Source organism: Streptomyces sp. NPDC111606 (genome assembly GCF_055656945.1).
Genome location: NZ_JBVKBY010000002.1, coordinates 622,674 through 677,688 on the forward strand (window position 1 = coordinate 622,674; position 55,015 = coordinate 677,688).

At 69.7% G+C, this 55,015-nt stretch carries 57 protein-coding genes and 1 riboswitch (2 of these 58 only partly in view); of the genes, 35 read left to right on the top strand and 22 right to left on the bottom strand.

Features of this window, described 5'->3' with window-relative positions; genetic code table 11:
• The 6 genes from ACZ7M7_RS10690 to ACZ7M7_RS10715 all read left to right on the top strand — a co-directional run.
• Positions 1-21, top strand: partial view of an HD-GYP domain-containing protein gene (locus ACZ7M7_RS10690; RefSeq protein ID WP_472114870.1) — the 3' portion only. 1,269 nt of this gene lie to the left of the window's left edge; the window shows 21 of its 1,290 coding nt (coding positions 1,270-1,290); its start codon lies off the left edge, out of view; the stop codon is at positions 19-21.
• A complete protein-coding gene (locus ACZ7M7_RS10695; RefSeq protein WP_472114873.1) occupies positions 18-1,292 on the top strand; it encodes an HD-GYP domain-containing protein in 1,275 nt (424 codons plus the stop codon). Before ACZ7M7_RS10690 ends, ACZ7M7_RS10695 begins: the two co-directional genes overlap by 4 nt.
• 129 nt (positions 1,293-1,421) lie before the next feature.
• Positions 1,422-2,402, top strand: coding sequence for a tetratricopeptide repeat protein (locus tag ACZ7M7_RS10700; RefSeq protein WP_328879411.1), 981 nt, complete (start codon positions 1,422-1,424; stop codon positions 2,400-2,402).
• 65 nt (positions 2,403-2,467) lie between these two features.
• Positions 2,468-3,118: a peptide deformylase gene (gene def, locus ACZ7M7_RS10705; protein WP_383602969.1), complete on the top strand. Its 651-nt coding sequence runs from the start codon at positions 2,468-2,470 to the stop codon at positions 3,116-3,118.
• A 300-nt stretch (positions 3,119-3,418) separates the two neighbouring features.
• Entirely contained in the window at positions 3,419-4,504 is a 1,086-nt protein-coding gene (gene cyc1, locus ACZ7M7_RS10710; RefSeq protein WP_383602966.1) for an epi-isozizaene synthase, read from the top strand.
• Positions 4,501-5,880 (top strand): bifunctional albaflavenone monooxygenase/terpene synthase, encoded by a 1,380-nt coding sequence (locus ACZ7M7_RS10715; protein WP_383628241.1) that lies wholly within the window; start codon positions 4,501-4,503, stop codon positions 5,878-5,880. Before cyc1 ends, ACZ7M7_RS10715 begins: the two co-directional genes overlap by 4 nt.
• Positions 5,881-6,009: 129 nt before the next feature.
• Here ACZ7M7_RS10715 and ACZ7M7_RS10720 read toward each other — a convergent pair whose 3' ends face one another.
• Positions 6,010-6,975 carry a GlxA family transcriptional regulator gene (locus tag ACZ7M7_RS10720; protein WP_383602960.1) on the bottom strand — a complete coding sequence of 322 codons (966 nt, stop codon included), beginning with the start codon at positions 6,973-6,975 and terminating at the stop codon, positions 6,010-6,012.
• A gap of 92 nt (positions 6,976-7,067) precedes the next feature.
• Between ACZ7M7_RS10720 and ACZ7M7_RS10725 the strand changes: the two genes are divergently transcribed.
• Complete coding sequence (locus tag ACZ7M7_RS10725) at positions 7,068-7,307, top strand: hypothetical protein (protein WP_383602957.1); 240 nt, start codon at positions 7,068-7,070, stop codon at positions 7,305-7,307.
• Here ACZ7M7_RS10725 and ACZ7M7_RS10730 read toward each other — a convergent pair.
• Both ACZ7M7_RS10730 and ACZ7M7_RS10735 read right to left on the bottom strand, forming a co-directional pair.
• Positions 7,220-8,233 (bottom strand): ribonucleotide-diphosphate reductase subunit beta, encoded by a 1,014-nt coding sequence (locus ACZ7M7_RS10730; protein WP_383602954.1) that lies wholly within the window; start codon positions 8,231-8,233, stop codon positions 7,220-7,222. The genes ACZ7M7_RS10725 and ACZ7M7_RS10730 overlap by 88 nt on opposite strands.
• Positions 8,233-10,674, bottom strand: coding sequence for a ribonucleoside-diphosphate reductase subunit alpha (locus ACZ7M7_RS10735; protein ID WP_472114879.1), 2,442 nt, complete (start codon positions 10,672-10,674; stop codon positions 8,233-8,235). Before ACZ7M7_RS10735 ends, ACZ7M7_RS10730 begins: the two co-directional genes overlap by 1 nt.
• A 124-nt stretch (positions 10,675-10,798) precedes the next feature.
• Positions 10,799-10,938: riboswitch (cobalamin riboswitch) on the bottom strand.
• A gap of 241 nt (positions 10,939-11,179) precedes the next feature.
• Between ACZ7M7_RS10735 and ACZ7M7_RS10740 the strand changes: the two genes are divergently transcribed.
• Positions 11,180-14,794 (top strand): NACHT domain-containing protein, encoded by a 3,615-nt coding sequence (locus ACZ7M7_RS10740; RefSeq protein WP_472114882.1) that lies wholly within the window; start codon positions 11,180-11,182, stop codon positions 14,792-14,794.
• 37 nt (positions 14,795-14,831) lie between these two features.
• Here the strand turns inward: ACZ7M7_RS10740 and mctP are convergent, their stop codons facing one another.
• The 3 genes from mctP to ACZ7M7_RS10755 all read right to left on the bottom strand — a co-directional run bounded on the left by mctP (position 14,832) and on the right by ACZ7M7_RS10755 (position 17,045).
• Positions 14,832-16,460: a monocarboxylate uptake permease MctP gene (gene mctP, locus ACZ7M7_RS10745; protein ID WP_472114885.1), complete on the bottom strand. Its 1,629-nt coding sequence runs from the start codon at positions 16,458-16,460 to the stop codon at positions 14,832-14,834.
• The gene (locus ACZ7M7_RS10750) at positions 16,457-16,723 is read right to left on the bottom strand and encodes a DUF3311 domain-containing protein (protein WP_383602942.1); all 267 of its coding nucleotides are present in this window, start codon (positions 16,721-16,723) and stop codon (positions 16,457-16,459) included. Before ACZ7M7_RS10750 ends, mctP begins: the two co-directional genes overlap by 4 nt.
• Positions 16,724-16,850: 127 nt before the next feature.
• On the bottom strand, positions 16,851-17,045 hold the full coding sequence (locus tag ACZ7M7_RS10755) for a YbdD/YjiX family protein (RefSeq protein ID WP_472115225.1): 195 nt from the start codon (positions 17,043-17,045) through the stop codon (positions 16,851-16,853).
• Positions 17,046-17,173: 128 nt separating this feature from the next.
• Here ACZ7M7_RS10755 and ACZ7M7_RS10760 point away from each other — a divergent pair, with 128 nt between their 5' ends.
• Positions 17,174-18,478, top strand: a complete 1,305-nt coding sequence (locus ACZ7M7_RS10760) for an RNA-guided endonuclease InsQ/TnpB family protein (protein ID WP_472114888.1) — start codon at positions 17,174-17,176, stop codon at positions 18,476-18,478.
• A 169-nt stretch (positions 18,479-18,647) separates the two neighbouring features.
• Here ACZ7M7_RS10760 and ACZ7M7_RS10765 read toward each other — a convergent pair whose 3' ends face one another.
• Entirely contained in the window at positions 18,648-19,412 is a 765-nt protein-coding gene (locus ACZ7M7_RS10765; RefSeq protein ID WP_471486894.1) for a GntR family transcriptional regulator, read from the bottom strand.
• A gap of 322 nt (positions 19,413-19,734) precedes the next feature.
• On the opposite strand from ACZ7M7_RS10765, the gene ACZ7M7_RS10770 reads away from it, so the two are divergent.
• The 6 genes from ACZ7M7_RS10770 to ACZ7M7_RS10795 all read left to right on the top strand — a co-directional run bounded on the left by ACZ7M7_RS10770 (position 19,735) and on the right by ACZ7M7_RS10795 (position 25,319).
• Entirely contained in the window at positions 19,735-21,012 is a 1,278-nt protein-coding gene (locus tag ACZ7M7_RS10770) for an extracellular solute-binding protein (RefSeq protein ID WP_472114892.1), read from the top strand.
• A gap of 143 nt (positions 21,013-21,155) precedes the next feature.
• Entirely contained in the window at positions 21,156-22,142 is a 987-nt protein-coding gene (locus ACZ7M7_RS10775) for a carbohydrate ABC transporter permease (protein ID WP_369273322.1), read from the top strand.
• Entirely contained in the window at positions 22,139-22,969 is an 831-nt protein-coding gene (locus tag ACZ7M7_RS10780) for a carbohydrate ABC transporter permease (protein ID WP_383602929.1), read from the top strand. Before ACZ7M7_RS10775 ends, ACZ7M7_RS10780 begins: the two co-directional genes overlap by 4 nt.
• Positions 22,970-22,978: 9 nt before the next feature.
• Positions 22,979-24,460, top strand: coding sequence for a glycoside hydrolase family 3 protein (locus tag ACZ7M7_RS10785; RefSeq protein WP_472114896.1), 1,482 nt, complete (start codon positions 22,979-22,981; stop codon positions 24,458-24,460).
• 83 nt (positions 24,461-24,543) lie between these two features.
• Positions 24,544-24,792 (top strand): helix-turn-helix transcriptional regulator, encoded by a 249-nt coding sequence (locus ACZ7M7_RS10790; RefSeq protein ID WP_003998028.1) that lies wholly within the window; start codon positions 24,544-24,546, stop codon positions 24,790-24,792.
• Positions 24,789-25,319: a hypothetical protein gene (locus ACZ7M7_RS10795; protein WP_472114899.1), complete on the top strand. Its 531-nt coding sequence runs from the start codon at positions 24,789-24,791 to the stop codon at positions 25,317-25,319. The genes ACZ7M7_RS10790 and ACZ7M7_RS10795 overlap by 4 nt, the downstream gene beginning before the upstream one ends.
• Before the next feature lie 132 nt (positions 25,320-25,451).
• Here ACZ7M7_RS10795 and nagB read toward each other — a convergent pair whose 3' ends face one another.
• Positions 25,452-26,237 carry a glucosamine-6-phosphate deaminase gene (gene nagB / locus ACZ7M7_RS10800; RefSeq protein ID WP_383602919.1) on the bottom strand — a complete coding sequence of 262 codons (786 nt, stop codon included), beginning with the start codon at positions 26,235-26,237 and terminating at the stop codon, positions 25,452-25,454.
• Between the two features lie 229 nt (positions 26,238-26,466).
• Between nagB and ACZ7M7_RS10805 the strand changes: the two genes are divergently transcribed.
• Positions 26,467-27,555 carry an SIS domain-containing protein gene (locus ACZ7M7_RS10805; protein WP_472114902.1) on the top strand — a complete coding sequence of 363 codons (1,089 nt, stop codon included), beginning with the start codon at positions 26,467-26,469 and terminating at the stop codon, positions 27,553-27,555.
• On the opposite strand, the gene ACZ7M7_RS10810 is transcribed toward ACZ7M7_RS10805, so the two are convergent.
• Positions 27,556-28,308 (bottom strand): SDR family oxidoreductase, encoded by a 753-nt coding sequence (locus ACZ7M7_RS10810; RefSeq protein WP_472114905.1) that lies wholly within the window; start codon positions 28,306-28,308, stop codon positions 27,556-27,558. It lies immediately after the preceding gene.
• Positions 28,309-28,403: 95 nt separating this feature from the next.
• Between ACZ7M7_RS10810 and ACZ7M7_RS10815 the strand changes: the two genes are divergently transcribed.
• Together ACZ7M7_RS10815 and ACZ7M7_RS10820 are read left to right on the top strand one after the other, a co-directional pair.
• Positions 28,404-29,045 (top strand): TetR/AcrR family transcriptional regulator, encoded by a 642-nt coding sequence (locus ACZ7M7_RS10815; RefSeq protein ID WP_383602911.1) that lies wholly within the window; start codon positions 28,404-28,406, stop codon positions 29,043-29,045.
• A gap of 415 nt (positions 29,046-29,460) precedes the next feature.
• On the top strand, positions 29,461-30,936 hold the full coding sequence (locus tag ACZ7M7_RS10820; protein ID WP_383602908.1) for a sensor histidine kinase: 1,476 nt from the start codon (positions 29,461-29,463) through the stop codon (positions 30,934-30,936).
• 183 nt (positions 30,937-31,119) lie between these two features.
• On the opposite strand, the gene ACZ7M7_RS10825 is transcribed toward ACZ7M7_RS10820, so the two are convergent.
• Together ACZ7M7_RS10825 and ACZ7M7_RS10830 are read right to left on the bottom strand one after the other, a co-directional pair.
• A complete protein-coding gene (locus tag ACZ7M7_RS10825; RefSeq protein ID WP_006142322.1) occupies positions 31,120-31,377 on the bottom strand; it encodes a WhiB family transcriptional regulator in 258 nt (85 codons plus the stop codon).
• 319 nt (positions 31,378-31,696) lie between these two features.
• Entirely contained in the window at positions 31,697-32,665 is a 969-nt protein-coding gene (locus tag ACZ7M7_RS10830) for a diacylglycerol/lipid kinase family protein (protein ID WP_383602905.1), read from the bottom strand.
• Positions 32,666-32,948: 283 nt separating this feature from the next.
• Between ACZ7M7_RS10830 and ACZ7M7_RS10835 the strand changes: the two genes are divergently transcribed.
• Positions 32,949-33,395, top strand: a complete 447-nt coding sequence (locus ACZ7M7_RS10835; RefSeq protein ID WP_451169439.1) for a hypothetical protein — start codon at positions 32,949-32,951, stop codon at positions 33,393-33,395.
• Positions 33,396-33,416: 21 nt separating this feature from the next.
• Here ACZ7M7_RS10835 and ACZ7M7_RS10840 read toward each other — a convergent pair whose 3' ends face one another.
• From ACZ7M7_RS10840 to ACZ7M7_RS10850, 3 genes are all read right to left on the bottom strand, one after another.
• Positions 33,417-34,547, bottom strand: coding sequence for an RNA polymerase sigma factor SigF (locus tag ACZ7M7_RS10840; RefSeq protein WP_383602899.1), 1,131 nt, complete (start codon positions 34,545-34,547; stop codon positions 33,417-33,419).
• Between the two features lie 17 nt (positions 34,548-34,564).
• Entirely contained in the window at positions 34,565-34,978 is a 414-nt protein-coding gene (locus tag ACZ7M7_RS10845; protein WP_004925829.1) for an ATP-binding protein, read from the bottom strand.
• Between the two features lie 270 nt (positions 34,979-35,248).
• The gene (locus tag ACZ7M7_RS10850; RefSeq protein ID WP_383602896.1) at positions 35,249-35,509 is read right to left on the bottom strand and encodes a UBP-type zinc finger domain-containing protein; all 261 of its coding nucleotides are present in this window, start codon (positions 35,507-35,509) and stop codon (positions 35,249-35,251) included.
• 94 nt (positions 35,510-35,603) lie between these two features.
• On the opposite strand from ACZ7M7_RS10850, the gene ACZ7M7_RS10855 reads away from it, so the two are divergent.
• Positions 35,604-37,199: a Na+/H+ antiporter gene (locus ACZ7M7_RS10855; RefSeq protein WP_383602893.1), complete on the top strand. Its 1,596-nt coding sequence runs from the start codon at positions 35,604-35,606 to the stop codon at positions 37,197-37,199.
• On the opposite strand, the gene ACZ7M7_RS10860 is transcribed toward ACZ7M7_RS10855, so the two are convergent.
• Entirely contained in the window at positions 37,181-38,152 is a 972-nt protein-coding gene (locus ACZ7M7_RS10860) for a 1-aminocyclopropane-1-carboxylate deaminase/D-cysteine desulfhydrase (RefSeq protein ID WP_472114911.1), read from the bottom strand. The two genes, ACZ7M7_RS10855 and ACZ7M7_RS10860, sit on opposite strands and share 19 nt — an antisense overlap.
• 6 nt (positions 38,153-38,158) lie before the next feature.
• Complete coding sequence (locus tag ACZ7M7_RS10865) at positions 38,159-38,749, bottom strand: N-acetylmuramoyl-L-alanine amidase (protein ID WP_383628260.1); 591 nt, start codon at positions 38,747-38,749, stop codon at positions 38,159-38,161.
• Positions 38,750-39,042: 293 nt separating this feature from the next.
• On the opposite strand from ACZ7M7_RS10865, the gene ACZ7M7_RS10870 reads away from it, so the two are divergent.
• The 3 genes from ACZ7M7_RS10870 (at position 39,043) to ACZ7M7_RS10880 (ending at position 42,597) form a co-directional block, all read left to right on the top strand.
• Entirely contained in the window at positions 39,043-40,449 is a 1,407-nt protein-coding gene (locus ACZ7M7_RS10870) for a family 2B encapsulin nanocompartment shell protein (RefSeq protein ID WP_472114913.1), read from the top strand.
• 123 nt (positions 40,450-40,572) lie between these two features.
• Positions 40,573-41,700 carry a family 2 encapsulin nanocompartment cargo protein polyprenyl transferase gene (locus ACZ7M7_RS10875; protein WP_383602881.1) on the top strand — a complete coding sequence of 376 codons (1,128 nt, stop codon included), beginning with the start codon at positions 40,573-40,575 and terminating at the stop codon, positions 41,698-41,700.
• A 303-nt stretch (positions 41,701-42,003) separates the two neighbouring features.
• Positions 42,004-42,597 (top strand): GNAT family N-acetyltransferase, encoded by a 594-nt coding sequence (locus ACZ7M7_RS10880; protein WP_383628265.1) that lies wholly within the window; start codon positions 42,004-42,006, stop codon positions 42,595-42,597.
• 21 nt (positions 42,598-42,618) lie between these two features.
• Here the strand turns inward: ACZ7M7_RS10880 and ACZ7M7_RS10885 are convergent, their stop codons facing one another.
• Entirely contained in the window at positions 42,619-43,209 is a 591-nt protein-coding gene (locus tag ACZ7M7_RS10885) for a TetR/AcrR family transcriptional regulator (RefSeq protein WP_472114918.1), read from the bottom strand.
• Positions 43,210-43,334: 125 nt separating this feature from the next.
• On the opposite strand from ACZ7M7_RS10885, the gene ACZ7M7_RS10890 reads away from it, so the two are divergent.
• From ACZ7M7_RS10890 to ACZ7M7_RS10915, 6 genes are all read left to right on the top strand, one after another.
• On the top strand, positions 43,335-43,919 hold the full coding sequence (locus tag ACZ7M7_RS10890) for a dihydrofolate reductase family protein (RefSeq protein ID WP_453826063.1): 585 nt from the start codon (positions 43,335-43,337) through the stop codon (positions 43,917-43,919).
• A gap of 26 nt (positions 43,920-43,945) precedes the next feature.
• Positions 43,946-44,182, top strand: a complete 237-nt coding sequence (locus ACZ7M7_RS10895; protein WP_427839985.1) for a hypothetical protein — start codon at positions 43,946-43,948, stop codon at positions 44,180-44,182.
• A 96-nt stretch (positions 44,183-44,278) separates the two neighbouring features.
• Positions 44,279-44,695, top strand: a complete 417-nt coding sequence (locus tag ACZ7M7_RS10900; RefSeq protein WP_383602867.1) for a YciI family protein — start codon at positions 44,279-44,281, stop codon at positions 44,693-44,695.
• 19 nt (positions 44,696-44,714) lie between these two features.
• Positions 44,715-45,941: an RNA polymerase sigma factor gene (locus tag ACZ7M7_RS10905; RefSeq protein WP_472114922.1), complete on the top strand. Its 1,227-nt coding sequence runs from the start codon at positions 44,715-44,717 to the stop codon at positions 45,939-45,941.
• Positions 45,942-45,950: 9 nt separating this feature from the next.
• Positions 45,951-46,283, top strand: coding sequence for a DUF952 domain-containing protein (locus ACZ7M7_RS10910; RefSeq protein WP_383628272.1), 333 nt, complete (start codon positions 45,951-45,953; stop codon positions 46,281-46,283).
• Positions 46,284-46,324: 41 nt separating this feature from the next.
• Positions 46,325-46,516: a hypothetical protein gene (locus ACZ7M7_RS10915; RefSeq protein ID WP_472114925.1), complete on the top strand. Its 192-nt coding sequence runs from the start codon at positions 46,325-46,327 to the stop codon at positions 46,514-46,516.
• Here ACZ7M7_RS10915 and ACZ7M7_RS10920 read toward each other — a convergent pair.
• On the bottom strand, positions 46,503-47,267 hold the full coding sequence (locus ACZ7M7_RS10920; RefSeq protein ID WP_472114928.1) for a VOC family protein: 765 nt from the start codon (positions 47,265-47,267) through the stop codon (positions 46,503-46,505). The genes ACZ7M7_RS10915 and ACZ7M7_RS10920 overlap by 14 nt on opposite strands.
• Before the next feature lie 179 nt (positions 47,268-47,446).
• Here ACZ7M7_RS10920 and ACZ7M7_RS10925 point away from each other — a divergent pair, with 179 nt between their 5' ends.
• A complete protein-coding gene (locus ACZ7M7_RS10925) occupies positions 47,447-48,601 on the top strand; it encodes an inorganic phosphate transporter (RefSeq protein ID WP_427839980.1) in 1,155 nt (384 codons plus the stop codon).
• 50 nt (positions 48,602-48,651) lie between these two features.
• Positions 48,652-48,885, top strand: a complete 234-nt coding sequence (locus ACZ7M7_RS10930; protein WP_472114931.1) for a hypothetical protein — start codon at positions 48,652-48,654, stop codon at positions 48,883-48,885.
• 58 nt (positions 48,886-48,943) lie between these two features.
• Here the strand turns inward: ACZ7M7_RS10930 and ACZ7M7_RS10935 are convergent, their stop codons facing one another.
• Complete coding sequence (locus tag ACZ7M7_RS10935) at positions 48,944-50,362, bottom strand: glycosyltransferase family 39 protein (RefSeq protein ID WP_472115228.1); 1,419 nt, start codon at positions 50,360-50,362, stop codon at positions 48,944-48,946.
• A 309-nt stretch (positions 50,363-50,671) separates the two neighbouring features.
• Here ACZ7M7_RS10935 and ACZ7M7_RS10940 point away from each other — a divergent pair, with 309 nt between their 5' ends.
• The gene (locus tag ACZ7M7_RS10940) at positions 50,672-51,325 is read left to right on the top strand and encodes a M15 family metallopeptidase (RefSeq protein WP_472114933.1); all 654 of its coding nucleotides are present in this window, start codon (positions 50,672-50,674) and stop codon (positions 51,323-51,325) included.
• 5 nt (positions 51,326-51,330) lie between these two features.
• Here the strand turns inward: ACZ7M7_RS10940 and ACZ7M7_RS10945 are convergent, their stop codons facing one another.
• Positions 51,331-52,269 carry a MerR family transcriptional regulator gene (locus ACZ7M7_RS10945; RefSeq protein WP_472114936.1) on the bottom strand — a complete coding sequence of 313 codons (939 nt, stop codon included), beginning with the start codon at positions 52,267-52,269 and terminating at the stop codon, positions 51,331-51,333.
• Positions 52,270-52,368: 99 nt separating this feature from the next.
• On the opposite strand from ACZ7M7_RS10945, the gene ACZ7M7_RS10950 reads away from it, so the two are divergent.
• A complete protein-coding gene (locus tag ACZ7M7_RS10950) occupies positions 52,369-52,890 on the top strand; it encodes a GNAT family N-acetyltransferase (protein ID WP_383602843.1) in 522 nt (173 codons plus the stop codon).
• Between the two features lie 112 nt (positions 52,891-53,002).
• Here ACZ7M7_RS10950 and sodN read toward each other — a convergent pair whose 3' ends face one another.
• Positions 53,003-53,398 (bottom strand): superoxide dismutase, Ni, encoded by a 396-nt coding sequence (sodN, locus tag ACZ7M7_RS10955; protein WP_007491258.1) that lies wholly within the window; start codon positions 53,396-53,398, stop codon positions 53,003-53,005.
• 145 nt (positions 53,399-53,543) lie between these two features.
• On the opposite strand from sodN, the gene sodX reads away from it, so the two are divergent.
• Complete coding sequence (gene sodX, locus ACZ7M7_RS10960) at positions 53,544-53,978, top strand: nickel-type superoxide dismutase maturation protease (protein ID WP_472115230.1); 435 nt, start codon at positions 53,544-53,546, stop codon at positions 53,976-53,978.
• Here the strand turns inward: sodX and ACZ7M7_RS10965 are convergent.
• The gene (locus ACZ7M7_RS10965; RefSeq protein WP_383602840.1) at positions 53,882-54,511 is read right to left on the bottom strand and encodes a CGNR zinc finger domain-containing protein; all 630 of its coding nucleotides are present in this window, start codon (positions 54,509-54,511) and stop codon (positions 53,882-53,884) included. The two genes, sodX and ACZ7M7_RS10965, sit on opposite strands and share 97 nt — an antisense overlap.
• A gap of 98 nt (positions 54,512-54,609) precedes the next feature.
• Here ACZ7M7_RS10965 and ACZ7M7_RS10970 point away from each other — a divergent pair, with 98 nt between their 5' ends.
• On the top strand, positions 54,610-55,015 hold the 5' portion of the coding sequence (locus ACZ7M7_RS10970) for a class I SAM-dependent methyltransferase (RefSeq protein WP_472114941.1). 365 nt of this gene lie beyond the right edge of the window; 406 of the gene's 771 nt are visible here — the first part of the coding sequence; it begins with the start codon at positions 54,610-54,612; the stop codon falls past the right edge of the window.

Genomic DNA, 55,015 nt, shown 5'->3' on the forward strand with positions numbered 1-55,015 from the left:
GCGCCGGGGGCACACCGATGAGCGCCCCGAGACCACCCCTCCTGCTCCGTCTCGTCCACGCCTGCGCCGCCCTTCTCGCCACCGTGTGCCTGCTCACCACCCTGTGGAGCGGCCTCGACGAACGCGGTACGGCCCTCGCCTTCGGGGTTCTCATCACCCTGGGTGAGCTCACCCGGTGGACGGCGGCGGAGCACAGGGAGGCCGCACCGCTCGGGGCCGCCGCCGCGCTGTCGTACGCCCTGCTGGGGGCGAACGGCGGTCAGCCGTCCGAGCACGGCGTCGCGCAGGTCCTCAGCGTCGTCCTGGCCGCCTCTCTCCTCGGCAGCGTGCCGCACATCGCGCGCGGCCGGCCCGTGCTCGACCACCTGGCCCGGCGCGTGCTCACCGTCGGCTTCGCCGCCGTCTGCTTCCAACCCCTGTACAACCAGGGCACGTTCCACGGCTGGGGCACCGCCTACGCCCTTGTCCTGCTCGCGATCCTCACCCTCACCTTCCTGTGCGACGCCCTGCTCGCCGCCGCGCTGGCACGCTCCCGGACCCGGTGGCCGTTCGGGCCGCTGCTGCGGGACGAGCTGCGGGCGACCCTCGGAATCGGGTCGGCCGTCTGCGCGACGGGCGCCGTGATGGCGCTGGCGGTCGCCGTCGCCGGGCTGTGGGCGCTGCCCGTCTTCTCGCTCCCGCTGCTGCTCACCCAGATGTCCCTGCGCCGGTACACCGCCGTCCGGGCCACCTACCGGCAGACCATCGCCTCCCTCGCCCGGGCCACGGAGATCGCCGGGTACACACCGGCCGGACATGCCCGGCGCGTCGCCGCGCTCAGCCGCGAGGTGGGGCGGGACCTGGGCCTGTCCGAGGCCGAGCTCACCGTGCTGGAGTACGCCGCCCTCATGCACGACATCGGGCAGCTCAGCCTGGTCGACCCGGTGCCGGCCGGGGCCACCGCGGGGCTGCCCGCCGAGGAACAGCGGCGGATCGCGCTGCTCGGCGGGGCCGTCGTACGGCAGACGGGGGTGAGCCCGCAGGTGGCGATGGTCGTGGAGCGGCTCGCCGATCCCTGCCCGGAGCAACCGGTCGCCGCGCGGATCGTGCGGGCGGTGAACGCCTATGAGGAGAAGGCGCGGGACGCCGGGCCCGGCGGGCCGCTGAAGGCGCTGGAGGAACTGCGGCTGGGCACCGCCGGTGACTATGCGCCGGAGGTGGTGGGGTCGCTCGCACGGGTGCTTCGAATTCAGGGGGCGGCGCGAAGCGCCTCAGGCAGGGAGGTGGTGGGTGTCGGGTGGGAGACTGTCTGACACCCCCTGTGGCTGGGTAACCCATGGGTAATGAGCGCCCTTCCAGCCGTACGTGGTTGGATGCGAATGAGAGTGTGTCCGGGGGCGAGCACTAGCCAGCCCACTCCACGGAACTGGCAGGCGGGAATCGTGAGGATCTTCGGCAAGGGACGGCACCGGCCCTCCGCCTCCTGGCGGCAGGCCACCGACCGGGCGTTCACGCTCATCGGCGACGGCCGGTACGAGGATGCGGGCGCGCTGTTGACACGTGCCGCCGATCTGGAGCCCTGGCTTTCGGAGTCCTGGTTCAACCTCGCGCTGCTGCACAAGTTCCGGCACGACTGGGAGCAGGCCCGGGCGGCCGGGCTGCGGGCCGTGGCGCTGCTCGACCGGGAGACCGGGGCGCCCGACTGGTGGAACGTCGGCATCGCGGCCACCGCCCTGCAGGACTGGCCGCTGGCCCGGCGGGCCTGGCAGGCCTACGGGCTGCGGGTGCCCGGCGGTGCGACCGACTCCGGCGAGCCGGTCGGGATGGACCTGGGCAGTGCGGCCGTACGGCTGTCCCCGGAGGGGGAGGCCGAGGTCGTGTGGGGGCGGCGGCTGGACCCCGCCCGGATCGAGGTGCTGTCGATCCCGCTGCCGTCCTCGGGGCGGCGCTGGGGCGAGGTCGTGCTGCACGACGGGGTGCCGCACGGCGAGCGGACCACGTCCGCCGGGCACGCCTACCCCGTCTTCGACGAGATCGAGCTGTGGGCGCCCTCGCCGGTCCCCACCTGGGTGGTCCTCCTGGAGGCCGCCACCGAGGCCGACCGGGACGCGCTGGAGCAGCTCGCCGCGGACGCCGGGTTCGCCGCGGAGGACTGGTCCTCCTCGGTGCGGCTGCTGTGCCGGATGTGCTCCGAGTCGCGGATGCCGTCGGACGAGGGCGACGGGGAGCATCTCGACCCCCACGATCACAGCGAGCCGGGTCACCCCGGTCCCCTGGGGCACCGGACCGACGGGCAGCTGTGGGTGCCGGAGCGGGAGTGTGGCGTGGCCGCCCCGGCCGCCTTGGTGCGGGGGCTGCTGGACGGGTGGGTTGCCGACAGCCCGGATTCGCGGGACTGGCGGGATCTCGAAGAGGTCTGCTGAGCGACCGCCGTACCCTGTATCAGCATCACACCCCCTTTTCTTGTGCAGGAAGGCATACGTCGGTCATGGCCCAGCAGGACACCGAGCAGCAGCACGCGGGCGTGCTCCCCGTGGATGACGAGGGTTTCGTCGTCGACACCGAGGACACGGAGGAGCGCGAGAACGCCTGGCATGAGCGCGGCACGTCGCGGCCGATCACCGTCGTGGGGAACCCGGTGCTCCACAAGGAGTGCAAGGACGTCACCGAGTTCGGCGCCGAGCTGGACCAGCTGGTCGCGGACATGTTCGCCTCGCAGCGCACCGCCGAGGGTGTCGGGCTCGCCGCCAACCAGATCGGCGTCGACGCGAAGGTCTTCGTCTACGACTGCATGGACGACGAGGGCAAGCGGCACGTCGGTGTCGTGTGCAACCCGAAGCTCGTCGAGCTGCCCGCCGAGCAGCGCCGCCTGGACGACAGCAACGAGGGCTGCCTGTCGGTGCCGACCGCGTACGCGCCGCTCGCCCGGCCCGACTACGCCGAGGTCACCGGGCAGGACGAGAAGGGCAACCCGATCAAGGTGCGCGGCACCGGCTACTTCGCTCGGTGTTTGCAGCACGAGACCGACCACCTGTACGGCTACCTCTACATCGACCGTCTCTCCAAGCGCGAGCGCAAGGACGCACTCCGCCAGATGGCCGAGAACGAGCCCCGCTACCCCGTGGTCGCGAACGACTGAGGCCTCCCCGCAGGCCCCACAAGCCCCTTGTGCACGGCGCTTGTTCAGGTTCACCTTCCTGACCAGGCGCCGTTCGCATGTCCGTCGCACGTTCGATCCCATACCTGCGACCAGTGATCCAAATTCAGTCACATAGGGGGAGATTCTCGGCACCCCGGGGTAGTGAATGAAGCAAATCCGTTCCCAGATCGGACAGTTGTGGTGCTGAATGGAAGAGCGGGGATACGCAACGGCGCACGCCCGGTACAGCGGGAGGGGGCGTGCACAACTACACAACTGGCGGCTGAGAGGGGTTTGTTCGTGCATGCTTTCTCACACAGCACCACATCGACACCGACGGCGGTCCCGGTTCCACCAGCACTCTCTCTTCCGGTGATCGAATCAGCGTTTCCCAGGCAGCTCCATCCGTATTGGCCCAGGCTCCAGGAGAAGACCCGCACCTGGCTGCTGGAAAAGCGGCTGATGCCGGCCGACAAGGTCGAGGAATATGCCGACGGACTTTGCTACACGGACCTCATGGCGGGGTACTACATTGGCGCCCCCGAGGACGTGCTCCAGGCGATAGCCGACTACAGTGCGTGGTTCTTCGTCTGGGACGACCGGCACGACCGCGACATCGTCCACCGCCGCCCGGCGGCCTGGCGACGGCTGCGGTTCCGCCTGCACGCGGCTCTCGACTCACCCGAGGACCACCTGCACCACGAGGACCCGCTGGTCGCGGGGTTCGCGGACAGCATGGTGCGGCTGTACTCGTTCCTGCCCGGCACCTGGAACACCCGGTTCGCCCGGCACTTCCACACGGTGATCGAGGCGTACGACCGGGAATTCCGCAATCGCACCGAAGGAATTATCCCCTCGGTCGAGGAATATCTTGCTCTGCGCCGGCTCACCTTCGCGCACTGGATCTGGACCGATCTGCTGGAGCCGGCTGCGGGACTGGAACTGCCGGATGCGGTACGGAAACATCCGGCATATCGGCGGGCCGCATTACTCAGCCAAGAATTCGCCGCCTGGTACAACGACCTCTGCTCGCTTCCCAAGGAAATCGCGGGCGACGAGGTTCACAACCTCGGAATCAGCCTCGTCAAACACGACGGGCTGACCCTGGAAGAAGCGGTGACGGAAGTCAGGCGTCGGGTCGAGGAGTCCATATCCGAATTCCGGGTGGCCGAGCATGAGGCTCTGGAATTCGCGGACTCCCTGGCCGACGGCACGGTGTCGGGAAAGGAACTCAGCGCCGCCGTGCGTGCCTGCGTCTGCAATATGCGCAACTGGTTCAGCTCGGTCTACTGGTTCCACCACGAGTCCGGCCGGTACATGGTCGACAGCTGGGACGACCGGTCCACGCCCCCGTACGTCAACAACGAAGCGGCAGGTGAGAAATGACCGTCGAGTCCGTCCGTCCCGAAGCCCAGCCCCGTGTGGCTTCGGAACTGCGTGAACCGCCCCTCGCGGGGGGCGGAGTTCCGCTTCTCGGCCATGGCTGGAAGCTGGCCCGAGATCCGCTCGCCTTCATGGCCGCGCTCCGCAAGCACGGCGACGTCGTACGCCTCAGGCTCGGCCCGAAGACGGTGTACGCCGTCACGACGCCGGAGCTCACCGGCGCGTTGGCGCTGAGCGCCGACTTCAAGATCGACGGGCCGCTGTGGGAGTCCCTGGAGGGCCTGCTCGGCAAGGAGGGCGTGGCCACGGCGAACGGCCCTCGGCACCGGCGTCAGCGGCGTACCATCCAGCCGGCCTTCCGGCTCGACGCGATACCGGCGTACGGGCCGATCATGGAGGAGGAGGCGCACGGGCTGGCCGAGCGCTGGAAGCCCGGCGAGACCATCGACTGCACCTCCGAGTCGTTCCGGATCGCGGTGCGCATCGCCGCCCGCTGTCTGCTGCGCGGCGACTACATGGACGAGCGGGCCGAGCGGCTGTGCAACGCCCTCGCCACGGTCTTCCGGGGCATGTACCGGCGGATGGTGATCCCGCTCGGGCCGCTGTACAAGCTGCCTCTCCCGCCCAACCGCGAATTCAACCGTGCCCTGGCCGATTTGCATCTCCTGGTCGACGAGATCGTCGCCGAGCGCCGGGCATCCGGTCAAAAGCCGGACGATTTGCTGACGGCATTGCTGGAGGCGAAGGACGAGAATGGCGAGCCCATCGGGGAACAGGAGATCCACGACCAGGTCGTCGCGATTGTCACGCCCGGCAGCGAAACCGTGGCCTCCACGATCATGTGGCTCCTGCATGTGCTCGCGGAACATCCGGAACACGCCGACAAGGTGTGCGCGGAGGTTGAATCCGTGACCGGCGGGCGGCCCGTGGCATTCGAGGACGTCCGCAGCCTCAGGCACACGAACAATGTCGTCGTGGAGGCGATGCGTTTGCGCCCCGCGGTCTGGATTCTGACGCGACGGGCGGTGACCGATACGTCACTTGGTGGCTATCGCATTCCGGCCGGGGCCGACATCATCTACAGCCCCTACGCGATACAGCGCGACGCGAAGTCGTATGCGGACAACCTCGAGTTCGACCCGGACCGTTGGCTTCCGGACCGTGTCAAGGACGTGCCGAAGTACGCCATGAGCCCGTTCAGCGTGGGTAACCGCAAGTGCCCGAGCGACCACTTCTCGATGGCGCAGCTGACGCTGATCACGGCGGCACTGGCCACGAAGTACCGCTTCGAGCAGGTGTCCGGTTCGAACGACGCGACCCGTGTGGGCATCACGCTCCGCCCGCACAAGCTGCTGCTGAGGCCGGTGCCGAGGGACTGAGTGGCGCTGGCGGGAGCGCCCCGAAGGGCGCGGGGCTGTGTCAGTAGGCGGCTCCGCCGAGTGGGCGCGACCAGCCACGACGGACCGGCAGATGACAAACGGCCGATCGCGGCTCTCCCAGCGGAGCGCTCACGCCGCGTTCGGCCCCTGGAAGGTCCTTCGGTAGGCGTTCGGGGTCGTCCCCAGGGCGCGTACGAACTGGTGGCGCAGCGCGGCCGCAGTTCCGAACCCTGTTCGACTCGCGATCGCGTCCACGGTCTCGTCCGTCGCCTCCAGCAACTCCTGCGCCAGCAGCACGCGTTGGCGCAGGATCCAGCGGTAGGGGGTCGTGCCGGTCTCCTGCTGGAAGCGGCGGGCGAAGGTGCGCGGGGACATCAGCGCACGCTCGGCCAGCTGCTCCACGGTGACGTCCTCGTCGAGGTGCCGTTCCATCCAGGCCAGCACCTCGCCGACCGTGTCGCAGTGGGAGCGGGGCAGCGGGCGCTCGATGTACTGGGCCTGCCCGCCGTCCCGGTGCGGCGGCACCACCATGCGCCGGGCGATCTTGTTGGCGACCTCGGGCCCCTGCTCCTGGCGCACGATGTGCAGACACGCGTCGATGCCGGCGGCGGTGCCGGCGCTGGTGATCACCGGCCCCTCGTCGACATACAGCACGTCGGACTCGACGATCGCCCCCGGATGCCGTAGGGACAGCTCCCCGGCGTGCTTCCAGTGCGCACTGCACCGCCGCCCGTCGAGCAGTCCCGCGGCACCCAGCACGAAGACGCCGGAGCACACGCTGAGCACCCGGGCGCCCCGGTCGACGGCCCTGACCAGCGCGTCCAGCAGCGCGGGCGGATAGTCACGGGTGACGTACTCGCTGCCGGCCGGTACCGCGATCAGGTCGGCCTCCTCCAGCCGCTCCAGGCCGTACGGCGTGGAGACGGTGAGTCCGCCGACATGGGTGCCCAGCGTCGGCCCCTCCGCCGAGACGACCGAGAAATCGTAGGTCGGCAACCCCTCGTCGCTGCGATCGATGCCGAACACCTCGCAGACGACGCCCATTTCAAAGAGATGCACACCGTCGAGGAGGACGGCGGCGACGTTTTTCAGCATGCTGCCAGTGTGCCTCGTTGCTGGCAGTAAATCGAGGTTGGACGGCAGTCCTGCCACTGTTCGTAAGGAGTGTACGGAGCGACAGTGGTGTCATGACTGCAGAACAGACACAGACACTGCTCGCCATGATCGTCGTCCTCGGGATGTTCGTCCTCCTGGCCCTCCCGTCACTGATCGGCGCGGTGCGCGACCGGCGCATCGACCGTCAGATCAGGGAGGCCCAGGAACGCGACAGGACCGAGACTCAGAAGTCCTCGTCCAGGTCGACGGTGCCCTCCACCGCCACCTGGTACGCCGAGGGCCGCCGCTCGAAGAAGTTGGTCAACTCCTGAACGCCCTGCAGCTCCATGAAGGAGAAGGGGTTCTCGGAGCCGTACACCGGAGCGAAGCCGAGACGCGTCAGACGCTGATCGGCGACACACTCCAGGTACTGCCGCATCGAGTCGGTGTTCATCCCCGGGAGGCCGTCACCACACAGGTCGCGCGCGAACTGCAGCTCGGCCTCGACGGCCTCCCTCAGCATGTCGGTGACCTCCTGCTCGAGCTGGTCGTCGAACAGCTCCGGCTCCTCCTTGCGGACGGTGTCGACCACTTCGAAGGCGAAGCTCATGTGCATCGTCTCGTCGCGGAACACCCAGTTGGTGCCGGTGGCGAGGCCGTGCAGCAGGCCCCGGCTGCGGAACCAGTAGACGTACGCGAAGGCGCCGTAGAAGAACAGGCCCTCGATGCACGCCGCGAAGCAGATCAGGTTCAGCAGGAAGCGGCGCCGGTCCGCCTTGGTCTCCAGGCTGTCCAGCTTCTCGACCTCGTTGATCCACTTGAAGCAGAACTCGGCCTTCTCGCGGATGGACGGGATGTTCTCGACGGCGTCGAAGGCCGCCGCCCGGTCCTCCGGGTCGGGGAGATAGGTGTCGAGCAGCGTCAAGTAGAACTGGACGTGCACGGCCTCCTCGAAGAGCTGCCGGCTCAGATACAGCCGCGCCTCGGGGGAGTTGATGTGCTTGTAGAGCGTCAGCACCAGGTTGTTCGCCACGATCGAGTCGCCCGTCGCGAAGAACGCGACCAGCCGGCCGATCATGTGCTGCTCACCCTCGGACAGCTTCGCCAGGTCGGCGACGTCCGAGTGGAGGTCGACCTCCTCGACGGTCCAGGTGTTCTTGATCGCGTCCCGGTAGCGCTCGTAGAAGTCCGGGTAGCGCATGGGGCGCAGGGTCAGTTCGAAGCCCGGGTCGAGAAGGTTGCTGTTACGGGTGGTCATTACTGGCAGGCCTCGCAGGACTCGGGGTTTTCCAGGGAGCAGGCGACGGCGTCGGACTCGGCGACCTGCTGGACGGGGATGGTCTTCTCGGGCTGGGCGGCCCGGCCCTGGGCGGCGCGGGCGATGCGGGTCGCCGGGCGCGAGCGCAGGTAGTACGTCGTCTTCAGGCCCGACTTCCAGGCGTACGCGTACATCGAGGAGAGCTTTCCGATGGTCGGCGTCTCCAGGAACAGGTTCAGGGACTGCGCCTGATCGAGGAACGGGGTCCGCGCCGCCGCCATGTCGATCAGGCCGCGCTGCGGGATCTCCCACGCCGTGCGGTAGAGCCCCCGTACGTCCTCGGGGATCCAGGCGAACTCCTGCACCGAGCCGTTCGCTTCGCGCAGCGCCTCACGGGTGCGGGCGTCCCAGACGCCGAGCTCCTTGAGCTCGTTGACCAGGTAGGAGTTGACCTGGAGGAACTCTCCGGAGAGCGTCTCGCGCTTGAACAGGTTGGAGACCTGCGGCTCGATGCACTCGTAGACACCGGCGATCGACGCGATGGTCGCGGTGGGCGCGATGGCGAGGAGGAGGGAGTTGCGCATGCCGGTGGTGGCGATACGGCTGCGCAGGGCGGCCCAGCGCTCCGGCCAGGTCAGCTCGACGCCGTAGTGGTCGGGGTGCAGGACACCGCGGGCGGTACGGGTCTTCTCCCAGGCCGGCAACGGTCCGTTGCGCTCGGCGAGGTCGGCGGAGGCCTCGTAGGAGGCGAGCATGATGCGCTCGGCGATCCGGGTCGACAGGGCTTTCGCCTCGGCCGAGTCGAAGGGCAGGCGCAGTTTGAAGAAGACGTCCTGCAGGCCCATCGCGCCGAGTCCGACCGGCCGCCACTTGGCGTTCGACCGGCCCGCCTGCTCGGTCGGGTAGAAGTTGATGTCGACGACCCGGTCGAGGAACGTGACGGCCGTGCGGACGGTGGCGTCGAGCCGCTCCCAGTCGATGTCGCCGGTCATCGTGTTCACGAAGGCGCCGAGGTTGACCGACCCCAGGTTGCAGACCGCCGTCTCCCCGTCGTCCGTGACCTCCAGGATCTCCGTGCAGAGGTTGGAGGAGTGGACGACATGGCCCGGCAGGGCCGTCTGGTTGGCGGTGCGGTTGGCGGCGTCCTTGAAGGTCATCCAGCCGTTGCCGGTCTGCGCGAGGGTGCGCATCATGCGGCCGTACAGGTCACGGGCGGGGATGGTCTTCTTCGCGAGCCCGGCCGCCTCGGCCTTCCGGTACGCGGCGTCGAACTCGTCGCCCCACAGGTCGACGAGATCCGGCACGTCCGACGGCGAGAACAGCGACCACGGCTCGTCGGCGTTGACCCGGCGCATGAACTCGTCCGGGACCCAGTGCGCGAGGTTCAGGTTGTGCGTACGGCGGGCGTCCTCACCGGTGTTGTCGCGCAGCTCCAGGAACTCCTCGATGTCGGAGTGCCAGGTCTCCAGGTACACCGCGGCCGCGCCCTTGCGCCGGCCGCCCTGGTTCACCGCGGCGACCGAGGCGTCGAGGGTCTTCAGGAACGGGACGATGCCGTTGGAGTGCCCGTTGGTGCCGCGGATCAGCGAACCCCGGGAGCGGATACGGGAGTACGACAGCCCGATGCCGCCGGCGTGCTTGGAGAGGCGGGCGACCTGGTGGTAGCGGTCGTAGATGGAGTCCAGCTCGTCCTTGGGGGAGTCGAGGAGGTAGCAGGACGACATCTGGGGATGCCGGGTGCCGGAGTTGAAGAGGGTGGGGGAGGAGGGGAGGTAGTCGAGGCGGCTCATGAGCCCGTAGAGCGCGGCGACTTCGTCCACCGACCGGGCGGTGTCGTCCTCGGCGAGACCGGCGGCGACGCGCAGCATGAAGTGCTGGGGCGTCTCGACGACCTTGCGGGTGATGGGGTGCCGCAGAAGGTACCGGCTGTGCAGGGTGCGCAGGCCGAAGTAGCCGAAGCGGTCGTCGGCGTCGGTGTCGACCAGGGCGTCGAGGCGGGCCGCGTGCAGCCGCACGAACTCGGCGGTCCGGTCGGCGATGAGGCCCTCACGGTGCCCGACCGCGACCGATCCGGTGAAGGACGTGACGCCCTGCGAGGCGGCCTCGGCGGCGATGGAGAGGGTCAGCAGCCGGGCGGCGAGCCTGCTGTAGGCGGGGTCCTCGGAGATCAGGCCGGCCGCCGCCTCGGTGGCCAGCTCGCGCAGCTCCGCCTCGTCCGCGAACGCGGACCGGCCGCGCAGCGCGGCGGCGGCGACCCGGCCGGGGTCGGCGTCGGGGAGGTCGGCGGTCAGCTCGGTCAGGGTCCGCAGCAGATCGGCACCGTGGCCCGTAGGGTCTCCGTTGAGGGTGGTGGTGGGAGACGGGTGGGCGGTTCCCGGAGCGTCCTCGTCCGTGGGGACGGTAGGAACGGCTGAGGCCGGGTCTGCTGGCGCGATGGTCACGTGGGGGCTCTCCCTCGCTCGGCACGAGGGCCTCGGCGAGGGCAGGGGGCAGCACACGAGCGCACACGGCGTCGCGTCCACCGGCCCATTCCACGAGGCCCGGACGTCGGGCGCACCGGCCGGGTGGCCGGGCGCGCTGTCGGCAGGTCCTCGGACTGACTCCTGCGCACGCCGGTTCCGGGAACAGACATGCACAAGTACACCGTTGCGGGACAGTTCCGGATTCGCACCGGATTCCCCTGCGACGACAGCGAGCATGAGCATACATCTTGTGCTCACCCGCCACGCCACCCCCAGATGTTGTGTCGTGCTGGTTTCAGAGCGTCAACTTGTAGGTGAGGAGAGTGATGTCGGCGAGCATCCGGATCTCGCCCCTCGCCGGGGCGCGCATGCCGGCCATGGGGCCGCCGGGTTGCGGGGAGTTCCGGGAGTGCTTCCATGGAGATAGGTGTCGGCGCCCCGCGGTCGCTCCGTTTCGAGAGCCTTTCTCGGAAGGAGACGAACTATGACGAGGGTCGTCGGCAGTCCGCCCGGCAAGAAGCGGCCGCGCAACGCGCCGATGGCGACGCTGGCTCCGAGACGGGCGGCCAACCGGGTCAGGCAGGGGTTCGTGGGCCACCGGCACAGGCTGACCATGCGCCTGGAGGCCCGCGGCGGCACCACCCGCCCCAAGAAGTGGCGCCGGTGGTTCACCTACACCAACGTCACCCGGGCCATCTGGACGGTGGCCGCGCTCACCCTGTTCGCCTGGGTGGTGGAGGGCCTGTACATCCTGATCTCGAGCAACACGACCGGCTTCGAGCGGTGGCGGCAGGGCAACCCCGGATTCGAGACGGTCCTGCGCTTCGTCGGCCCGGTGCTCGCCGCGTCGATCGCCGCCACACTCTTTCTGTTCTGGTGGTACCGGTGGACCAAGCGGCGCTATCTCGCCAAGGCACGGGACGACCCTCACCGACTGGTGCTCACCGCAGGCCCGGACACCGCCGAGATCGTGGGCCGCGAGGAGATCGCCCAGGTCATCGCCGAACGGCTGCGGGAGCGCGCCACCCGACGGCCCTATCTGCTGGTCGGCGGTGTCGGCGTGGGCAAGACCGCCGTCCTGGTACGCCTCACCGAACTGCTGGCGGAGCAGAACGCCGTACCCGTGCCGATCCGGCTGCGGGACGCGAACGGCGGCGACCTGAACTTCGAACGCATGGCCAAGCAGCGCTTCATCGACGAGGCGCCCCGGGGCATCCTCGCGCGCGGCAAGACCGAGCGGGTCTGGCAGCAACTCCTCGCCGACGACAAACCGGTCGTCATCGCCGACGGCCTGGAGGAGGCTCTGCTCGGCGACGGCGTCGAACAGAACCGGGACAACATCATCCGGCGGGCCATCGAGCGCGCCTACGAGGAGAAGCTGCCCCTCGTCATCGCCTCCCGTCCGCACAGCCCGCTGGAGAGCACCCCGGCCGCGATCGTGGAGCTGGAACCGCTCAGCGAGGAGGAGGCACTGCGGTTCGTCCAGGCACGCGTCCCGGAGACGGACGAACGCCGCGTGGACTGGATCGTGGAGACGGCGGAGGTGACCGAGTCGCCCGTCTACCTCCAGATCGCCCGCGAACTGCACCGCCACGGCGCCCTGGAGCACGACCGGCCCGACAACGACCCGCAGCACATGAACACCCGCAGCCGCGACCGCGGCATGCTGCGGCTGTGGCTGCTGGAGACCTGGGACGAGGCGCTGTGCCAGGGCAGGCTGCGCCGGGACGTCGCGTTGAGCCGGCAGGAACGCCGCGACGCCCTCGAAGTGGTCTCCGCCCTGGCCTGTGTGGGACTGCTCCAGGACAAGCTGGAGGTCGGCCTCGGGGAACTGCTCGACTCGGACGTCCACCCCGGCCCGATGCGACGCGCGCAGGCCCGCGCCGAGCACCTGTGGGCCGGGGGACGCGCCTTCGACCGGTACGGCAGGCACGGGAACGTCTTCTCCGAGTGGCACCGGCAGCAGATCTGGGACGTGCTGTGCCGACGGATCGGCCCGGACGAGAGGAGGCGGTTGCGCGGCGGCAACATGGACCAGTGCCGCGCCGCCCTCGCCCGGATCGCACGCAATGCGAATAGGCTCGGACTGGTGGAGGGCTTCGAGCGCAAGGTCCGTTTCCCGCACAGCATCATCCAGGCCTACTTCGGCTACCGCGTGCTGCGGCAGCTCGGCGAGCGGGGCGCCGGCGAGCTCGTCGAGCAGGTGCTCCAGCCGCCCGGGCCCAGCCGTGAACTGCTCATGGCCCTGGTGCTGTTGTCGCGCCGCCGGGCGGCGCGGGTCCGGGCCCGCCGGGAAGGTGTACGGGCCGAGGTGACGAAGGAGCTCGAGGAACGGCTCCGCCGCTCACGGGTGCGGGGGCACACCCTGGCCCACCGGCTCTGCAGGGCCGCGGAACGCCGCACGGACGATCCGAAGGCGCTCGACCTCTACGCGGCCGCCGTGGAGATCGAGAGCGTGGAGGACGTTCCGCGGCTGCTGGGCGACATCCTGGGCGAAGTGCGCAGGACGTGGGACGGTTTCAAGGGCGACCGGCGCAGCCTCGACGACGCCAAGCTGAGGTTGCTCAGGCAACTCGGAGCCGCCCTGCGAAGCGTGTCCGACCGGATCGACACCACCCCGCTCTACGAACAGCTCGTCCAGATCGGTGTGAAGGAACCCTCCTACTCGATACGCCTGGCCGCCGCCCAGGAGTTCGGTACCGGCGGCAACCCGGCGTTCGCCGTGGTCCGCGGGCGGATCGGGCTGAACACCGACCCCGTGCAGGAGTACAACGACCGGCTCGGCGAGCTGAAGGCCTGGAAACGCGGTGAGTACGAGCAGTGGGCCGAGCGCATGGCGCGGGCGCGGGCCACGGGCGCGCCCTCACGGGCCGGGACCGAGCGCATCGGGCGGCTCCAGCAGGACCGGCGCACGCTCAACCAGGAGTACCGCAGGAAACGGGTCGTTCTGTTCCGGGAGTTCGTGATGCGCGCCTGGATGATCCCCATGCTGCTGGGCTCCGTCGACGAGGCGCACCGTGACGAGGCCCGCGAACGCCTCACCAGGTGGCTGCGTCACCTGGACCCGAAGGCCACCGGCGGCGCCCCCGATCTGCCGCTCGCCCTGGAGGCGGCGCTGGCCCAGGGCTTCAAGTACGCGGCCAACCGTCGGATCCGGCATCCCCGCGCCTATCAGGGCGGTCGCGCCGACCTGATCCGGCAGGCGGAGACCGTGCTCCAGCAGTCCCGGTGCTGGTACGCGCAGGTCATGCTGCTCCAGGCGCTGTGCCTGTGGAGGCTTCCGGACAGTGTCGGCGTCCATGAGCGGGAGGCGCATGCGATGCCGGGGAAGGACGGGCACGACGGCGGGCGGGAGCCGCCCCGGGCGCTGGGCGGGGCGAGCGCCGTACAGACGGTGGAGCGCTGGCTGTCGATGGCCGGCACGGTGAACCGGGCACCCGGGCATCCCGAGGCGAACGGTGCCTTGCCCCGGCGGCCCCTGCATCCGTTCGTCGCCGAGGCGGGGGACCTGGTGGCCCTCACGCTGGAGACGGGGCAACCCGAGCGGTTCCTCTGGATCGACGAGAAGGGCGTCGCCGACAACATCGGCGCGCGCACCGGCAACCCCGAGGCGTACCGCAAGCACAGCCTGTGGATCCCGCCCTCGGTCGGCTGGAGCACCCTCGACGCGCGCGCCCAGCGCCTGGTCGCCGACGTGCTGGTGATGCTGAACCTCATCGAACGGGACGGGCATCCGGACGAGGTCGAGGAGCGGATGATCCGCGCGGAACAGCCGGGGACGTCACTCCCGCCGTGCATCCGCAGCGACCGCCGCCCGCTGCGGCCCGACCTGCGGGCCGGTATGGCGGACCCGCCCACACCGGGGACGACCTGTCCGCCCGACTGCAAGTTCCAGCTCTGCCCCTACCCGCCCCGGGGCTGTGTGCCGCGCGGGGAGATCCGGGAGCCGTTCTGCCGTCAGCAGCAGGCCCTGCTGCCGGGCCGGGTACGCCGGCACATGCCCCGGGGGCTGCGCAGGAAGACGCCGCGCTGGGTCAGCATGCGCGTGCGGGAACTCGACGGCTTCTGGCAGCAGATGGCCGGGCGTACGCGCAACTAGTGCGGTACGCCCGGCCATCGGAAGGGTTACCCCTGCGTCAGTGGCTCGTCCCCGCCGTCGCGGGCGGCAGCTCGACCTGGACGCCGGCGTCACCGGCGTCCGCCGTGTAGTCCTCCGGCTTCGTCTCGTCGATGCCCTCCGGGGCCTTCGCGGCCCTCAGGACGAAGGTCAGGACGACCGTGACCACCACGTTGAGCACGAACGCCGTGAGGCCGATGTAGCCGATCTCACCGATGCCCGGGATCTCCTTCGCCGAGCCGCCGAAGTGCTTCTGGGTCGGGGAGGCGACGCCGTACGCGGCGACCGTGCCGTAGATCATGCCGACCGCCCAGCCGGCCAGCAGGGCCCAGCGGTGGAACCAGCGCGTGAACAGGCCGCCGACCAGGGCCGGGAAGGTCTGCAGGATCCAGATGCCGCCCAGGAGCTGGAAGTTGATGGCGACCGTCTTGTCCATGGTCAGGACGAAGGCCAGCGCGCCCACCTTCACCAGCAGGGACACGATCTTGGAGACCTTGGTCTCCTGGGCCGGCGTCGCGTCCGGCTTGATGAAGTCCTTGTAGATGTTGCGGGTGAAGAGGTTCGCGGCCGCGATCGACATGATCGCCGCCGGCACCAGCGCGCCGATGCCGATCGCCGCGAAGGCCACGCCCGCGAACCAGGACGGGAACATGGTCTCGAACAGCTGGGGGATGGCCAGCTGGCCGTTCTGCACCTTGATGCCGGCCGCGATCGCCATGAAGCCCAGCAGCGCCAGGAGGCCCAGCATCAGGGAGTACAGCGGCAGGATCGTGGTGTTGCGGCGGATCACCTCACGGCTGCGCGAGGACAGCGTCGCGGTGATCGAGTGCGGGTACATGAACAGCGCGAGCGCGGAGCCCAGCGCCAGCGTGGCGTACGTCCACTGCCCCGCCTCGGCCGGGACCAGCGAACCGCGCGGCGCGCCCGTGGCCGGGTTGGTCTGGCTGTACGCCTCGCCCGCCTTGGCGAAGATCTCGTCGAAGCCGCCGAGCTTGATCGGGATGTAGATGATCGCCACCGCGATGACGATGTAGATCAGCGTGTCCTTCACGAACGCGATCAGCGCGGGCGCGCGCAGACCCGAGGAGTAGGTATACGCGGCCAGCACACCGAAGGCGATGAGCAGCGGCAGGTCCTTGATGAACCAGTTGGTGTTCTCGCCGCCGCCGACGCCCATCACGTCCAGCACGGCCTGGATGCCGACGAGCTGGAGCGCGATGTACGGCATCGTCGCCAGGATGCCGGTGACGGCCACCGCCAGCGACAGGCTCTTCGAGCCGAAGCGGCCGCGCACGAAGTCCGAGGTCGTCACGTAGCCGTGCTTGTGGGAGACCGACCACAGGCGGGGCAGGAACGTGAAGATCAGGGGGTAGACGAGGATCGTGTACGGCACGGCGAAGAAGCCGGCCGCGCCCGCCGCGTAGATCGCCGCGGGTACGGCGACGAAGGTGTACGCCGTGTACAGGTCGCCGCCGAGCAGGAACCAGGTGACCCAGGTGCCGAACGACCGGCCGCCCAGCCCCCATTCGTCGAGGCTGTGCTCGTTCTCGGCCTTGCGCCAGCGCGCGGCCAGGAAGCCCATGACCGTGACGGCCAGGAAGAAGAAGATGAAGACGCCGAGTGCGACGCCGTTCACGCCGTCGTTCATTCCGCCGCACCGCCCTTCCGGGAGGCGCGGCCGCGCTGGTCAAGCTGCCACAGCTTGTACGCGACCATCGTCAGCAGCGTGGAGAGCAGGACCCAGAACATCTGGTACCAGTAGAAGAACGGGATGCCGGCGAACGCCGGATCGGTCTTGGCGTACGAACCGACCCACAGCATCGCCACGAAGGGCGCGACGAGGCACAGCCCGATGACAACCCGTATGGGCGTCACCACCGGCTCTCTGTTCACTTCTGGGGCATCTGACATCTGACGGCTCCGTCCCCTCACTGATCACCTGAAAACGCCCGGGCAATGTAGGTGACGGTGCAACGACAGCGGAAGACCCTGTCCGCATATCGGATGTGGAGGATTGGTGTGCACGCCGACCGGACGCTCAGCAGCAGCGGAACCCCTGGCGTGGATCTGCTTCCTGACGGTCCGTCCGCATCCGCTCGAACTCCCGGCGCGAGGGCACTTCCGCGTCCGGGCACGCATGCCGTACGTGGGTGACATAACGGTCGTATGCCGACTCGTCGGTCAGTTCACGCACGTACTTGGGAGAGACAGCGGTGAGGCCCGCCTCAAGCAGGTGCGGTTACTCGGAGTTGAGGGAATGCCGGTCGAGGCTGCCCGGGCGGTGAGCGGCACGGTCACTCACACGGATGAAGTTGATCGATGGTGTGCGCGGGAAGGGAACGTGATCGCTAGGTTCACGGCATGTCGCGTTTCCGGATGTACCCGACGCCTGCGCAGGCGGAGCAACTGCTGCTGCACTGCGCGCACGCCCGGTACGTGTGGAACCTCGCCGTCGAGCAGCACGCGCACTGGAAGCCGGGCCGCAGATCCGCTCCCGGTTTCGCGGAGCAGTGCCGTCAGCTCACCGAGGCCCGGCGGGAGTCCGAGTGGCTTGCCGCCCGGAACGCGGACGTGCAGCAGCAGGCGCTCAAGGACTTCGCCAAGGCCAAGAACGCGTGTTTCACCTCCGGGTTCGGTGAGCCGACCTGGCGCAGGAAGTACCGGCACGAGGGCTTCCGCGTCATCGGCACCGACCGCGTACCGGAGTACAGCGCGGACGGGTCGCCGAAGCTGAACACGAAGACCGGCAAGCAGGTCATGGGCCGATCGGTGGTCGTGCAGAGGCTCAACCGGCGATGGGGGCAGGTCAAGGTGCCCGGCTGCGGCTGGGTCCGCTTCCGGCTCAGCGTAAAGGGCAACGGAGCGAAGCTGCCCGACGCGAAGACGTTCCGTGTCACCTTCCGCAATGGGCAGTGGCACGTCGCGTTCGCAGTCATCCCCGAGCCGACACCCGCGCCCGGCACGGGTGAGGTCATCGGCGTTGACCGGGGTGTCACGATCACCGCTGCTCTGTCGGACGGCCGGAAGCTGAACTGCCCGCAGCTCACGATCAGGGAACGTGCCCAGATCCGAAAGCATGAGCGGCGGGCTGCCCGGGCGAAGAAGGGCCGTCCCGAGAAGGCAGCCGGGTACGCGAAGGTCGCCAAGCTCAAGGCCAGGGAAGCGAACCGGCGTAAGGACTGGTGCGAGAAGACCAGCACCCTGCTCGCCAGAGCATATGACGTGATCCGGTTCGAGAAGCTGAACATCAAGAACATGACCCGCTCCGCGAAGGGAAGCGTGGAGCAGCCCGGCAGGAACGTCCGCCAGAAAGCCGGGCTGAATCGGGGCATCCTCGCCCAGGGCTGGGGCCTGCTCCGGCAGCGCACCGAGCACAAAGCGCCGGGCCGGGTCCAAGACGTCCCTGCCCCGTACACGAGTCTGCGGTGCAGTGCCTGCGGATGGATCGAGAAGAAGTCGCGCAAGAGCCAAGCCGAGTTCGTCTGCGTGTCCTGCGGCTTCACATGCAATGCGGATGAGAACGCAGCAAACAATGTCGCGGCAGGACAGGGCGGGATCCCCCGCCCCTGGCGGACAGCCGGTGCCGGAGGGGTGACAACGGCCACCGGCCGTTCGAGCGCCCGTGAACCTCAACCCGCTTGGGTTGGAATCCCCCTCTTTAAGTGAGGGGGAGGATGTCAACGTGGAGTTGGTGACCAACGTGCACCGTGTGCATGTTGTCCATGGTCTTGGCGGGCGGCAGGATCGTCCGTCGTCGATCGCCTCCTGGAAGACCTGCCGCTGCTTGACGGGAGGAACCTAGAGCAGGAAGAGCAGAGGCGCTGCACCATGAGTCCTACTCTTGCGGCCGCTTGAGCCTCGCCACGAACTTGTAGCGGTCCCCGCGATAGACGGACCGCACCCACTCCACCGGCTGCCCGTCCCGGTCCAGCGAGTGCCGGGACAGCATCAGCATCGGCAGGCCCACGTCCGTGCCGAGCAGGCCGGCCTCGCGCGGGGTGGCCAGGGAGGTCTCGATCGTCTCCTCGGCCTCGGCGAGATGGACGTCGTAGACCTCGGCGAGGGCGGTGTAGAGGGAGGTGTACTTGACCAGGGACCTGCGCAGGGCCGGGAAGCGCTTGGCGCTCAGGTGGGTCGTCTCGATGGCCATCGGCTCGCCGTTCGCCATGCGCAGCCGCTCGATGCGCAGCACCCGGCCGCCGGCCGTGATGTCGAGCAGGTCGGCGAGGCGGTCGTCGGCGGTGATGTAGCCGATGTCCAGCAACTGGGAGGTCGGCTCCAGGCCCTGGGCGCGCATGTCCTCGGTGTACGAGGTGAGTTGCAGGGCCTGCGAGACCTTCGGCTTGGCGACGAACGTGCCCTTGCCCTGGATGCGCTCCAGGCGCCCCTCGACGACCAGCTCCTGCAGTGCCTGGCGCACGGTCGTGCGGGAGGTGTCGAACTCGGCGGCCAGCGTGCGCTCGGGCGGTACCGGGGTGCCGGGCGCCTGGGTCTCCGTCATGTCGAGAAGGTGCTTCTTCAGGCGGTAGTACTTGGGCACGCGGGCGGTACGGACGGCGGCGCCGTTCTCGTTCTCCGCACTGCTGACGTCGGTGCTCATGCTTCGCCTTCCCGGCTCCGGATGCGGGTCACATCGTGATCCCTTCTATATACCCGTCGCCGCCTCTTTTGGTCTAGTCCACAGCGCCAACTGGTCTAGCGGACGAGAGTACTCCGCCGGCGGGGTTTTCGCTGGCTTCTTACTTAAAGGTTCCTTCATATGTAGGTCGCATAACGGCTGGTCAGGCCCCTTTCCGTGCCCCTTGACACGCTTTCTGGTCTGGTCCAAGCTCCCCGTACTGGTCTACACCATTGGTCCAGGTCCCGGCCCAACGCTCGTGCGGGGAGGCAGGGGGGTTTGTGGCATCCCTGAGGAGGGTGGCGTGAAGCGCAAGCTGATATCCGCGATCGGTGTCGCGGGCATGATGATCTCCCTGGCGGCGTGCGGGGGCGACAACGGCGACGGCGGGGACAAGGCAGGAGCCGACGGCTACGCGGGCGAGACGCTCACGGTCTGGGTGATGGACGGTTCGTCCCCGGATCAGTGGCAGAAGGACGTCCAGGCCGCCTTCGAGAAGAAGACCAAGGCCAAGGTCAAGTTCGAGATCCAGCAGTGGAACGGCATCCAGCAGAAGCTGACCACCGCCCTGTCCGAGGAGAACCCGCCGGACGTCTTCGAGATCGGCAACACCCAGACCCCGGCCTACGCCAAGACCGGCGGCCTCGCCGACCTCGCGGACCTCAAGACGGAGATCGGCGCCGACTGGGCCGAGTCCCTCAACGAGTCCTCCATCTACGACGGCAAGCAGTACGCCGCCCCGTGGTACTTCGCCAACCGTGTCGTCCTCTACAACAAGAAGGTCTGGGCCGACGCCGGCATCAAGGACACCCCCAAGACCCGCGACGAGTTCTACGCCGACCTCAAGCAGATCGGCGAGAAGACCGACGCCGAGCCCATCTACCTGCCGGGCCAGAACTGGTACCACTTCGTCGGCCTGACCATCGGTGAGGGCGCCGAGCTGGTGAAGAAGGACGGCGACAAGTACGTCTCCAACCTCGACGACCCGAAGGTCGCCGCCGCCATGGAGACGTACAAGAAGTTCCAGGCCCTGTCCAAGGCCCCCAAGGACAAGGACGAGGCGACCCCGCAGCAGGCCGAGGTCTTCGCCAAGGGCAACGTCGGCGCCTTCATCGGCATGGGCTGGGAGGCCGGTACCGCGATCGCGGCCAACAAGAAGATCGAGCAGGACATCGGCTACTTCACCATCCCGGGTGCCACGGCCGACAAGCCCGAGGGTGTCTTCCTCGGCGGCTCCAACCTCGCCGTCGCCGCGGGCAGCAAGAAGCAGGAGCTCGCCAAGGAGTTCCTGAAGATCGCGCTGTCCGACCAGTACGAGGGCGAGCTCGCCAAGCAGAACGGCGTCATCCCGAACAAGGAGGCCCTCCAGACCAACCTGAAGGGCAACGCCGTCGCCGAGGCCGCCGCGCCCGCCGCCGCGGGCGGTGGCACCACGCCGCTGATTCCGGAGTGGGCGGCCGTGGAGAACGCACCCAACCCGGTCAAGACGTACATGACCGCCGTGCTGAACGGTAAGTCGCCGGCCGAGGCGGCCAAGCAGGTCGAGGACGAGTTCAACAAGCGTCTGGCGCAGAAGCAGTAAGGGCAACGGGTCGCGCCGGGGTGGGGGATGCGCGTGACGCCCCCCGCCCCGGCGACCGTACGCGGGCCCACGTACGCAGGTCGAGACACGCAGGCCGAGTTACGCAGGCCGAGACACGCAGGCCGAGAAGAGAGATCGCGAGCATGACCGTGCAGACCGAACGGCCGCCTTCCGGTCCGGTGGACGCAGTCGGGAAAGCCGAGAGCGGTTCCGCCGGGCCGCCGCCCCGAGCCGCGTCCCGCCTCGGCGCGCTCACCCCGTACCTCCTGCTGCTGCCGGCCTGCGCGGCCACCGTGCTGCTGCTCGGCTGGCCGCTGGTCAAGGACATCCTGCTGTCGTTCCAGAACCTCAACATGGCGCAGCTGATCCAGCACGTCACCGAGTGGAACGGCATCGACAACTACAAGGAGGTCCTCACCGGCGAGGACTTCTGGCGCGTCACCCTGCGCTCGATCCTGTTCACGGCGGTCAACGTCGCCCTGATCATGGTCATCGGCGCCCTGGTCGGCCTGCTGCTCGCCCGCCTCGGCAGGCGGATGCGGGTCACGCTGCTGGTCGGTCTGGTGCTGGCCTGGGCGATGCCCGTGGTCGCCGCGAGCACCGTCTACCAGTGGCTGTTCGCGCAGCGCTTCGGCGTCGTCAACTGGGTGCTGGACAAGCTGGGTTGGCACTCCATGGCCGACTACAGCTGGACCAGCAGCCAGATGTCGACGTTCTTCGTGGTCACCTTGCTGATCGTCTGGATGTCGATCCCGTTCGTCGCGATCAACCTCTACGCGGCCACGACCACCATCCCGGGCGAGCTCTACGAGGCCGCGGCGCTGGACGGCGCGGGCGCCTGGAAGAGCTTCACCACGGTGACGCTGCCGTTCCTGCGCCCCTTCCTCTACGCCACGACCTTCCTGGAGATCATCTGGGTCTTCAAGGCGTTCGTGCAGGTCTTCACCATCAACGGCGGCGGCCCCGACCGGCTGACCGAGATCCTGCCGGTCTACGCCTACATCGAGGGCGTCGGCAACCAGCACTACGGCATGGGCGCGGCGATCGCCGTCCTGACCATCCTGATCCTGCTCGGCCTGACCGCGTACTACCTCAGGATCGTGCTCAAGCAAGAGGAGGACGAGCTGTGAAGCGCTCGCTCTTCGGCCGCCTGTGGCCCAACGTCACGGCCGTCGTCCTGTTCATCGGCTTCGTCTTCCCCGTGTACTGGATGTTCTCCACGGCCTTCAAGCCGACCGGCGACATCATCTCGGAGAACCCGGTGTGGTTCCCGACCGACATCACCTTCGCGCACTTCAAGCGGGCCACCGGCGTCGACCACTTCTGGACGTACGTCACCAACTCGCTGATCGTCACGCTCTGCGCGGTCGGCCTCTCCCTGATCATCGCGCTGGCCGGCTCCTTCGCCCTCGCCCGGATGCGGTTCAAGGGGCGGCGCGGGTTCGTCATCGGCTTCATGATGGCCCAGATGGCCCCCTGGGAGGTCATGATCATCGCGATGTACATGATCGTGCGGGACGCGTCGATGCTGAACAGCCTTCTGCCGCTGACGGTCTTCTACATGATGATGATCCTGCCCTTCACCATCCTGACGCTGCGCGGCTTCGTCGCCGCGGTGCCCCGGGAGCTGGAGGAGGCCGCGATGGTCGACGGCTGCAGCCGCGCCCAGGCGTTCCGCAAGGTCATCCTGCCGCTCCTTGCGCCGGGGCTGATGTCCACGTCCCTGTTCGGCTTCATCACCGCATGGAATGAATTCCCCCTGGTCCTGGTGCTGAACAAGGAGGCGGAGGCGCAGACCCTGCCACTGTGGCTGTCCAGCTTCCAGACCGCCTTCGGCAACGACTGGGGCGCGACGATGGCGGCGTCCTCCCTCTTCGCCATCCCGATCCTGATCCTCTTCGTCTTCCTGCAGCGCAAGGCTGTCAGCGGCCTGACGGCCGGCGCCGTGAAGGGATAACGCCACCCGATGACGACATTCGCCAGCGGCACCGACACTCTGACACGGGATGCCCTGACCGTCCTCCAGCCCGGCTTCACCGGCACCACCGCCCCCGACTGGCTGCTGCGCCGCCTCGGTGAGGGCCTCGCCTCCGTCGGCCTGTTCGGCCGCAACATCGCCACGCCCGAGCAACTGGCCGCCCTGACGGCCCAATTGCGCGCCGAGCGCGACGACGTGCTGGTCGCGATCGACGAGGAGGGGGGTGATGTGACGCGGCTGGAGGTGCGGACCGGTTCCAGCTTCCCGGGCAACCACGCCCTGGGCGCGGTGGACGACGTGGAGCTGACGAGGGAGGTGGCCTTCGAGATGGGCCGCCGCCTGGCAGCCTGCGGAGTGAACCTCAACTGGGCCCCGTCGGCCGACGTGAACTCCAACCCCTCGAACCCGGTCATCGGCGTACGTTCCTTCGGCGCCGACACCGCCCTGGTCGCCCGGCACACCGCCGCCTACGTCACCGGCCTGCAGTCGGCCGGCGTCGCGGCCTGCACCAAGCACTTCCCGGGCCACGGCGACACGGCGGTCGACTCCCACCACTCGATGCCCCGCATCGACGCGGCGGCCTCGGTCCTGGCCGACCGGGAACTCTCCCCGTTCCGCGCGGCGATCGCCGCCGGCACGAGGGCGATGATGAGCGCGCACATCCTGGTTCCGGCCCTGGACCCCGACCACCCGGCAACCCTGTCCCGCCCCGTCCTGACCGACCTGCTGCGCGGCGAACTCGGCTACACCGGCCTGATCGTCACCGACGGCATGGAGATGCAGGCCATCGCCGCCACCTACGGCATCGAACGCGGCAGCGTCCTGGCCATCGCGGCCGGCGCCGACGCGATCTGCGTGGGCGGCGGTCTCGCCGACGACGAGACGGTACGACGTCTGCGCGACGCCCTGGTCGCGGCGGTCCGCGCCGGTGAACTCCCCGAGGAACGGCTGGCGGAGGCGGCGGAACGGGTCCGCGAGCTGGCCCACTGGACGACGACCGTCCCCGGCGCCGAGGGCGAGGCGCGTCCGGACGTGGGCCTCGTCGCCGCCCGGCGCGCACTGAAGGTGACCGGCGCGGAGGGCTTCACCCCACTCGCCGAGGCACCGTACGTCGCCGCCTTCACCCCGGTCGCGAACATCGCCGTCGGCGACGAGACCCCCTGGGGCGTCGCCGCCGAACTGGCCCGGCTGCTCCCCGGCACCGAAACCGGCGGCTACGCGGGGGAGGACGCGGGGCAGGAGGCGCTGCAGGCAGCGGCCGGCCGCCGCATGGTGGCCGTCGTCCGCGACGAACACCGCCACCCCTGGATGGCAACGGCCCTCGACACCCTGCTGCGATCCCGCCCGGACACGGTCGTCGTCGAAATGGGCGTCCCCCAGGCCAAGGCCCGCGGCGCCCTGCACATCGCCACGTACGGAGCGGCCCGCGTGTGCGGGCGTGCGGCGGCGGAGGTCATCGCCGGGGCGTGAGGCCCCCGAGGCTGAATCCTCTCCGCGACCCGCTCGATGCCCTGTGGTTGCAGCTCCACTCCTGAATGTAGTACTTCTTATACATGAGCGAGCAGGTGCACAACAGGTTGGCGATGGTGCGTGCCGAGCGCAAGGTGTCGCGCCAGAGCCTGGCCGAGGCAGTGGGAGCCCACTACCAGACCATCGGCTACATCGAGCGGGGGCAGTACAACCCGAGCCTCGACCTGGCATTGAAGATCGCGAAGTTCTTCGGACTGCCGGTCGAGGCGCTGTTCTCCCTCGAACCGTTCCGGCCGCTCACGGACGAGGTCTACGGGAGGAAACAGTCATGACCACGACGCGGCTGACGCGCTACGACCGGAGCATGCTGCGGTTGATGAACGACCCCCGAGGGCGCCCGCTGTACGCCACTACCACGCGTCGCCGGCTGGTGGTCGCCGCGCATGTCGCACTCACCGCGGCCATCGGAACACTGACCGCGTACTTCTCCCTCTCGTCGACGGAGCCGATGTGGGCCGTCGTCGCCGCGGCGGTGCTGATGCTGCCCTGGATGGTGGCGACAGGCGTGATCAACGGCGCCACCCGGGGCCTGCTCGAACTACGCGAACGCGCCCTCGACGAGCGGCAGTCGGCCGAGCGCAGGCGGGTGCTCGCCCGCGCCCACCGCGCGATGACGAGCCTGCTGCTCGCGGCCGTGGTCGGCCTGCTGACGGCGGGCGCGGCCGACGGTGACGCCCTCCGCGTCCACGCGGCGCCCGTCCTCGCCGCCGTCCTCGCGGCCCACTGGCTGATGCCGCTGTGGGTGGCCGGCCTGACCGCACAGGACGAGCCGACGGAGGACGAGGCGACCGGCCTCTAGAAGCGGCAAGGCAGCCTGCCCCTGGAACCGGCGAGGTAGCCGGCCTCTGGAACCGGCGCATGTCCGGCGAGCGTACGGCGGGCCCCCTCATCGCGGGTGCCCGCTCTACGCATGCCCGGCCTGCACGACCCCCTAAATCCCCTGCCACTCCGGCTTGTTGGCGTACGTGTGCCGGAAGTAGTCGGCCAGCTTCAGCTTGGACGCGGCGGCATCGTCGACGACGACCGTCGCGTGCGGGTGCAGTTGCAGCGCCGAGGCCGGGCAGACGGCCGCGATCGGCCCCTCGACGGTCGCGGCGACCGCGTCCGCCTTGCCCTCACCGGTGGCGAGCAGCACCAGGTGCCTCGCCTCCAGGATCGTCCCGATCCCCTGGGTGATGACGTGATGCGGCACCTGCTCGATGTCCCCGTCGAAGAACCGCGCGTTGTCGACCCGGGTCTGCTCGGTCAGCGTCTTGATCCGGGTCCTGGACGCCAGCGAGGAGCACGGCTCGTTGAACCCGATGTGCCCGTCGGTCCCGATCCCGAGCAACTGCAGGTCCACGCCCCCGGCTTCGGCCAGCGCCGCGTCATACGCCTCGCACGCCCCGGGCACGTCCTCGGCCGTACCGTCCGGCCCCATGAACGCGTCCATCCCGACCCCGAGCGGCTCCAGGACCTCGCGACGCAGCACTGACCGGTACGACTCCGGGTGCTCCGCGGGCAGCCCCACATACTCGTCGAGCTGCGCGACCCGCGCCCGCGAGGCGTCGACGGCGCCCGAGCGTACCTTGGCCGCGAGTGCCGCGTAGATGGGCAGTGGCGTCGAGCCGGTGGCCACGCCGAGCAGGGCGTCGGGCTTGCGCCGCAGTAGCTGAGCCATGGCCTCGGCTATCAGCTCGCCACCCGCCTTGGCGTCCGGAACGATGACAACTTCCACGCTGGGCCTGCCGATCTGAAGTAGGTCTCGAAGGGCACCCTGAAGGGGCATGTGGTTTAGACCAATCTAACAGAGCGAGGCTATGCGGCCCAGGTGAACGGAAGCCTCGTGGACATTTCGGCGGACCGTCGGGCAGGCGTTATTGCCCATGGGGGAGTGGAATGGAGACTGTCCGCCGGAAGCGACAGGCGCCATGCCCGGCAGTGGGCGCGAGAGCAGGGAGGGTCCCATGACCACCTCGACCCCGTACCCTCCCGACCCGCACGCCCCTCACAACGACTTCCCCGGCCGGATCATGGCCCGCGAGATGGCCGAACAGCCCGCCGTGCTGCGCAGGATCCTGTCCCAGGGCGCCCCCGCCATCCGCCGCGTCGCCCAGGAGATCGCCGCCCGCGCACCCCGCTTCGTCCTGCTCACCGCCCGCGGCACCTCCGACAACGCCGCGCTCTACGCCAAATACCTCATGGAGGTCCGCCTCGGTCTACCCTGCGGCCTGACCTCCATGTCGACCACCACCGCCTACGGCGCTTGTCCCGACCTCACCGACGTCCTGGTCATCATCGTGAGCCAGTCCGGCGGCTCCCCGGACGTCGTCGCCTCGACCCGGGCCGCCCGCGAGGCCGGCGCGGTCACGCTTGCGGTGACAAACAACCCCGACTCCCCGCTGGTCGCCGTCTCCGAGTACCACCTCGACATCATGGCCGGACCGGAGAGGGCCCTGCCCGCGACCAAGACCTATACGGCCTCCCTTCTCGCCCTTTACCTCTTCGTCGAGGGTCTGCGCGGCGGTGACGGCACCCCCGCCCTGCCGGTCCCGGACCTCGCCGAGCAACTGCTCGCCCGGCAGGACGAGGTGCGCACCCTCGCCGCCCGCTACCGCTTCGCCGAGCGCATGGTGATCACCTCCCGCGGCTACGGCTACCCCACGGCCAAGGAAGCCGCCCTCAAGCTGATGGAGACCAGCTACATCCCGGCCCTCGCCTACTCCGGTGCCGACCTGCTGCACGGCCCGCTCGCCATGGTCGACAACGTCTCCCCGGTCATCGCGGTCGTCACCGACGGCAAGGGCGGCGAGGTCCTCCAGCCCGTCCTCGACCGGCTCCGCGGCCGCGGCGCCGACCTGGTCGTCATCGGCGCCCGGCACCAGGTCGAGCAGGCCTCGGCCGGATTCGTCCTGCCCACCGAGGGCGTCGCCGAGGAGCTCCAGCCGATCCTGGAGATCCTTCCGCTCCAACTCCTCGCCTACGAGGTCACCATCGCCCGAGGCCAGGACCCGGACGCGCCGCGGGCGCTGGCGAAGGTGACGGAGACGCGCTGACTAGTGCAGGCTCAGCAGCGAGCCCCCGGTCGCGTCGATGTGCTGCCCCGTGACCCAACGGGAGTCGGGAGACGCCAGGAAGGCCACCACGTCGCCCACGTCGGACGACGCACCGACACGTTTGAAGACCGACACGGCCTCGGCGTGCGCGCGTATGCCGGGATCGGCGAGTGCGGCGCTCGTCAGGTCCGTGTCGATGAAGCCGGGCCCGACGGAGTTGGCGGTGATGCCGCGCGACGCCAACTCGGCCGCGAGTGAGCGGGTCAGGGTGGTGACCGCGCCCTTGGCCATGTGTGTGGCGGCGATCGGGGCGATGGCGTAATCCGTGGCGGCCGTGACATTGATGATCCGGCCGTGGTCGCGCAGGCGTCCGAGGCCGTGCTTGACGATGAAGAACGGTGCCTTCGCGTTGACCGCATGTGTCCGGTCGTACGCCTCCTCGTCCGTCTCGCCGATCGTGGCGAAGGTCGCCATGCCCGCGTTGTTCACCAGGATGTCCACGCCCTGCGCATGCCGGTCGAAGGCCTCCCAGAGAGTCTCCGCGTCACCGGGCACGCCCAGTTCGGTGCGGATCGCGAACGCGCTGCCGCCCGCCGCCTCGATCGCGCCGACCGTCTCCTTCGCCGCCGCCTCGTTACTGCCGTAGTGCACGGCGACCCGCGCCCCGTCCTGTGCCAGCCGCCCGGCGATCGCCCGTCCGATCCCCCTGCTCGCCCCCGTGACCAGTGCCGTCCTGCCCGTGAGCACACCCATGCCGACGCCCCCTCGCATTTACCTAGCGGTCGCTACAGAAAGAACGTACAACAGCCCGCAGACGTTTCTCTAGTGCTCGCTATAAAATGCACTCCATGGTGAGCGGCGAGGTGACGACGGAGACGGGGGCGGGAGCCCGGCCCGCGGCGAAGACGCGCGGTCGGCCCCGTTCCTTCGATCGTGAAACCGCCCTGGAGAAGGCGATCCTGGCCTTCTGGGAGCGCGGCTACGAGGCGACGTCCGTCTCCGACCTCACCCGCGCCATGGACATCGGCGCCCCGAGTCTGTACGCGGCCTTCGGCGACAAGCGCTCGCTCTTCGACGAGGTCGTCCGCGTCTACACCTCGCGTTACGCCTCGTTCGCGGACCGCGCTCTCGCCGAGGAGCCCACCTCCCGGGCGGCCGTCGAGCGGACTCTGCGAGAGGCGGCCGGCGTCTATACGGATCCCGTCCATCCGCAGGGCTGCCTCATCGCCCACGCGGCCATCAACTGCACGACCCCGGAGGTCGCCGACTCCCTGCGCGACCGGCGCAACGCCACCATCGCCGCCATCCGCAGCCGCATCGAAGCAGACATCGCCACCGGCGCCCTCCCTGCTGACGCCAACGCCCCCGCCCTCGCCCGGCACGCCGGCGCGATGATCCAGGGCATGTCACAACAGGCGCGCGACGGGGCGAGCCGGGAGGAACTGGAGGCACTTGCGGAAATTGCCATGGCCAACTGGCCTCGCACATGAACCCACACGGGTTAGGCTGCGTGATGGATGACAGGGCCGTCCCACTGCTTCTCCAGCCGGTTCGGAGCCCGCGAAGAAGCGTCAACAGCAAACACGCTCCAACGCATGGACACACCAGAGTGGTCTAGTCCACAATGCGAAGGAGTGCGTAGTACGAGAACGCACCGACTTCCGCCTTCCCCGCACAGGAAGGCGGACCGAGGAACCGGAGCTCTCTGCCCTGACTGCCCCGGCTCCTCATCCTTCGGCCGACCGGGACCGCACACCCCACGGCCGATATTGCTCCGGGCTGCGGTGCCGGGAGGGCTGAGGGTCCCTCTCAGGCGCCGCGGCCCGCGGGTGTTTCCGGGGCCCGATCGCCTCCCGCAGTAGCTGGTTTCCAGCCATGTCCGTACCGCCAGGTACGCTCGGCCACGTGCCCTCCATGAACGAACTCGTACGCCAGCACACGGCCCTCGACGACTCCGACCTCGAGTGGCTCCACCTGCTGGTCTCGGAGTGGCAGCTGCTCTCCGACCTCTCCTTCGCCGACCTCGTCCTGTGGGTCCCCACCCACGACGGCACCCGCTATGTCTCCGTGGCGCAGATGCGGCCCAACACCGGCCCGACCTCGTACCAGGACGACATGGTCGGCCACCTCGTCCCGCGCGGCCGCCGCCCGATGCTGGACGCCGCGCTCGACGAGGGCCGGATCGTGCGGGAGGGCGACCCCGAGTGGCGTGAGGAGGTCCCGGTCCGCGTCGAGTCGATTCCCGTACGACGTGAGGGGCGCGTGCTCGGTGTCATCGCGCGCAACACCAACCTGCTGACCGTTCGCACCCCGAGCCGCCTGGAGTTGACGTACCTCCAGAGCGCGTCGGATCTCGCGCAGATGATCGCGGCTGGATCGTTCCCGTTCGCCAACCAGCAGGTCGACATGGACGCCTCGCCCCGCGTCGGCGACGGCCTGATCCGTGTCGACGCCGACGGCATCGTCCAGTACGCCTCCCCGAACGCGCTGTCCGCCTATCACCGCCTCGGCCTCGCCGCCGACCTCGTCGGCCACCACCTGGGCAAGACCACCGCCGAACTCGCCCCGACGCAGGGGCCGGTGGACGAAGCGCTCGCCAAGGTCGCCAGTGGCTGGGCACCCCGCGAGTTCGAGATCGAGTCCGGTGACGGTGTCATCCAGTTCCGATCGATCCCGCTCAAACCCAAGGGCACGCGTATCGGTTCGCTGGTGCTCCTGCGGGACGTCACCGAACTGCGCCGCCGCGAGCGCGAGTTGATCACCAAGGACGCGACGATCCGGGAGATCCACCACCGCGTCAAGAACAACCTCCAGACGGTGGCCGCCCTGCTGCGCCTCCAGGCCCGCCGCATCGAGTCCGACCGCGGCCGTGAGGCCCTCGAAGAGGCGGTACGGCGGGTCGGGTCGATCGCGATCGTGCACGAGACGCTCTCCCAGAACCTCGACGAGCGCGTGGAGTTCGACGACATCGCCGACCGCGTGCTGGCGATGGTCGCCGAGATCTCACCCGGCAAGGTCACCGGCCGGCGCACCGGCCGCTTCGGCATCCTGGACGCCGAGGTCGCCACCCCGCTGTCGATGGTCCTGACCGAAATCCTCCAGAACGCGCTGGAGCACGGCTTCCGCGAGGGCGACACCGGCACGGTAGAGGTCTCGGCCGTCCGCGGCGGTACGACGAAGCAGGTCCGCCTTCTGGTCACCGTCCAGGACGACGGCGTGGGCCTCCCCGAGGGCTTCGACCCGCACACCGCGGGCAACCTCGGCCTGCAGATCGTACGGACCCTGGTGGAGGGTGAGTTGGGCGGCACGTTCGACATGGTCCCGGCACCGGAGCGGGGGACCAGGGTGATCCTGGACATCCCGGTGCGGTCGCACAAGTAGCGGCGGACAGCAACACAAGCAGGCGGGGACAGCAAAGAGCCCTGGACCATCTGGTCCAGGGCTAGTGCTCGTTGCTGCTCTGCAATCGCTAAGCAGGGGTACTGCGCGCTGCGGCTCGGGGGCGGGAGATGCGTACTCGCTGTACGCGCCGCCAAGCTCAGGCTGTTTGCGGGGCGGGTGTTGTCAGGCGGAGGCCTGACGGGCCCGGTTGCGGGCGGCACGGCGCTTCATGGCGCGACGCTCGTCCTCGCTGAGACCACCCCAGACGCCGGAGTCCTGGCCGGACTCAAGCGCCCACTGCAGACACTGATCCATAACGGGGCAGCGACGGCAGACGGCCTTGGCTTCCTCGATCTGCAGCAGCGCAGGACCGGTGTTGCCGATGGGGAAGAAGAGCTCGGGGTCTTCCTCGCGGCAAACGGCGTTGTGACGCCAGTCCATGGCTGCTACCTCTCCTTGGTATTACGTGCTGGTTGCTTGTGAATGTGAACGCTTTCACGAATCCCTCAACAAGTGAAGGGCCGACCGCCAGGTTCCCTGGCGAGGTCCTGTGATTTGAAGAGGGGTTCCGGTGATCAGTGGAGGCCGGTCTTGCGGGCCGTCCCGATCGCCACGTAGAGACTCGCAAACCTCAGCGACGGATACAACCCCTTCCGGAAAGTTTTTTTTGATTCCTCGGTGTCGACTAGGTCACAGCCGTACTTCCATGGGGTGGATCCTGGCCTAAACGTTCGAGTGAAAGGACTTTAGCCCGTTCCGCTCACACAATCACACGCAGTGCACGGCGTACGCCTGTGAACGTCACGCTCGTGCGCAGCCCCAGGTGGTCGCCGTCCATCTGAAGGGGCAATGGGACCTTCGAATGCAAGGTGAACTGGTCCAAGTCGTGCAGTGTGACCGCATGCCTGCCAGTGGCTCCACGCTCGGGGGACGAAGTAAGCAACTGGGTTGCATACCGGGCAACCGCGACCGTGGACATACGGCTGAGACCGAGTACGTCGAGGCCGGTATCGAACGAAGCCTTAGGTGCCGCGTACACCGGGCGATTGCCCAAATAGGTCCACGGAGCGGTGTTGCAGACTATGGACAGCACCAAATCGGTCACCGGGTCCTGGCCCGGCCGCTCCAGCGTGATGGTGCCGTGCCGGCGGTTGGGCTCCTGCAGGAACTGGCGTACCACCTGGCGCAGGTAAAGGGCGTGCGTCGACTTTCTGCCCCGCTCGCGCTGCTGCTCGACCCGGCCGACGACGCCGGCGTCGAAGCCGAGGCCCGCACAGAAGGTGAACCATCTGCCGGGTACGGCTTCGTCCTCCGTGCCCGGGGTACCGGCCGCTATGCCCATGCCGACCGTACGTTCGCTGCCTTCGCGCAGGGCGTCGAGCAGGGCGCCGGTCGCCTCCACGGCGTCGTTGGGCAGGCCGAGGGCGCGGGCGAAGACGTTGGTGGAGCCGCCGGGGACCACGGCGAGGCGGGGGAGGCTGTCCGGGTCGGGGCCGTTGTGCAACAGTCCGTTGACGACCTCGTTCACGGTGCCGTCGCCGCCGAGGGCGACCACCAGGTCGACGTCGTCGCTCTCCGCCGCCTGCCGGCCCAGGTCACGTGCGTGGCCGCGGTACTCGGTGGTGACCGCCTCCAGCTTCATCTCGCTGGCGAGCGCATGGATCAGGACATCGCGCGTACGTGCGCTTGTGGTGGTTGCTGCCGGATTGACCACGAGAAGTGCACGCATGACTGGCAGCGTACCTACTGGGGGGTACTGGGCACAGGTCGAGGTTGGGATCTAGTAAGAGATGAGGCGTGAGTCTCGACACGGGGGACTGCCGTCGGCTTGGCCGTGGTTTCCGTGCGGTCGGGTTCCTGGGGGGGCGGCGTCACTGTGGGACCTGCTGGGGGGCTTCCGCCCTCAGGCCCCCGCTTCGGCCCAAAGGGGCCTTGTCCTCAAACGCCGCGGGCTGAGAGGGCATCCGTCAGGTGCGGGCGGGGGCGATATCGCGGAGGGCTACCCTTCAAGGGTGACCAAGCAGCAGACCCCCACCACCCCGGAAACCACCGGTCCGCGTCCGCGGCGGCTGACGTATGCGGCGGCACTGACCGCGCTTGAAGGGCTGGCGCTGGCCGTCGGGGGCGTCTGGGTGCTGGTGCTGGGGCTCGCCGGGCATCCGGACGATCGGCAGCAGGCCGTCACTCTGGGCGTGACACTGGTCGTCCTCGCCCTGCTGCCGTTGCTCGCGGCGCGAGGGCTGTTCGCTCAGCGCAGCTGGAGCCGGGGGCCGTCCGTCATCACGCAGATCATGGCGCTGCCGGTGGCCTACAGCCTGCTGCAGGCCGACAGCATTGCGATCCCGGCCGGCATTGCGATCGCCGCGGTCGCGATCGCCACGCTCGTGCTCCTGATCAACCCGGCGACCACCCAGGCCCTCGGCATCCGCGGGCCGGGCAGCGCACCGGATCAGAAGTAGCCGGCGGCTCTCAGGGAGCCGTCACTCCTCCACCAGCAGCTTCTCCCGCAGCTGCGCCAGCGTGCGGGCCAGCAGGCGGGACACGTGCATCTGGGAGATGCCGACCTCCTGCGCGATCTGCGACTGGGTCATGTTGCCGAAGAAGCGCAGCAGCAGGATCCGCTTCTCGCGGGGCGGGAGATCCTCGAGCAGCGGCTTCAGCGACTCGCGGTACTCGACGCCCTCCAGCGCCTCGTCCTCCGCGCCGAGGGTGTCCGCGACCGCAGGGGACTCGTCGTCCGTGTCGGGGACGTCCAGGGACAGCGTGGAGTACGCGTTGGCGGACTCCAGGCCCTCCAGGACCTCCTCCTCCGAGATCGCCAGCTTCTCGGCGAGTTCGTGGACGGTCGGGGAGCGCCCGTGCTGCTGGGACAGCTCGGCTGTGGCCGTCGTCAGGGCGAGGCGCAGCTCCTGGAGGCGCCGCGGTACCCGCACCGCCCAGCCCTTGTCGCGGAAGTGCCGCTTGATCTCGCCGACGACCGTCGGGGTCGCGTAGGTCGAGAACTCGACGCCGCGCTCCGGGTCGAATCGGTCGACCGACTTGATCAGACCGATGGTGGCGACCTGGGTGAGGTCGTCGAGCGGCTCGCCGCGGTTGCGGAAGCGGCGCGCGAGGTGCTCGACGAGCGGCAGGTGCATGCGGACCAGCTGGTTGCGCAGGTTCGCGTACTCCGGGCTGCCGTCCTGCAGCTTGCGCAGCTCGATGAACATGGCGCGCGCCCCGCTGCGGTCCTGAGGGTCGTGCTGCGTGGCCTGCACGCTGTGCGCGCTCATCGCCTCGTCCTCGGCGTTTCGCTGGTGCTCGCTCATCGTCCCGCCCGTTGCCCTCTCCCGAGCCCTCGCCCCCGCTCGGACTGGGGAGACCCCGATCCGCCCGCCCGCAGGCGCGCCCTGCACGGCGCCTTCGTCATCCCGTCCGTCGGCCAGGAAGCCGGCCTCCGCGGAGTCGTCCTCCGGGTGCGGCCGGGCCTGCTCGGGGATGCCGTCGATGCCGTCCGCCATGCGCCGGGAACCGCTCGGACCGCTCGGGCCCGCTCCCAGGCTCTCGGCTCCGTCCGAGCAGGGGGCAGTGCCGTCCGGCAGCTCCCGTGTGCCGCGCTCTTCGTCCCGCACCGGCCCGTCCCCGTTCCTCACGCCGGCCCGGGTCCCGCGCCGCGCTGTTTGTAGAGGCTGATCGAAACGGTTTTGTCCTCGTCCACGGCGGAGGAGACCTTGCCCGCGAGGGCCGACAGGACGGTCCAGGCGAAGGTGTCCCTGGAGGGGGCGTGGCCGTCCGTGGTCGGGGCCGAGACGGTGACCTCGAGCGAGTCGTCGACGAGTCGGAAGACGCAGCTGAGTACCGAGCCGGGCACGGCCTGCTGGAGCAGGATCGCGCAGGCCTCGTCCACCGCGATGCGCAGGTCCTCGATCTCGTCGAGGGTGAAGTCCAAACGGGCCGCGAGGCCGGCAGTCGCCGTACGCAGCACCGACAGGTAGGCACCCGCAGCCGGCAGCCGGACTTCCACGAAGTCCTGGGTCGCGGGCTCGCCTGCGATCTGGGACACCCTCACCTCCAAGGTGGTACAAGCTTCTCGGGGCCGAGGGTCGCCCCCCGGGGTAACGCGATCTGTGGTTCAGCGGTGACGCTATCGCGCTCTGAACTTTCCTGTCCCCAGGACCCCAACCCCTTGCTGTCACTCATAGTAAACACACGGACACGCTCCGTGGCTAGGGGGTCTGCGGGCCCAATTGGGAAGAGCGCGCGCCGGTTTGACGTACCCAGGCGTCAGACGGTCGAACCGTCCGGATCCTCGGTTGTCCAGCGTACGTCCCCGTCACACGAGTACGTGGTCGACAAAGCACCAGCGCCAGAGTTCGCCGGGCTCGAACGTCCGCATGATCGGGTGGCCGGACTCCTTGTGGTGTTCCGTGGCGTGTCGCCCCGGCGAGGAGTCGCAGCAGCCGACGTGACCGCAGGTGAGGCAGAGCCGCAGCTGTACCGGGTGCCAGCCCTCCGCCAGACACTCGGGACATGTGTCGTTGAGCGGATCGGGTTCCGGGTGCGGCAGCGCGTCGGCGTGCGTGCACTGTTTCATGATTGCCAGGTTACGACGGCCACGCGCACGACGGCGCGGAAAATCGAGGGCGGGCCGCGACGGCGATGCACAAGGGCGAGGGTGGGCGAGGCGCATGGATGTGATGCCACTGCTGTTGCTGGTGGCCGGGAGTGCCGCTGTTGCCGCGGCCGCTCGGCGGACGCCCGTGCCGGCGCCGCTGCTGCTGGTCGCCGTCGGCCTCCTCGTGTCGTACCTGCCGGGCGTGCCCGAGTACACCCTCGACCCGCACATCGTCCTGCCGCTGGTGCTGCCCCCGCTGCTGCACAGCGCGGCGACGGACAGTTCGTATCTCGATCTGCGGGCCCAGATGCGGCCCGTGATGCTGCTGTCGGTCGGGTACGTGCTGTTCGCGACCTTCGCCGTCGGATGGATCGCGTATCTGGTCGTGCCGGGTCTTCCGCTGACCGCGGCGCTGGTGCTGGGCGCGGTGGTGGCGCCGCCGGACGCGGTCGCCGCGACGGCGGTCGCGCGCCGGGTGGGGCTGCCGTCCCGGATCACCACGATCCTGCAGGGCGAGTCCCTGGTGAACGACGCCACCGCGATCACCGCCTACCGCGTGGCGCTCGCGGCCGCCGTCGGTGAGGGCGCCACCTGGGCCGGCGGCATCGGCGAGTTCCTGCTCGCGGCGTTCGGCGGCATCGGCATGGGCCTGGTGCTGATGGTGCCGATCCACTGGCTGCGCACCCACGTGAAGGAGGCGCTGCTGCAGAACACCCTCTCGCTGCTGATCCCGTTCGTCGCGTACGCGGCCGCCGAGCAGGTGCACGCCTCCGGAGTGCTGGCGGTCGTGGTCGTGGCGCTGTACCTGGGACACCGCGCGTGGGAGGTCGACTTCGCCACCCGCCTCCAGGAGGAGGCCGTGTGGAGGATGGTCGCGTACGTACTGGAGTCGGCGGTGTTCGCCCTGATCGGACTGCAGCTGCCGGTGGTGCTCAAGGGCCTTGGCGAGTACGAGGGAACCCGCGCCGCCTGGTACGCCATCGCCGTCTTCGCGGTGGTCGTCGCCTCACGCTTCGTGTGGGTCTACCCGGCGACCTTCCTGCCGCGCATGCTGTCCGCGCGGATCCGCAAACGCGAGGAGAACCCGACCTGGAAGGGCCCGTTCATCATCTCCTGGGCCGGCATGCGAGGCGTGGTGTCACTGGCCATCGCCTTCTCGATCCCGCTCACGATGCACGGCGGCGAGCCGTTCCCCGAGCGCAACCTGATCCTCTTCCTGACCTTCACGACGGTCATCGGCACGCTGGTCGTCCAGGGCGTGACCCTTCCGCCGCTGATCCGCCTGCTGAAGCTGCCCGGCCGTGACACCCAGGCCGAGACCCTCGCCGAGGCCAACGCCCAGGCACAGGCCTCCCGCCTCGCCGAACGACGCCTGGAGGAACTCCTCTCCGACGACCGCAACGCCCTCCCCGAGGCCCTTGCCGACCGTCTGCGAGCCGTCCTGGAACGCCGCCGCAACTCCGTCTGGGAACGCCTCGGCCAGGCCAACCCCATCACCGGCGAGTCCGTCGACGAAACCTACCGCCGCCTGTCCCGCGAGGTGATCGGCACCGAGCGAGCGGTGTTCGTGAAACTACGGGACGGCCGCTTCATCGACGACGAGATGCTGCGGACACTGCTGCGCAGGCTGGACCTGGAGGAGGCGGCTGCCTATCGCGAGGCGGGCTGAGCCTCGAACGGAGCCCCGGTGACGACGGCGGCGACCGTCGCGCCGGGCGCAAAGGCGCCTTCCTCCATCAGCACGACAAGCCCATACAACAACTTGGCGACATAGAGACGCTCAACAGCCATCCCATGCCGCTCCTCGAAATCGTCGGCGAAGGCCGCGAGCTCAGCAGTCGTACGGGCGTACCCCCCGAAGTGAAACCGCTCATCAAGCCACCAGTCACCCCGTGGCCCTCCGAATGCCTCCGCCTGCAGCCCCCGTACCTCCTCACCCAGGAAGCCACCCTTGAGAACGGGCACGCCCAGGGCCCGCTGCCCAGGCTCCAGCCCGGAGGCCAGCCCCGCTAGCGTCCCGCCCGTCCCACAGGCAACGGCGACCACATCGGCCTGCCCCCGCAGCTCCTCCCCGAGCGCCCGGCACCCCCGTACGGCGAGGGCATTGCTGCCACCCTCCGGAACGACGTACGCCCCTTCCGCGCCCGCCGCCCGCAGAACGGCCGCCAGCGTCTCCGGCTCGGTCTTGCGTCGATAAGTCGCTCTGTCGACGAAGTGCAGCCGCATGCCGTCGGCCACGCACCGTTCCAACGACGGATTGAGGCGCCGCTCACCAAGCTCCTGGCCCCGCACCACACCGACCGTGCTCAGCCCGAGCAGGCGCCCCGCGGCAGCGGTGGCTCGCAAGTGGTTGGAGTAGGCGCCGCCGAAAGTGACAACCGTGCGCCCACCCGCCGCCGCCAGATTCGGCACAAGTTTGCGCCACTTGTTGCCGACCAGTTCCGGATGGATCATGTCGTCCCGCTTGAGAACCAGCCGAACGCCACCCCGCCCGAACCGGGCGTCCACAACCTCCTGCACCGGCGAGGGGAGCCGGGGCCGCAGATCGGTCAGGTCAAGGCGTGTCACCAGTCCATTGTCGCCCGCCTGGTGCCGGTAGCAGGCGCGGTCCGCCTCAGGCATCCCGCCCTAGGACAACCGATCCCGGATCCGCGCCCGCATCGAAGCCATGGTGAACCCCCGAGGATCCACCTTCCCGGGCTGCCACTCCAGATGCCCGATCACCGACCGCTCCGTCCACCCGTGATGTCGGCACACAGCCGCCGACACCCGCTCGATCGCCTCCAACTGTGCCGCCGGCCAGGGATCCTGTCCGTCACCCAGGTTCTCGCACTCGAAGCCGTAGAAGTGCCGGTTGCCATCGGTGTTGGCCTCGTTGTCGGCAGGCAGCGCGGTCTCGGCGATGACCGCACGGAGAACGTCGTCGTCACCGAGCCCGGCGTGGTTGGCGCGGCCGTAGCCGACCAGATGCACCCGCCCGTCCTTCGTGATGACGCCGTGGCACAGGGGCCCGGGCAGCCCCTCGTAGCCCTTGCGGCAGAGCTCCACCGTGTGCGCACTGCCCTTGGTCACCGTGTGGTGGATCATCACGCCGTGGACGGGGCCCCACGGCCCCACGTGGTTGCGGTTGTGGTGCTCCCAGTCGCCGACTTCGACGACAGTCGCACCCTCCGCCCGAAGTCTCTCCAGGAATCTGCTCGCGGACATGGGTGAGGCCATGACCGCCCCCTTCGCGCCGTGCGCCGACCGCCCACCGCGGCCGACTCGTATCGGTGCTTTACCGAAAACGGCCTCACGGGACTCCTCGACTCGCACGGTGTGCGAGTCGTTTTGGCCAATCACAGAGACGGCGCCAGTGGACAAGGTCCCTCTATTTGCCCAGTGGACAGTGATCCATTCCCGCTCTTTCGGGTAATAGCACCGGCACCCTCCGTAATGGAAGGCTCGGTCGCGGAGATCGCGATTCGTGGCGCCGGACAGGCGCCGGTGCACGACCGGGAGGGCAATTCCTAATGTCGGTAGGCGAAGAGGTCCGCACTGAGCAGGGCAAGCCGCAGCAGAGCCTCGGCACGGCGGCCGCGCGGAACCTGGCCACCACGACCAAGTCCGCACCCCAGATGCAGGAGATCAGCTCCCGCTGGCTGCTGCGCATGCTGCCATGGGTGAACGTGCAGGGCGGCACGTACCGGGTGAACCGCCGTCTGACCTACGCCGTCGGGGACGGCCGGGTCACGTTCGTGAAGACCGGGGACCGCGTCGAGGTCATCCCGGCCGAGCTGCGCGAACTCCCGGCCCTGCGGTCGTACGAGGACGAGGACGTGCTCGCCGAGCTCGCCCAGCGCTGCCAGCAGCGGGAGTTCACGGCGGGGTCCCTGATCGCCTCGTTCGGCAGCCAGACCGACGAGGTCCTCCTGCTGGCGCACGGCAGGGTCGAGAAGCTCGGCACCGGCCCCTACGGGGAGGACGAGTCCCTCGGCGTGCTCGCCGACGGCGCCTACCTCGGCGAGCAGGCGCTGCTCGACTCCGACGCCATCTGGGAGTACACGGTCCGCGCGGCCACCGCGTGCACGGTGCTCGTCCTGCCCCGTCACGACGTCGAGCGGGTCGCGGAGCGCGCGGAGACGCTCGGCCAACACCTCGAGCAGCTGCGGTCGATCCCCCAGCAGCGCACCAACAAGTACGGCGAGAAGGAGGTCGACCTGGCGGCCGGCCACAGCGGTGAGCCGGACATCCCGCACACCTTCGTCGACTACGAGGCCCGGCCCCGTGAGTACGAACTGAGCATCGCCCAGACCGTGCTGCGCATCCACTCGCGCGTGGCCGACCTCTACAACCAGCCGATGAACCAGACCGAGCAGCAGCTGCGCCTGACGGTGGAGGCCCTGAAGGAGCGGCAGGAGCACGAGCTCATCAACAACCGCGAGTTCGGGCTGCTCAACAACTGCGAGTACGACCAGCGACTCCAGCCGCACGACGGCGTGCCCAGCCCCGACGACATGGACGAGCTGCTGTGCCGGCGGCGCGGAACCAAGCTGTTCCTCGCCCACCCGCGCGCGATCGCCGCGTTCGGGCGTGAGCTGAACAAGCGCGGCCTGGTCCCGGAGACCATCGAGATGGCCGGCAACCGCATCCCCACCTGGCGCGGGGTGCCGATCTTCCCCTGCAACAAGATCCCGGTCACCGACGCCCGTACGACCTCGATCATCGCCATGCGTACGGGCGAGGGGGAGCAGGGCGTCATCGGACTGCAGCAGGCGGGCATCCCGGACGAGATCGAGCCGAGCCTGTCCTGCCGGTTCATGGGCATCAACGAACAGGCCATCATCAAGTACCTGGTGACTGCCTACTACTCGGCCGCGGTCCTGGTGCCGGACGCCCTCGGTGTGCTGGAGAACGTCGAGATCGGGCGCTGGCGGTGACCTTTGCCGCCACTGCGCCGTGTCCCGCGCTTCCCGTGTGGGTAGACCCTCGGCGTAGGCGCCCAGCCGTAGCGGAAGGGCCACCGTCCGCCGACTCTCCGAGGCGATGCCATGGGTGAGTTCATGACGGAGACGCAGCAACGCCCCGCCGGGGCGGGGCCGTCCACTGAGACGCTCGAAAGGCAAGGGCCCATCGCGACCGAGACGGACGGCGGGCCGGGCTCGCTCGACGGGCCCGAGGCGGAGGTGATCCTGGAGCGCGTCCGGGCGTCGGTCGACCCCGAACTGCGCGCCGCCATCGCGTCGTTGCCGCCGTCCCTCCGCCGGATCGCGCGCTACCACTTCGGCTGGGAGCACCCGGACGGCACCCCGGCGGCGGGCAACGCCGGCAAGGCGATCCGGCCCGCGCTCGTCCTCACCGCGGCCGCCGCACTCGGCGGACCAGGGGCGCGGGCGACTGCCGTACGGGCGGCGGTGGCGGTGGAACTGGTCCACAACTTCACGTTGTTGCACGACGACGTGATGGACCGGGACACCACCCGCCGGCACCGGCCGACCGCCTGGACCGTGTTCGGCGACGCCGACGCGATCCTCGCGGGGGACGCCCTCCAGGCGCTGGCCCTGCGGCTGCTCGCCGAGGACCCGCACCCGGCGTCCGCGGCTGCCGCGGCCCGGCTCGCGGACTGCGTGGTCGAGCTGTGCGCCGGCCAGCAGGCGGACACGGCGATGGAGAAGCTGGACCCCGGCGAGGTCGGCCTCGACGAGGTGCTCGCCATGGCCGAGGCCAAGACCGGCGCGCTGCTGGGGTGCGCCTGTGCCCTCGGCGCGCTGTACGCGAGCGCGGCGGACGAGGACGTGGCGGCGCTGGACGCGTTCGGCCGTGAGGCCGGGCTCGCCTTCCAGCTCATCGACGATGTGATCGGTATATGGGGCGACCCGAGCCACACCGGCAAGCCGGCCGGCGCGGACCTCGCCGCCCGCAAGAAGTCCCTGCCGGTCGTCGCCGCGCTGACCTCGGGCGGTCCGGCGGCGGCGGAGCTGGCCGCGCTGTACGAAGTGCCGTACGCCAAGGAGGACCTGGAGCGGACCGCGCTGGCTGTCGAGCGGGCCGGTGGCCGCGACTGGGCGCAGACCCAGGCCGCCGAGCGGATGGCCCGCGCCATGCAGGAGCTGGCCCGCGCGGTGCCCGACCCGGAGGAGGCGGGCGGACTGCTGGCCCTGGCCGAGTTCGTGACGCGGCGCAGCAATTGAGGGCCGCGGCAGCCGGCGGCCGAACCGGTCGAGGTCGCGGCGGCCGACGGTGAAGACCCCGGAGCCCTCGGGGCCGTACGGTTCCTGACCCCGTACGGCCGCCGAGCGGCTTCGGACCGGCGGGTCCCGCACATCCCCACGGTGTGCGGGGCCCGCCTCTGCGTGCCGGGTGCCGTGGAGCGGGTCACCGGTCGACCGGGTTGCTGTGTACGGGCCGTATCTCGACAATGTCGGCCCACGGACCGCACGCAGACTCTCATCGCCCTACGATCAAGGCCGGTTGACGCGAAGGGGCGGGTGGAGATGGGCGTGGCGATCCGGACGGCGGGCGAGGCGGACCGGGAGTCGGTGGTCCGGCTGCTGGACGCGGCCTTCCAGGACGATCCGGTCAGCGGCTGGGTGTTCCCGGGCGAGGAGTACCGCCGTGCGACTCACCACAGGCTGATGGCCGCGTTCACCGACATCGTGCTGGCCCATGGCCGAATAGACCTCACCGAGGACGGCACGGCATGTGCGCTGTGGATGTCCGTGCCGGACGTCGAGCACGACCAGGACGACGACGGGCCCGCGCTGCTGCGCCAGGACGTCGACCCGGACAACGAGCGCGTCGAGATGATCGGCCGCCTGACGGCCGGTGTCCATCCCGCGGGCCGTGCGCACGAATACCTGTGGATGATCGCCGCGGCACCCGAGCGCCAGGGTGAGGGACTCGGCACCGCGCTCATGAACGCGGTGCTCGACCGCTGCGACCAGGACGGCCTGCCCGCCTATCTGGAGGCGAGCAGCGACCGCAGCCGGCACCTGTACGAGCGTCTCGGCTTCGAGCTCAAGGGCCGTCCCCTCGACCTCCCGGACGGCCCCCGGATGTGGCCGATGTGGCGCGAACCGCGCGGCTGAGCCGCCTGCGGCAGCCCTGAGCTACTCCTCCGGCACGATCGTCGCCACGATCCGCTCGACCAGCCCGTCCGGCACGCCGACCCCGGGCAGAACGCCGTCCAGGACGTCGGGCAGTGTCAGGTGCTCCAGGAGCAGCCCGAGGACCGCGAGATAGAGCACCGTGACGACCTCGTCGCCGCCGGGCAGTCCGGCGTTGCGGTGGAACTCCAGGGCCTCGTCCAGGTCGCCGCGCACCGACTTGGTGAAGGAGGAGCGCAGCTCGGGGCGCCGCTGGGCCTCCAGGCGCATCTCCAGCAGGGCCAGATAGCCCGTTCTGTCGCGGGTCGCGCGGGCCATCAGGTCGTGCATGAAGGCCGTGACGAGGGAGCGGTCCTTCGGCCGGGTGAGCAGCCCGGCGATCACCTCCGGGTCGGGCGCGAGCCGCACGTGCAGCCGGGCGTCGATCTGGCGGAGCAGGTCGTCGCGCCCGGTGAAGTAGTTGGAGGCGGTGCCGACCGGCACCCTGGCCTCGGCGTCCACCGCGCGGAACGTCAGCCCGCGTGCCCCCTCGTGGGCGAGCACCTCTACGCCCGCGTCGACGAGCGCGGCCCGGCGCTCCGGATTGCCCGCCATGCGGAATCCCCTCTCTCACTTCCAGTCGGTCCGGGAAATGCCCTTGCAACCACTACAAGCGAAGTACTACAACTGAAGCACTACAACCGAAGTGGTTGTTCGACACCCTACGAAAAGAGACCGGCTTGCGAAAGCTCACGTACTTCATCGCCTGCTCGATCGACGGCTTCATCGGGGATCCGAGCGGCGACGGGACGGAGATGGTCCGCTTCGTCGACGAGGAGTTCCTGGAGTTCCTCAAGGCCGAGCACCCCGAGACGATGCCGACCCACGGCCGCCGCGCCCTCGGTTTCGACGACCTGGCCAACAGGCATTTCGACACGATCATCCAGGGCCGGGCCAGCTATGACCTGGCCCTGAAGGAGGGCATCACCAGCCCGTACGCCCATATGCGCCAGTACGTCGCCTCGCGCACGCTGACCGAGTCGCCCGACCCGCAGGTCGAGATCGTCTCGGACGACCTGGTCGGCAAGGTCCGCGAACTGAAGGCGGAGGACGGCGAGTTCGGCATCTACCTGTGCGGCGGCTCGCAGATCGCCGGCGCGCTGCTCGACGAGATCGACGAGCTCGTCATCAAGACGTACCCCATCGTGTACGGCGCGGGCATGCCGATGTTCGGATCGGGCTTGGCCATCACGGAGTTCACCCTCGGCGAGGTGCGCTCGTTCGGCAACGGCGCCATTGTTCGTACGTACAGCAGGAAGCGCTGAGCCCTGTCCCGCCCTACTCTGAGGACATGGGCAGCCAAGAGCACCACTGTCCCGACTGCGGACAGCCCGTAGAGACGGTCGTCCGGCGCCACAAGACGCTGGGCGCCTGGGTCCCCACCTGGGTGGCGGGCCCGTGCCACAACCCCGAGTGCGGGGCGTACGCCGAGGAAGGCGCCGCGCACGAGGAGAAGCACGAGCAGCCGGACACTCCCAGCACACCCACCGTGGATACCGCGGTGAATCCCACCGCGAAAAATTCCTGAGTCCCCTGTCGAGAATCCCGGCCCGGCTCCGACGTCCCCTGTGAGAGCCGCCCACCGAGGGCGGCCCGAGCCGACGGAAGCAGAAGGAGCGGACTGATGAAGTACCTGGTCATGGTGCAGGGAACGCAGGCGGACTACGAGGCGATGCAGGGCAAGGGGTCCGAGAACTCCGTTGCCTGGAGCCAGGAGGACATCCAGGCGATGTACTCCTTCATGCAGGCCCTCAACGACGACCTCGCCGAGAGCGGCGAGATGGTCGACGGACAGGGGCTGACCGAGCCCGCGAAGGGCCGGCATGTCACCCTGGGTGACGACGGCAAGGCGGTGATCACCGACGGCCCGTACAGCGAAACCAAGGAGCTGCTCGCCGGCTACTGGGTGCTGGACTGCGCGAGCCTGGAGCGGGTCACGGAGATCGCCGAGCGCGTCCTCCAGTGCCCCCAGCCCGCCGGGGCCCCCGTGTACCCGGTGGTGATCCGGCCCATCGAAGACGGGTCCGGGGACGTCGGCTGAGACGTCGGCCGAGCCGTAAGTGAGCGCCACACCCGAGACCGAGGACCTGCTGCGCCGACATGCGCCGCAGGTCCTCGGCGCGCTGGTACGACGGTACGGCCACTTCGACAGCGCCGAGGACGCCGTACAGGAGGCCCTGCTCGCGGCGGCCGGGCAGTGGCCGCGGACCGGGGTCCCGGACAATCCGCGCGGCTGGCTGATCAAGGTCGCGGCGCGGCGGCTGACCGACGCGCTGCGCGCGGAGCAGTCGCGCCGGGCCCGGGAGGACAAGGCCGCGGCGCTGATGCCGAGGGACGCCTTCACGGCCCCGCCGCCGGGCGCGGACCGGGCGCCCCGCGAGGACGACACCCTCACCCTGCTCTTCCTGTGCTGCCACCCGGACCTGACCCCGCCCGCCCAGATCGCCCTCACCCTCCGTGCCGTCGGCGGTCTGACCACGGCGGAGATCGCCCGGGCGTACCTGGTCCCCGAGGCGACCATGGCGCAGCGCATCAGCCGGGCCAAGCAGAAGGTCCGCGGGGTGCGCTTCGGCCGGCCCGACAACTGGGAGAACCGCCTGCCCGCGGTCCTGCAGACCCTGTACCTGATCTTCAACGAGGGCTATACGGCGACCTCGGGCACGAGCCTGCTGCGGCGCGAACTCGCCGGCGAGGCGATCCGGCTGACCCGCGAGGTCCACCGCCTGCTCCCCGACCACGGCGAGGTGGCCGGCCTGCTCGCGCTGATGCTGCTCACCGACGCCCGCCGCGACGCGCGCACCGGCCCGCACGGCGAACTCGTCCCCCTCGACGAACAGGACCGCGACCGCTGGGACAAGGCCGCGATCGACGAGGGCGTCGCCCTGGTCACCCGCGCCCTGTCCCGGGGCCCCGCCGGCCCGTATCAGCTGCGCGCCGCCATCGCCGCCGTCCACGACGAGGCGCCCTCCGCACCGGAGACCGACTGGCAGGAGATCCTCGGCCTCTACGACGTCCTGGTACGCCTCGTCCCCGGCCCCGTCGAGCGCCTCAACCGCGCGGTCGCCGTCGCCATGGCCCAGGGCCCGCGCGCGGGGCTGGCCGAACTGGCCGCGCTGCAGGACGAGCTGGGTGCCGGGCACCGCCTGGACGCGGTCCGCGGCCACCTCCTGGAGCGGGCCGGCGCCCACGACGAGGCCCGCGCCGCCTACGAGGCCGCCGCCGCCAAGACGCTGAGCCTGCCGGAGCAGCGCTATTTGCACGCGCGGGCGGCACGGCTGAAGCCGTAACCTCGCCGCATGCCCGAACACACGTACATCCTCCACATCACCGAACGCTCCCTCTGGGACGAGGCACGCGCGCGTGGTGCGTACGAGATGTCGACCCGCGGTCGGACGCTCCAGGACGAGGGCTTCATCCACTGCTCGACCCGGGCCCAACTCCCCGCCGTGGCCGCCTTCCTGTACGGCTCCTACGACGGCCCGGGCGAACTGGTGGTCCTGGTCGTGGACCCGGCCCGGCTCGACGTGCCGCTCAAGTACGAGGCGCCGGAGCCGGGCGGCGAGGAGTTCCCGCATGTGTACGGGCCCATTCCGGTGAACGCGGTGGTGGATGTGGAGCCCTGGGGGTGAGGGGACGCCGCACGTTATGGCGATGGGCCGTGGGGGCGTGGGTGATCCTCGTGGCCGTCGCGGGAGGGCTGACGCTGTGGCTGCAGGACTCGGCCGAGCCACCGGTGCCGTACGGCCGGGAGGAGGCCGGTCCCACGCCGACGCGCCCGGAAGGCCGGGAGACGCCCTGCCCGACCCCCGAGCCCTACCAGGGCGGCTGGATACAACACCTCTGCGTCGTCACGACGCGCTAGAGCCGGTCAGTCCGCCTGTCTCCGGGTCCCGCCCCGTCAGGCAGTACGTTCCGCCCGCCGGATCGCGCATCACCGTCCAGTGGGCGCCCTCGGCGACGAAGCTCGCACCCAGTTCCTCGTGCCGGGCGCGGGTCGCCGCGATGTCCGCGCAGGCGAGGTCCAGATGGGCGGAGGCCCGGGGCTCCTCACCGAGCCCCTCCTTGCCGAGCCGCTGGAGCAGGATGCGGATGGGCAGCCCGGACGGTGGCTTGAGCACATGGAACTCGGGGCGGGAGCCGGGCGCCGACTGCCAGCCGTCCAACAGCGCGCTCCAGAAGGCGATTTCGGACTCGTACAGCGACGGCGCTACGTCCACGCAGACCTGGTCGAGCCGGCTGCCGTGCACCACGGGCGGCCGGTCCGACTCCCCGTGCCAGGGCACGGCACAGAACAACTGCCCGGCGGGCGAGCGCAGTACGGCCCACCCCTCGTGCTCGGCGGCGACACCCGCTCCCTGCGCGAGCGCCGACTTCACGAAGCCCGGTACGTCGTCCACGGCAAAGTCGAGATGTGCGCCACCGGCGCCCGACTCGACCCCCTGGGCCTTCACACAGGGGTCCGCCCCACCGCCCGGCAGCAGGGTCACGAACTCCCCCTGCTCGCCTCGGAATTGGGACAGCCGGGTGTCCGTCACCGCAGTCCAGAAGGTGTGCGCCCGGGTGAAGGACGCGACGGGGCGGTCGACGAAGGCGTAGGTCCAGCGGATACTCATGGGGCGATCGTAGATCCGCCGGCGCGGCCATGGCCCGCGGCGGCCGTACGGCGCACTCGAGCGCACTCAGGCTTCACCACGCGGGCTTTGCAGGACCCTTACCAACCGCGCGCCGGCTCCAGGGACACGCTTTGCCATCGGTTCTCCGCGAATTGGCCCGCGCTTGTTTGCATTGGGGAATGGACCACATCACGTTCCTGGTAGCGGTCGTCATCGTGACGGCCCTCGCCTTCGACTTCACCAACGGCTTTCACGACACGGCGAACGCGATGGCCACGTCCATCGCCACGGGGGCGCTCAAACCAAGGACGGCCGTGCTCATCAGCGGTGTCCTGAACGTCGTAGGTGCCTTCCTGTCCACCGAGGTCGCCAAGACGATCTCCGGCGGCATCGTGGACGACACCCTCGTCAGCCCGGGCATGATCTTCGCGGGCCTGGTCGGGGCGATTCTGTGGAATCTCCTCACCTGGCTGGTCGGACTGCCGTCCAGCTCGTCGCACGCGCTGTTCGGCGGACTGATCGGGGCCGTCTGGGTGGGGGCGGGGTCGCACGGCGTGCACTTCGACAAGGTTGTCGAGAAGGTACTGATCCCCGCCGTCGCCTCGCCGCTCGTGGCGGGGATCGCGGCGCTGCTCGCCACGTACCTGGCGTACAAGCTCACTGCTCGCGCCCGTAAGGAGTCCGTCACCAAGGGCTTCCGCGTCGGCCAGATCGCCTCGGCCTCGCTCGTCTCCCTGGCCCACGGCACCAACGACGCGCAGAAGACGATGGGCGTCATCACGCTGACCCTGATCTCTGCGGGCGCCCTGGGCCATGACGCGGGCCCGCCGCTGTGGGTGATCGCGTCGGCCGGTCTGGCCATCGGCCTCGGCACCTACCTCGGTGGCTGGCGGATCATCCGCACGATGGGCAAGGGTCTGACGGAGATTCAGTCCCCGCAGGGCTTCGCCGCCGAGACGGCCTCCACGACGGTGATCCTCACCTCCGCCCACCTGGGCTTCGCCCTGTCCACCACGCAGGTCGCCTCGGGCAGCATTCTCGGCGCGGGTCTGGGCCGGCGGCTGGCGGAGGTCCGCTGGGGCGTGGCCGGGCGCATGGTGGTGGCCTGGCTGGTCACCCTGCCCGCCGCCGCGCTGGTCGGCGGCGTCTCGGCGGGCGTGGTCAAGCACGGCGGCAACATCGGTACGGCCGTGGTCGCGCTGGTGGGTGCGGCCGTGGCCGCCGGGATCGTGTTGATCTCCCGCCGCAACCCGGTGTCCGCACACAACGTCAACGACACCCACGAGGTCACGGTCCGCAACCCGGAGGCGCCCAAGGTCGGCGCGGCCGCCTGAGACAGCGATCGCCTGAGACAGCGATCGTCCGAGACAAGGGAGTTCACATCATGAGCCTCGACTGGACCGCACTCGGCCAGGTCGCCGCGGTGAGCCTCGCCGTCACCGTGGCCGTGGTCGGCGTCTTCGCCCTCGGCGTGCTGGGCCTGGCCCGCCACGAGGGGGCACGCGAGGAGCGCGGCGGCACGTCCACGCCGAGCCTCACGCAGGCCGGACTCTGCTTCGTCGCCTGCGCGGCGGTGGTGGTGTACGGGATCTACCTGATCGTGCCTCAGTTCCACTGACCGAGGTGCGGACGGACGGTTGACGGGGTCCGGCCCGGCGTCGCACCGGCCGGGCCCCTCAGCGCCGCTCGTACACCGTCACCCGCCGCCCGCGGACCTGGACGTCCGTCACCACCTTGAAGTGCTCGTTCAGCACCGCGGTCTTGGCGCGGTCCCGCTTCCCCGCCAACGGCCGCGCCACCTCGGGTGCGTCGGTGACCAGCAGTATCCGCTGCTGCGTCAGCATCGCGGCCCGTATCCGCTCCGGACCGGCCTCCTCGCCCTTCAACGTCCCCGACGCCACGGGGTCTTCCGCGAGCGCGAGGTCCCGCAGCCCGGCGAAGTCGGCGGGGGAGACGAGCGCGGAGTCGCGCCGGGCCGCCGGTATGTAGACCACCGCGTCCCCGCTCTGCTTCAGCCGCCGTACGTCCGCGGCCACCGCCAGGACGTCGTCCACGCGGCTCTCCGGGGACCGCTTGGCCAGCGACTGCGGCAACAGGGCGACGACCGCCACGGTGAGCACGACCGGGACGAGCCACGGCGCCGCTCCCGGGAACCGCGGCCGGGCCGCCCGTACGGCCGTGCCGAGTGCCGAGCCGATCAGCAGGGCCAGTCCCAGCATGCTGAACAGCACGTAGCGGTCCAGGAAGAGTGGCTTGACCAGGGAGAGCCCGATGAGGGCGAGTTGTGGGACGGCCAGCAGGGGCAGCGCGACGGGCGCCACCGAGAGCCGCCCCGCGCGCGGCCGGTCCAGCAGGGCCCCGAGCCCGCCGATCGCCAGCAGGACGGCGGGCCCGATCAGCATGTGCCAGGTCAGCGGCGGTATCCAGGAGACCTGGGCGGACTGGCGGCGGCTGAACAGGATCAGCGGCAGCACCGCGGCAACGGCGACCGCCGCGGCCGCCGCCCAGCGCATCCAGGTCCCGCGCCGGGCCCGCGTCCACAGCAGGGTCGCCAGGTGTGCGGGCAGGATCAGCAACGACAGCCAGTTCAGCAGCCCGCACACCGCGAGCGTGCCGCCGTACGCGATCCAGTGCACCGCTCGGCCGCGCCCTTCGAGGACGGTCACCAGCAGCAGGGTCGAGATCCCGGCGCCGGCCGCGATCAGCGCGTAGGGGCGGCCCTCCTGGAGATAGAACTGCACGGCCGGAAGAAGCCCGAACGCCAGCCCTCCCGCCAGGCCCGCCCAGGCCCCGGCCAGCCGATGGCCGATGGCCGTCACACAGGCCGCCGCCACCGCCGTGGCCAGCACGGAGGGAAGCCGCAGGGTCGTGGTGCCGGCCCCGAACCATTCGAAGAGCCCGTGCATCAGCAGGTAGTAGAGCCCGTGCACGGAGTCGACGTTGCCCAGCATGTGCCAGATGTCGCCGACGGGCCGGCGGGCCACCTGCCAGGTCGCGGCCTCGTCCCGCCACACACTGTCCTGCCGGGACAGCCCCCAGAGCCCCAGGGCGAGGGTCCACAGCAGGGGGATCGGCCAGAGATGCGGGCGGTGCAGGGGGTGTCTCCCAGGGGATCGACATTCCGTCCGGCGGGAGACAGTCCGCCGGGTGAAGTGATCTCCACTCGCCCGCTGTCGCAGAGCACCCCGGACAACGCCTCGGCCGCAGGGGCCGAGACGGGAGCCGAGTGCTGCTGACCTTCCCCCGTGGGCCCACCCGTCAAGGTGTTCGACCTCCGGGTGGACGTTCCAGAACCTACGGGACGTGAACGATGTCCGGCCACCGTTTACCGCGTGAACACAATCACCGCGAATTCACGGAACCTTGGGCCCCGGTCGGCCGGCGCGGTCGGCCATGATCGGGGCATGGACGAGATCGTGCTGATGTCGGATCCCAGGATCGCGGCAATCCCGGTGATCGACTGCGGCGAACCCCTCGTGGACGTCCGGCTCCACGAACCCCTTGCCGTCGACCCTCGCAAGGCGGATCGAGCAGGGGCGTTCGCGTATCTGCGAGAGGGGGTTCTGGCCCGTCTGCTCATGGCCCAGAAGCTCCTCCCGGACGGCATACGTCTGCTGTTCGTCGAGGGCTACCGGCCGCCCTCGCTGCAGCGCCGCTACTTCGAGCAGTACGCCGACGGACTGGTGGCCACCCACCCGGACTGGTCGCCGAGCCGGATCCGCGACGCCGCGAGCCGGTACGTGTCGCCACCGGAGATCGCGCCGCACAGCGCCGGCGCCGCCGTCGACCTCACTCTGCTCTCCGCCGACGGCCGGGAAGTCGACATGGGGACACGCGTGAACGCCAGTCCCGAGGACAGCGACGGCGCCTGTTACACCGACGCCGACACCATCGGCCCCGAAGCGCGGGCCAACCGGCGGGTGCTCGGTGCCGCGCTGAGCGCTGCGGGCCTGGTGAACTACCCCACCGAGTGGTGGCACTGGTCCTACGGCGACCGCTACTGGGCCCTTGCCACCGAAACCGGAACGGCGCAGTACGGGCCACGGGAACTCGGATGACCTCGTCAGCGAGCCGTTCGCAGGCGAAGGGCCGCGACGGACCAGTCGAGCGCCGGCGCCAGAGGTTCCGGAGCCGGCCAGCCGTTGATCAGGGCGAGCAGGTGCAAGTACCGGTCCCGGCGCGGATCGTTCGCGGCCGTCAGACGCTGCAGCAGCCATCGACGCAGTTCGCTGTCGTCGGGCCGGCCGAGCGTGTGCGCGCAGTCCTTGGCCAGCGTTGCGACGACTTGGTCGGCCCGCGGCGACTGCGGGGTGATTCCGGAAGCCAGGGCCGCCGTCGCATGGTCACGCGCGATCACGACGACGTCCGGTCGCGGTAGCCCGGCGCCGCCGTCGGGCAGGTCGGCCTCGTGATCCTCTGCCCCGCGCCGCACACCGGTGCGGAAGTCCGGGTCCAGAGACAGCTCCGCCAACTCCACCCATGCCTCCAGCTGTTCTTCAGTCGGGTCATCGGGCAGCTGGGGCGTCATGGAGCACTGGACCCCGGGGCGCCATCTGCCACCGTCGAGATGCGTGAATACGGCGTCGAGGAAGTCGTCGATCAGTCGCTGACGTTCGTCCTCGGTGAGTCGGGCCAGCCGGTGCATGCGTTCCGTCTCCTCCGGGGTGGGACTGCGCTTGGTCATGGCGGTCAGTACCGCTCGCCGCAGGCGCAGGATGCGGATCTGCGCCTCCAGCGCGGCGGCGTGCTGCTCGGCGGCTTCACCGAGCGTCAGTTCCCGGTCCACGACCTTCCGGATCGCGTCGAGGCCAAGGCCCAGGTCGCGCAGGGTCCGCACCAGGGCCAGCCGGGCAACGGCGTCCGGGCCATAGCGGCGATAGCCGGAGAGGGTGCGTTCGGCCGGTACGACGATGCCGCGGTCGGAGTAGAACCTGATGGTCTTGACCGCCAGCCCGGTACGCCGGGCCAGTTCACCGATCGAGTAGAGGGTGCCGCTGTCCATGCGCCCAGCTTCCACTCTCCCCCTGTGGGAGACTCAAGCCCGCCCGGAGGGCGCGGAATTGGATGGACGCGGTCGGTTCGGTGACCGATGATCTCCGGCATGATCCGTGCCGCCACCGTGAACGACGTCGCGACCATCCGCGCGATGATCCATGAACTCGCCGAGTACGAACGGGCTGTTGAGCAGGTTCGGGCGACCGAGGAGCAGCTTCGCGAGGCGCTGTTCGGAGAGCATCCCGCCGCCTTCACGCTGATCGCCGAGGACGACGAGACGGGCGAGGCCGTCGGCTTTGCCCTGTGGTTCCCGCGTTTCTCGACGTGGACCGGCACGCGCGGCATGCACCTGGAGGATTTGTACGTGCGTGAGTCCGCCCGTGGCGGTGGACACGGCAAGGCTCTGCTCGCCTCTCTCGCCGCGATCTGTGAGGAGAGAGGCTACGAGCGCTTCGAATGGTGGGTCCTCGCCTGGAACGAGCCGACGATCGACTTCTACAAGTCCCTCGGCGTGGAGTTCCTGGACGAGTGGCGGATGTGCCGGCTGAGCGGTGAGCCCCTCAGGGACCTCGCCGGCCGGGCCACGGCCGGTCTCGACCAGATCTCGGCCTCGTGCACTGCGCAGTGAGCTCGTGGCGGGCCACGACGGGTCCGGAGACGGATCCGCCCATGCCGAAGGGGCCCGCCCGGCGAACCGGTCGGGCCCCTTCAGGTCGGGAGAGTGACGAAAGAACCTTGAGTCAGGCCTTCTTGGTCTCCCAGAAGATCTTGTCGATCTGGGCGATGTAGTCCAGAGCCTTCTGACCCGTCGCCGGGTCGGTCGAGCCCTTGGCGGCCGAGAGGGCCTTGAGGGCGTCGTTGACCAGCTGGTGCAGCTCCGGGTACTTCTCGAAGTGCGGGGGCTTGAAGTAGTCGCTCCAGAGCACCGAGACGTGGTGCTTGGCGAGCTCGGCGCGCTGCTCCTTGATGACCGTGGCACGCGCCTGGAAGTGCGGGTCGTCGTTGGCGGCCATCTTCTCCTGGACGGCCTTCACCGACTCCGCCTCGATGCGGGCCTGGGCAGGGTCGTACACGCCGCAGGGCAGGTCGCAGTGCGCGCTGACCTTGACCTTGGGGGCAAACAGGCGGGAAAGCATGGAGCATTCCTTCCTCGTGATCGTCTTCTCAGGTGGGACATTACTCCCTGCAAGACGGGATTTCGCGAGTGCCCCCATGGGCTTAGGACAAAAGTCCAGGGTCAGACTGAGACTGGTGGAGGACCGTACCGGGGAGGTGCCGGGGATGCCGGAGTTGTCGCAGGAGACCGAGCGTGAACGGGCGGCCCAGCCCTTCGGGTGGGCCGAGGTGACCGGGCCGTCGATGGTGCCCACGCTGTACAACGGCGACCTGCTCGTCGTTGCGCACCGGGGCCGGATCAGGCCCGGTGACGTCGTCGTCCTGCGTCATCCCTTCCAGCAGGACCTGCTGGTCGTCAAGCGGGCCGCGGAGCGCCGCGAGGGCGGCTGGTGGGTGCGCGGGGACAACGCGTACGCCGGTGGCGACAGCACCGACTACGGAGTCGTGCCGGACGAGCTGATTCTGGGCAAGGTGCGTCTGCGGTACCGCCCGCGCAAGGCGGATCAGCGCTCCCCGTTCGCACTGGCGCGCTGGGCGCTGTCGGCCGTACGGCCCGTACTCGCCGACCGGTCGGCCTCCAGGCGCTTGCGGGCGCGGTAGGCGGCCACGTTGGCGCGGGTCGCGCAGCGGTCCGAGCAGTAGCGCCGGGAGCGGTTGGTGGAGGTGTCCAGATAGGCGTTGCGGCACGGGGCCGCCTCGCACAGGCCCAGACGGTCCACGCCGTACTCCGTCAGGTGGAACGCCAGGCCCATCGACGCGATGGCCGCGAAGCCCGCGGTCGCGTTCGACGGGTGGTCCGCGAGGTGCATGTGCCACAGGGGGCGGCCGTCGTCGTCGCGGAAGTCGTGGCCGGAGATCTGCGGGCTCACCGGGAACTCCAGAAGCAGGGAGTTCAGCAGGTCGACGGCCAGGGTCTCGTCGCCGGCGTCCGCCGCCGCGAAGACCGAGCGCAGCCGGGCCCGGACCGCGCGGAACCGCGTGACGTCGGCGTCGGTGGCGCGGCGGGCCGCCGACTGGTTGCCGCCGAACAGGTCGCGGACGGCCTCGACCGAGGTCAGTGAGTCCTTGCCCCGGGCCGGGTCCTCGCTGTTGACGAGTCGTACGGCATAGTCCGAGTAATAGGCCAGTTCCACTTGTAGTCCTTACGGAGGCGTTCTATCGTCGTGGTGCGGTCGGGTAACAACTGATCGTGCTTCCAGGGTATTACGTGACATGCGCGATGGAGGGTTCGATGACGGACACGGACATCACCACGACCGGCGCCGACTGGGCCGCCTGGCAGGAGAGCTGGGACCGGCAGCAGGAGTGGTACATGCCCGACCGCGAGGAGCGTTTCCGGCTCATGCTCGACATGCTCGAGGCCCTCGTCGGCCCCGCCCCGCGCGTGCTCGATCTCGCATGCGGCACGGGAACCATCACGGCCCGCCTCCTCGCGCGGTTCCCGGAGGCCACCAGCACCGGCGTCGACCTCGACCCGGCGCTCCTCGCCATCGCCGAGGGCACCTTCGCGGCCGACGAGCGGGTCTCCCTGGTCACTGCCGACCTCAAGGACCCGGACTGGGCGGCGAGCCTGCCGTACGACTCGTACGACGCCGTCCTGACCGCTACGGCCCTGCACTGGCTGCACCGTGAACCCC

Coding starts and splice junctions, on each gene's coding strand:
- ACZ7M7_RS10940 (WP_472114933.1), top strand. CDS start 50,672: ATGGACGAGATCGTGCTGATGTCGGATCCCAGGATCGCGGCAATCCCG.
- def (WP_383602969.1), top strand. CDS start 2,468: ATGGCCCAGCAGGACACCGAGCAGCAGCACGCGGGCGTGCTCCCCGTG.
- ACZ7M7_RS10860 (WP_472114911.1), bottom strand. CDS start 38,152: ATGCCTGAGGCGGACCGCGCCTGCTACCGGCACCAGGCGGGCGACAAT.
- ACZ7M7_RS10895 (WP_427839985.1), top strand. CDS start 43,946: ATGGGCAGCCAAGAGCACCACTGTCCCGACTGCGGACAGCCCGTAGAG.
- ACZ7M7_RS10740 (WP_472114882.1), top strand. CDS start 11,180: ATGACGAGGGTCGTCGGCAGTCCGCCCGGCAAGAAGCGGCCGCGCAAC.
- sodN (WP_007491258.1), bottom strand. CDS start 53,398: ATGCTTTCCCGCCTGTTTGCCCCCAAGGTCAAGGTCAGCGCGCACTGC.
- ACZ7M7_RS10750 (WP_383602942.1), bottom strand. CDS start 16,723: ATGTCAGATGCCCCAGAAGTGAACAGAGAGCCGGTGGTGACGCCCATA.
- ACZ7M7_RS10920 (WP_472114928.1), bottom strand. CDS start 47,267: ATGAGTATCCGCTGGACCTACGCCTTCGTCGACCGCCCCGTCGCGTCC.
- ACZ7M7_RS10765 (WP_471486894.1), bottom strand. CDS start 19,412: ATGAGCACCGACGTCAGCAGTGCGGAGAACGAGAACGGCGCCGCCGTC.
- ACZ7M7_RS10785 (WP_472114896.1), top strand. CDS start 22,979: ATGACGACATTCGCCAGCGGCACCGACACTCTGACACGGGATGCCCTG.
- ACZ7M7_RS10725 (WP_383602957.1), top strand. CDS start 7,068: ATGACTGCAGAACAGACACAGACACTGCTCGCCATGATCGTCGTCCTC.
- ACZ7M7_RS10810 (WP_472114905.1), bottom strand. CDS start 28,308: ATGGGTGTGCTCACGGGCAGGACGGCACTGGTCACGGGGGCGAGCAGG.
- ACZ7M7_RS10715 (WP_383628241.1), top strand. CDS start 4,501: ATGACCGTCGAGTCCGTCCGTCCCGAAGCCCAGCCCCGTGTGGCTTCG.
- ACZ7M7_RS10805 (WP_472114902.1), top strand. CDS start 26,467: ATGACCACCTCGACCCCGTACCCTCCCGACCCGCACGCCCCTCACAAC.
- ACZ7M7_RS10790 (WP_003998028.1), top strand. CDS start 24,544: ATGAGCGAGCAGGTGCACAACAGGTTGGCGATGGTGCGTGCCGAGCGC.
- ACZ7M7_RS10945 (WP_472114936.1), bottom strand. CDS start 52,269: ATGGACAGCGGCACCCTCTACTCGATCGGTGAACTGGCCCGGCGTACC.
- ACZ7M7_RS10910 (WP_383628272.1), top strand. CDS start 45,951: ATGCCCGAACACACGTACATCCTCCACATCACCGAACGCTCCCTCTGG.
- ACZ7M7_RS10825 (WP_006142322.1), bottom strand. CDS start 31,377: ATGGACTGGCGTCACAACGCCGTTTGCCGCGAGGAAGACCCCGAGCTC.
- ACZ7M7_RS10775 (WP_369273322.1), top strand. CDS start 21,156: ATGACCGTGCAGACCGAACGGCCGCCTTCCGGTCCGGTGGACGCAGTC.
- ACZ7M7_RS10930 (WP_472114931.1), top strand. CDS start 48,652: ATGAGCCTCGACTGGACCGCACTCGGCCAGGTCGCCGCGGTGAGCCTC.
- sodX (WP_472115230.1), top strand. CDS start 53,544: ATGCCGGAGTTGTCGCAGGAGACCGAGCGTGAACGGGCGGCCCAGCCC.
- ACZ7M7_RS10875 (WP_383602881.1), top strand. CDS start 40,573: ATGACGGAGACGCAGCAACGCCCCGCCGGGGCGGGGCCGTCCACTGAG.
- ACZ7M7_RS10830 (WP_383602905.1), bottom strand. CDS start 32,665: ATGCGTGCACTTCTCGTGGTCAATCCGGCAGCAACCACCACAAGCGCA.
- ACZ7M7_RS10730 (WP_383602954.1), bottom strand. CDS start 8,233: ATGACCACCCGTAACAGCAACCTTCTCGACCCGGGCTTCGAACTGACC.
- ACZ7M7_RS10865 (WP_383628260.1), bottom strand. CDS start 38,749: ATGGCCTCACCCATGTCCGCGAGCAGATTCCTGGAGAGACTTCGGGCG.
- ACZ7M7_RS10695 (WP_472114873.1), top strand. CDS start 18: ATGAGCGCCCCGAGACCACCCCTCCTGCTCCGTCTCGTCCACGCCTGC.
- ACZ7M7_RS10760 (WP_472114888.1), top strand. CDS start 17,174: ATGTCGCGTTTCCGGATGTACCCGACGCCTGCGCAGGCGGAGCAACTG.
- ACZ7M7_RS10815 (WP_383602911.1), top strand. CDS start 28,404: ATGGTGAGCGGCGAGGTGACGACGGAGACGGGGGCGGGAGCCCGGCCC.
- ACZ7M7_RS10950 (WP_383602843.1), top strand. CDS start 52,369: ATGATCCGTGCCGCCACCGTGAACGACGTCGCGACCATCCGCGCGATG.
- ACZ7M7_RS10795 (WP_472114899.1), top strand. CDS start 24,789: ATGACCACGACGCGGCTGACGCGCTACGACCGGAGCATGCTGCGGTTG.
- mctP (WP_472114885.1), bottom strand. CDS start 16,460: ATGAACGACGGCGTGAACGGCGTCGCACTCGGCGTCTTCATCTTCTTC.
- ACZ7M7_RS10885 (WP_472114918.1), bottom strand. CDS start 43,209: ATGGCGGGCAATCCGGAGCGCCGGGCCGCGCTCGTCGACGCGGGCGTA.
- ACZ7M7_RS10850 (WP_383602896.1), bottom strand. CDS start 35,509: ATGAAACAGTGCACGCACGCCGACGCGCTGCCGCACCCGGAACCCGAT.
- ACZ7M7_RS10900 (WP_383602867.1), top strand. CDS start 44,279: ATGAAGTACCTGGTCATGGTGCAGGGAACGCAGGCGGACTACGAGGCG.
- ACZ7M7_RS10925 (WP_427839980.1), top strand. CDS start 47,447: ATGGACCACATCACGTTCCTGGTAGCGGTCGTCATCGTGACGGCCCTC.
- ACZ7M7_RS10855 (WP_383602893.1), top strand. CDS start 35,604: ATGGATGTGATGCCACTGCTGTTGCTGGTGGCCGGGAGTGCCGCTGTT.
- ACZ7M7_RS10880 (WP_383628265.1), top strand. CDS start 42,004: ATGGGCGTGGCGATCCGGACGGCGGGCGAGGCGGACCGGGAGTCGGTG.
- ACZ7M7_RS10870 (WP_472114913.1), top strand. CDS start 39,043: ATGTCGGTAGGCGAAGAGGTCCGCACTGAGCAGGGCAAGCCGCAGCAG.
- ACZ7M7_RS10720 (WP_383602960.1), bottom strand. CDS start 6,975: ATGCTGAAAAACGTCGCCGCCGTCCTCCTCGACGGTGTGCATCTCTTT.